Origin of the sequence: Bacillus cereus group sp. MYBK139-1, assembly GCF_051916915.1 — a bacterium.
Classification (GTDB): domain Bacteria; phylum Bacillota; class Bacilli; order Bacillales; family Bacillaceae_G; genus Bacillus_A; species Bacillus_A pacificus.
This window is the reverse complement of the sequence record NZ_JBQAHO010000001.1, coordinates 1-57,671: the sequence shown is the minus strand read 5'-3', so window position 1 is coordinate 57,671 and position 57,671 is coordinate 1. Positions and strand designations below refer to the sequence as shown.

Genomic DNA, 57,671 nt, shown 5'->3' with positions numbered 1-57,671 from the left:
TAGTAATTGACCGATATTTATTAGTAAAGTGTCCAGCATGTTTTTCTCCTCCTTATTTCATCATTGGAATGTTAACGCCTTTTTCTTTCGCAGTTTCCACAGCTAAGTCATACCCTGCATCCACGTGACGAACAACACCCATACCAGGGTCAGAAGTTAATACGCGCTCAATACGTTTTGCTGCTGCTTCTGTTCCATCTGCAACGATAACCATTCCAGCGTGAAGTGAATAACCCATACCAACGCCGCCACCGTGGTGAACAGATACCCAGCTTGCACCGTTTACACTGTTAATTAATGCATTCAAAATTGGCCAGTCAGCTACTGCATCACTACCATCTTTCATCGCTTCTGTTTCACGGTTTGGAGATGCTACTGAGCCGCAATCTAAATGGTCACGACCGATAACGATTGGTGCTGATAATTCACCATTTGCAACCATTTCATTAATGATGCGACCAAATTTCGCGCGCTCACCGTAACCAAGCCAACAAATACGTGACGGAAGACCTTGGAACTCAACTTGCTGACGAGCCATACGGATCCAGTTACATAAATGCTCATTATCAGCAAACTCACGTAAAATTACTTCGTCTGTTTTATAAATATCTTCTGGGTCACCAGAAAGTGCTACCCAGCGGAATGGTCCTTTTCCTTCGCAGAATAATGGACGGATAAATGCTGGAACGAATCCTGGGAAATCGAATGCATTTTTCAAACCTTCATCAAAAGCAACTTGGCGAATGTTATTTCCGTAATCAAATGTAATTGCGCCTTTTGCTTGCATAGCAAGCATGGCTTCTACATGTTTTGTCATGCTTTCTTTTGATAATTGTACGTAGCGCTCCGAATCTTCTTCACGAAGTTTTGCTGCTGCTTCTAACGTGTAACCTACTGGAATATAACCGTTTAATGGATCATGAGCAGATGTTTGATCTGTAACTAAATCTGGCGTAATATTACGCTTCACTAGCTCTGGTAAAATCTCTGCCGCATTTCCTAATAAACCAATTGAAATCGGTTCTTTCTTCTCTTTATACTCGTTCGCAACCGTTAATGCTTCTTCTAATGATTCTGTATACATATCACAGTATCTCTTTTCAATACGACGATCGATACTGCGCTTATCAACATCAATAGCGATAACAACACCGCCATTCATCGTTACAGCAAGAGGTTGTGCACCGCCCATACCACCTAAACCAGCAGTAAGTGTTAATGTACCTTTTAATGAACCACCGAAATGTTGACGTGCGGCTTCACCAAACGTTTCATATGTTCCTTGTAAAATACCTTGTGTTCCAATGTAAATCCAGCTACCTGCTGTCATTTGTCCATACATCATAAGACCTTTTTTCTCTAGTTCACGGAAGTGATCCCAGTTCGCCCACTTCGGTACTAAGTTTGAGTTCGCTAAAAGAACGCGAGGTGCATCTTCATGTGATTTAAAGATTGCAACTGGTTTTCCTGATTGAACAAGTAATGTTTCATCGCTTTCTAACGTTTTTAATGAATCTACAATTGCATTGTAGCTTTCCCAGTTACGAGCTGCACGGCCGATTCCACCATATACAACTAATTCTTCTGGCTTTTCAGCAACTTCCGGATCTAAATTGTTCATTAACATACGAAGTGCAGCTTCTTGCACCCACCCTTTCGTTTGTAACTCCGTACCTCTTGGCGCGCGAATTGTTTGTTTAACTTTTTCCATTTCAATCTCTCCCTTTTCTCATTTTATAGTGCTGCGTTTACATCTAATCTTTCTTTAATCGAATAATTCGTTTTTAACCAATGCGCAATATTTTCAATATCCGTTGAGAATATACGGTCATTTGTAATAGAAGGCACTTGCTGACGACCTTGATGATAGAAACTTTTCGTCACTGTACTCATGTTTTCAATACCGCGATATTCTGCAGCTTGCATCGCACAAATCATCTCAATTGAAAGAACACGTCTTACGTTTTGAATAATTTGATGTGCATGGCGTGAAGCGATTGTTCCCATACTTACGTGATCTTCTTGGTTAGCTGATGACGGGATTGAATCAACACTCGCCGGATGTGCTAACGTTTTATTTTCAGAAACTAGTGACGCTGCAGCATATTGCATAATCATTGCACCAGACTGAAGTCCTGGTTCTGGACTTAAAAATGGTGGTAAATCGTTTAATTGCGGATTCACTAAACGCTCAATACGACGCTCTGAAATATTTGCAAGTTCTGCCATTCCTACTTTTAAGAAGTCCATCGCAAATGCAATTGGTTGACCGTGGAAATTACCACCTGAAATTACTTTTTCCCCACCATCAAAGATTAGCGGATTATCCGTTGCTGCATTCATTTCAATTTCTAATTTTTCTTTCACATAATTTAAAACTTGCCAAGAAGCACCGTGTACTTGCGGAATACAGCGAAGTGAATATGCATCCTGCACACGTAGTTCTCCTTGTTTTGTTGTTAATTTACTATCATGAAGGATGTCACGAATTCTGCTCGCTACTTCCACTTGCTCTTTATAACCACGTGCTTTATGAACATTTTCATCAAATGCATCAATAATGCCTTGTAAACCTTCAATTGTCATAGATGCAATTAATTCAGCTTGATAAGCCGTTGCTTCTGCTTCTATATAAGAAAGAACTCCTTGCGCTGTCATCGCCTGCGTACCATTAATTAACGCTAGACCTTCTTTCGCTTCAAGTTCAATTGGCTCAAGACCTTCTTCTGTAAGAGCGACCATTGCATGAACGCGTTTTCCTTTATAGAACACTTCACCTTCGCCTAATAATACGAGCGCAAGATGAGATAAAGGTGCTAAATCGCCACTCGCACCAAGTGATCCTTGTTGCGGAACAACTGGGTGAATTTTACGATTTACAAACTCAAGAAGCATATTTACAACGAGCGGTCTAACACCAGATACTCCTTTAAGCATCGTGTTTGCTCGTAAAATTAACATACCGCGTGATACTTCTTCAGGGAATGGCTCGCCTATCCCACATGCATGTGACTGAATTAAATTATGTTGAAGTGCCTTTACATCATCTTTTTGAATTAGCACATCACTAAACTTTCCAAATCCAGTTGTAATACCGTAAACGACTTTTCCGTCCTCTACAATTTTCTCAACTACTTCGCGGCACTCCGCCACCTTTTGCATACTAGTTGGACAAGCTGTTACACCTTCTCCTTCAAGTAACAACCTCTTCATTTCTTCAATTGTCAATGTGTGTCCTGTTAACGTAATCATTGTTTTTCCTCCTTAAAAAGGCAAAAGGGGACCTTATCTTTTTAAGACAGACTTCTGTCCTAAAAAAGTAAGGCCCCCTTCTAACTAATAGACTATGGGCAAATCATATGTGATTAATTCCTAAGCCAATCGCCTCATGCTCAGATCCTTTTACAGGTGCACCAATCGTTCCATATAATGCAACAGCAACCCATTCGCCCTCTTTTTTTCCGTCGTATGGTGTACCGCGCACAATCGCAAAGCGAAGTCCTACTGTACGAAGAACGTCTGCTAACTGAATTTGACCTCTCGTCACTCCGTACAAAGCTTCCATAATTGCGTGATAAAGTGCATGTGTTTCTCTGTAAACGTCTGTTTCAATAACTTGGTTGCTCTTAGCCGCTGTTTCCATTGCTGCGACAACCTTTTGCGAATTCATCGAACCCACTTTCCCCGTACAATACTTCCAACCTTTTGGGATAGATAATACAGGGCTTTCATTCTCATCCGCAAGTGCCAACAGCATGGCCATACGACCAATTCGATGTGTTCCTTGAAGAAGCATGTGACTCTCTCATTTCTTTTAATTATTTGAATATTTCTTAATTTAAGAATATATGAAAACGGTTAAATCGTCAATAGTTTAAACTCACATTCAAACAATTTTTTCATCCCCTCCATTTGTGTACACAAATGATTTACACAAATTTTTCAGGCGTGTTATAGTCTCACTAACCGATACAAAGGGGAGAGATTTCAGTGACAAAGCGAAAAGATATTCATTTTCGAATTGAAGAAAAATTACTTGAAAGGTTTGAAGCTGCACTCCATTACGAAGGCTTAAAGAAAACCGACGTATTAACGCACGCAATTCAGCAATTTTGCACGAAGGTGGAATGTGAAAAAATGAATGATGTAAAACGCCAATACAACGTAAGCAACCATTTACAAACTCGTATCGATACGCATAAACATTATGAAGAAAAACATGTGAATTTAGATAAAGTCGTCATGGATCATTTACAACTTCAAGGAGACGAGAAAATATTAGAGGTTGGATGCGCTAACGGAAAATTTCTTTCCTTTTTGCAAGCGAATGGCCATAAAGGTCAATTAACAGGTTTTGATCAATCAGAAGCCATGCTCTCTGAAGCCACTAAAACGAATACTTTAATTGAATGGAGACTAGGTGACGCTGAAAAACTTCCTTTTGAAGCCAATTGCTACGACTGGATCGTCGCAAGACATATGTTATATCACATGAAAGATGTTGAAAAAACCATCCAAGGGTTCCATAAAGTAATACGTCCTGGCGGCTCACTTTTAGCTACAACAAATTCTGACGTTACATTACCTCGTATAGTTGAAATGTGTAACCGCATGTTAGACGCATTTGATTTACCGAAAACAACATCTTCAGTCACGCCATTTTGTTTGGAAAATGGTAAAGAGATATTACAGTCTGTTTTCCCAACTGTTGAAGAAGCAGTTATTCATAATGCTCTCGTTTTTCATCATGCTACTCCAATTGTAAACTATATTTCTAGCATGTTTCCGTCGCTAAATATACCTGATAATACACTTCTTCATGAGGAAATGAAGGAATGGCTAAAAGAAGAAGTAAAAAATGAACTATCTCTTCACAACGGTATATGGCGCGATGCAAAAACGTTAGCCATTTATCGATGTCAAAAAGAAAAAAGCTAGCATTCGCTAGCTTTTACATATTTTTAAGTAAAAGCTCCTCCATCATCACATTCCCCTTACCGCTGTAAAAATTTATATTATGTTCGTTTGTTACCCCAAAATAAGAGGCAATCGCTATTCCAAATAGCACAAATGCATGCCCCTGTGCTGTAATAATATTTGAATGTTGCACAACTTCTTTATACACAAAATTTTCTACTGGAAAACAATCTAATTTTCTATAATCCATAGTTACTGTATACGAGTTTTCTTTGAATAAGCCTGCTTTTGCTAGCACATACGGTCCAGCACAAATAGCAGCTACTAATTTTTCTTGTTCGTGAAATTGACGGATGACTGCAAAGAGTCCTGCCGCACCCTTCATATGTATCGCATCTCCGCCTGGAATAATAATTCCCTCATATTCTTCTACACGCACTTCTCTTAATTCTATATGTGGTTGCACTTGCAAACCCGTTTCACTTATAATCAATTCTTTTGTTAAACCTGCTGTAATGATTTCATATTTGTTTTTCAGCAATGCCGTTGCTACTGTTATTTCAAACTCTGCAAATGTTGGGTATACAAATAAAAGTATTTTTTTCATAGCCCTCTCTCCTTTAACCATTCCATAAAATATACCTCTAATTTTTCTGCTGTTAATCTATTCGTGTCCACATTAGTTACAGGAAATTGTTTATACCAGTCTTTTTCAGTTTCTACTAATTTAAATTGCTCCTCAAATGTACTTCGCTTTCTTGTTCTATCGTTATTTTTTCTATCATATACATTCTTTTTCGTCACATCTAAATAAAAAATATCATCCGAACGACATTCTCTTAATTTATATAATTCATCTTTCAATTCAGTTTCTATATCCCATTCTTTCCCTATAATCATTGGATAAAAAAGTGTATAAAATTCAATATCTTCAGGTCCACGATCAAAAATAACGACTGAACCCTTCGCATTTTGAAACTCCTTTATTTTAGCTTCTATAAACATTTTTTGATTTACTATAAACCCTTCTTTTGAATTCATATCCAAATTTAATTGTTTTCGCTTTTCTACAATTGGATAAGGATTTTCATATATAACTGAAAGCCCATATCGTTCTAATCTTTTAGCCAATGTTGTTTTTCCACTTGCCATCGGTCCTTGGAGTGAAATTACATATGCCATCCCTCTCATTCCCTTGCACTTTAGTACATTTATAATATACAGAATTTTTAAAACCATCAACAAAATATATATCATCTTGTTTCTTATTCTTATGTAACTTATAATAAAAAATAGAGATTATAACGGACGCATAAATAATGTAAGCTTGGAAATCCAAGCTTACATTATTTTTTGCTTTCCCTTTTCTAATAAAAAGAGTATACTAGTTTAGAACGTATGTTCTTAATGATTACATACAGTAAGGAGATAAGACAATGGTATACGATACAAAAGCAATTTCTTGGAATGAGTCTTTAAAACAACTTCAACGCCGCTATACAAACAAACAAGTTGACCGAAAAGAATTTGAGGATATTGAACTGATGGAATTCTTCCGCGATAACGACTACATTTCTTTACCTACACATATAAGCGGCCTATCAACAGCACGTTTTACTTCTTACTCTATTTTCACAACTGAAGATAAAGATCGTAAAGTTGGCACATTAATCATTGAATATGTAGAAGATGATAATAATAATTTATGTGTGGAACAACTATACTTTGTTTAAATGATAACGCTTGGTCAAAATGACCAAGCGTTCTTGCTTTCTATGAATCTCACTGTTTATAATATGAATAATAGAAAACCGCAATCATTAAGGGGGGATATATTTGCTCGAAGGATGGTTCAGTTGGTTTATTGTGCTATGGACTGTTATTTTATTAGGGCTTATGTCTATCGGTGGATATTTTATGTTCAGAAAATTCCTGAAACGATTACCAAAAGAAGATGGTATGTCCATTTTAGATTGGGAAGAGCACTATATTAATAAAACTAGACATTTGTGGGATGACGAACAAAAACAATTGTTAGAAGAGCTCGTAAGTCCTGTTCCCGAACTATTTCGCGATGTTGCTAAATCAAAAATTGCTGGCAAAATCGGAGAACTTGCATTACAAGAAAAAGCCTCTCAAATTACACAAGATTTAATTATTAAAGGATATATTATCGCTACACCAAAACGCGACCATAAATTTTTAGTGAAAAAACTACAAGAAAAAGAGATTAATTATTCTAACTATCAATCATTACTAACAAAATACCTCTCATAAAAAAGATTGCTAACTTATAGCAATCTTTTTTAACTTACAGTTACTGATTTTACCGCTGTTAATCTAGCTTCTGCTAAGTCTATTTGTAATCCAACCGCACTTGTATAAATCGTATCGCCTGTGCCTGTAATGTTTATTTGCGTAGATGTCGTATTCGGTGCAATAGAACCTGTTGCATTTACATTTGTAATATCAAATTCAGCTCTTGCATTTGCATTTGTAGTTGTTCCTGAAAAATTCCGATCCGCAAAACTACCAATTGTATTTAAATTTCCGTTAATATCATTCACTTGCCCTCTAAAAAAATTCCCTGATGGATTATTCGGTCCCGTTAATGTCACAGAATTCAACTGAAAATTATCACCCGTAAAGTTCGGATCACCATTTACTGCCATTACAAAGGCTCGCGCTGTCACTGTTCCTGTGGCTGGCGTAAAAAATCCTGAAATGGTTTGTGGTGTACCTGATAATAAAAAACCCGGAAATAAGCTTACATTTCTCATTGGATAGGAGGAATCACGATAAACTACAATTAAAGACCATCCAGCACCATAACCAACTGGCTGACGCGTAGGTAATCTCGTTACACTATATCTTCCTGCCGCTCGATTCGGTAAACCTTGTAGTAAAGACGTGACGTCTGCTGCTCGGTTATAAACATTTGCTATAAAAGGGAGATTTGTCCCTTCTGATGACCATGCTGAATTAATTGTCACTTGTGTACTCGTTCCATCAGGCGTAACTAAATTTGGAGGATTCGCATCAACAACAGCGGTTGTAACAGCCGTATCCAATCCACCTGACCAAACAAGTAACGCAAAATCTACAACCGCCGTAGCTGGAACGATAGTAGTCGATGGATTTAATTCAGCCCATGAGCCATCTAATGTCCAATCATTTGTTGTACCTCCAAATGTATTCGGATCTGTCGATGAAGGAACTCCTCCAAAAGTAGAATCTGTATTTAATGTTATAAGTGCATTGTAAGCAAAGTTTGTATTTGCAGTACCGCGCATTCCCATCGTATTACCCGTATGCATCATAAATAAGTTATCATTTTTACCGTAAGCTTGAACGAAAGCCAAAAGAATTCCTCCCTATTAATTTACGAGAATTTTTCTATCAATTTAACTTACAGTTACTGATTTTGTAGCAGTTAGACGTGCCTCTCCTAAATCTATTTGCAAACCTACAGCACCAGCATAAAGATAGTCAAATGTATTTGGGATATTCACTGTCGTAGAAGTTGATCCAGCTGTTAACACCCCATTTGCAGGTACATTTGTCACATCAAATTCTGTACGCCGATTAGTCGCAGAAGTACCAATGGGCATATTTCTATCCCCAAAACTTCCGACTGTATTTAAATTCCCCAAATAATTATTTACTTGTGAAGCAAAAAAGTTGTTTATTAAATTATTAGGTCCTGAAAGTCCCGTACCATTTAAGTTAAATCTATCACCTGTCGCATCTGTATCACCATTTATCGCCATTGTAAATACACGAGCATTAACTGGTGCTACAGCAGGAGTGATAAAATTTGAAATCGTCGCCGTCTCACCCAATGTAGAAATGAGTAACCCAGTATATAAACTAACATTCCTAACAGGATATGAATTATCACGATACACAACAACTAGTGCCCACCCTACTCCCGTTCCTTGCAAAGGTGGATTTGCCGTTGGAACACGTTCTACAAAATAATCACCTACAGCACGATTAGGAAGTCCTTGAAGAATACTCGTCACATTAGCTACACGTTTATAAATCGTACCTTGAAATGTCCCACTCGACCTTGTTTCTCCCCACGCAGGCGTACTTGTAATAGTGTGAGTCACATCATCCGGAGTTCTGAATGTTGGAGTATTCGCATTTACTACCGCTTCTGTAACAGTACCTCCCAATGTTCCTTGCCAAACTAACATCGCAAAATCTACAGTTGCTGTTGCTGGTACGTCTGTTAGTGAAGGATTTAACCTTGCCCAGGAACCATTTAATGTCCAATCATTCGTCGTTCCTGCAAAGGTATTCGCATCTGTGGAAGACGGCACCCCAGCAAAACTCAAATTTGTATTTGTGGAAATTAATGCGTTATATTGATATGCAGTAGCTGTCGTAATACCGCGCATCCCTAACGTATTTCCTGTATGCACCATAAATAGCGAATCTGTTTTTGTATATGTTTGTACAAAGGCCAACAGCCTCACTTCCTTTCTATTAAAAGTAATATTTTCTCGCTATTTCATTTAATGCGAGCAAAACGAAAAAGTTCCATTTATATACGTACGAGCTAATTTAGGCAAAAAAAAAGCCTTTGCCTATTCCTATTCATTTATATTTGAATAGGATGCAATGACGAGCTCATTTTTCATATTTTTTTACAAATAGAACCAGCTTTCAATTTTAAATGGATGCTATTTGTAAATGCCTAACTATTGATCGGATTTAAATTCATCTAGAAAGGACGAATCTAATGGCAATAGCAACAATAGGAAGTCGTTTAACCTATACAATCGTTGTCCAAAATACCGGAACACTACCTGCCCAAAACGTTACATTTACAGACCCTATACCTGCTGGCACCACTTTCGTTCCAAACAGTGTAACTGTTAATGGTACTCCAACAGCCGGCAATCCTTCAACTGGAATTCCTATTAATAATATTCCTGCTGGTGGCTCTGTTACAATTACTTTTCAAGTAGATGTAACAAGTATTCCTACCCCACCTGTCGCCAGTAACGTAGCATCATTTGGTTACGAATTTCAACCTGCACCTAACGCACCCACTATCACACGTACAACAACAAGCAATATAGTTAATACAGATATTTTCACAGCTAATGTCGCATTAACAAAAGCAGTAGATAAAACAATTGCTACTATCGGTGATACGATTACGTATACAATTACGGCCACAAATCAAGCCCCATTAGCTGCTAATAGTGTTATCATTACAGACACGCCTCCTGCCGGCACATCGTTCGTACCGGGTAGCGTTACAGTTAATGGTACTTCTACTACAGATAATCCTGCTACTGGAATAAATGTAGGAACGATTGCTGCAAACGGGAATGCTACAATTACGTTTCAAGTTCAAGTTAATACTCTCCCTACACCAAACCCTATTCCAAATAGTGCAACTTCAAGCTTTCAATATAATCCACCAAACCAACCACCAATTAACAGAAACTCTACAAGTAATATAGTTGAAACACAAATTAATGCTACTATCATTAATCCAACTAAAAGTGCAAACCAACAAATTGTGAATATTGGTGACATCATTACGTATACGATTACTGTTCCAAATAACGGTAATATTTCAGCAACAAATGCTTCCATCACCGACCCTATCCCTACTGGCACTACTTTTATTCCAAACAGTGTTACAGTTAATGGAACGGCACAATCTGGCGTAACTCCAAAAAATATTCCGCTAGGTACAATTCCTGCTGGTCAAACTACAACTGTCACATTTCAAGTCCAAGTCACTTCCCTTCCAGCTAACGGAACGATTACTAACGAAGCAAATGTAACATTTACGTCGCAACCGAATCCGGCTGAACCCCCAACAACCACTACGATAACAGCACCTCCAACAACTACTTCTGTACGAACTGCAATTGTAAATCCAACAAAAACTGCTAGTCCACAAATTGCTGATATCGGTGATATTATTACGTATACGATTACTGTTCCAAATACAGGAAACATCGCCGCAACGAACGTTATTGTAACTGATCCAATTCCAAGTAGCACTACATTTATTCCGAATAGCGTCACAATTAACGGTACTTCACAACCTGGCGTAACCCCTTCTGGTGGTATACAAATTGGAACAATCGCAGCTGGTAATACTGTCACTATCACTTTCCAAGTTCAAGTTACCTCTCTCCCAGAGAATGGCCTAATCCAAAATATCGGAACCACAACATTTACGTATCAACCGGATCCAACAAAACCAGCTATTACAACAACAAACCCTACACCACCTACTACTACTCCTGTTAACACCGCTATTACAAACCCTGTTAAAACGGCGGATAAAACTACTGTTGATATTGGTGATGTTATTACGTATACGATTACTTTCACTAATGATGGTACGATCCCTGCTACAAATGTAGTTTTTACTGATACCATTCCTACCGGTACAACATTCATTCCGAATAGCGTAGTCTTAAATAATGTACCGGTTCCAAATTCAAATCCCGCACTAGGAATCCCGGTTGGAACAATTAATCCCGGTGAAACCAAAACACTATCTTTCCAAGTTCTTGTTACACAAATTCCAGCTGGCGGTTTTATTACAAACGAAGCTTCAACGACATATACGTACCAGCCAGATCCAACAAGACCGCCGGTTACCACAACCGAACCGACAGCACCTACTACAGTCTCTGTTAATACCGCTACAGTTAACCCTACAAAATCTGCTAATCGTACTTTCGTTGATATTGGTGATGTTATTACGTATACAATTAGTTTACAAAATAACGGCACTGTTCCCTCAACAAATATTGTACTAACAGATCCAATTCCAAACGGTACAACATTTATTCCAAATAGCGTTACGATTGATGGTGTCTCACAACCTAACAGTAATCCTGAAAACGGTATATCAATCGGTACTTTAAATCCAAATCAAGCAAAAACAATTACATTCCAAGTTCAAGTTACAAGTGTCCCACCAAATGGAATTATAGAAAACCAAGGCAGTGTATCATTTAATTATATTGTTAATCCAAATGAGCCTCCTGTTACAACAACTACCCCAACTCCTAAAACAGAAACTCAAGTTGGGACCGTTATTACAGCGCCTACAAAATCTGCCGACAAACAAGTTGCTGATTTAGGGGATACGATTACCTACACAGTCACATTTACAAATAACGGGACCGTTCCGGCTACAAATGTAGTCGTTACAGACCCTACACCTAACGGGACTATTTTCGTTCCAAATAGTGTTACAATCGATGGCATTACAACGCCAGGAGCAGCCCCATCACTTGGCATACCACTTGGTACCATTTCTGTCGGAGAAACGAAAACAATCACGTATCAAGTTGTCGTTACAAACTTACCACCTGATGGAATAATTAGAAACCAAGCATCCTTCACTTACCAATATCAACCGAACCCAAGTGAGCCTCCTGTTACAACAACTACTACCACTCCAAGTGTAAACATTCCAATTAATAATCCTAATCCAACGACTACAAAATCTGCTGATCGACAAGTTGCTGATTTAGGGGATACGATTACTTTTACTGTAACATTCCAAAATAGAGGGACCGTCCCCGCTACAAATGTTATTATAAAAGATGCACTTCCATCTGGTGTTTCTTTCGTTCCAGGTAGCGTTGTCGTAAATGGCACATCACAAATTGGAGAAAACCCTGAAATTGGTATACCCGTCGGCACTGTAAATCCTGGTCAAAGTATTACAGTTACGTTCCAAGGTGTAGTAAATAGTATCCCGCCCGGAGGAGTTATTAGAAATCAAGCAAATATTACATTCACATACGAGCCAAATCCAAATGAACCTCCCGTTACGACAACTATTACAACTCCTGAAACAGAAACAGCAGTTAATACCGCTACACTAAATCCACAAAAAACAGCAGATCGCTCCTTCGTTTCATTAAATGATGTCATTACCTATACTCTCTCATTTCAAAACACCGGTACTGTTCCTGCTACGAATATAACAGTAATAGATTCTATCCCTGCCGGTACTGTATTTATTCCAGATAGTGTTACGATTAATGGCATTCCTCAAGCAGGAACAAATCCATCATCAGGAATTTCACTTGGAACTTTAGCGCCATCCGAACGCGCAACGATTACTTTCCAAGTACGAGTAATAAACATCCCTGCTAGCGGCGAAATCCGAAATCAAGGTAGTGCAACATTTAATTATCAACCGGATCCAAATTTACCTCCAGTCACAAAAACAGAAACAACTCCTGAAACAACGACTCCTATCCAAACTGTAGTCATAAGTCCAACAAAAACGGCAAACCTTACGTTTGCAGAAATTGGCGATATTGTAACTTATACTGTCATATTTACAAACCAAGGAACTATACCTGCTACTGGTGTAACCATTACAGATTCTTTGCCACCGGGTACAACTTTTATTACGAATAGTGTTACTGTAAACAATGTCGCTCAACCCGGCGTAAGTCCAGTCACTGGAATTCCTGTTGGAACAGTTAATCCCGGCGAGACAGTTACTGTTACATTTCAGATTCAAATAAACGCTATTCCTCCTAATGGAAAAATAGAAAATACAGCAAGTGTTACCTACACTTCTCAGCCTAATCCAAGCGAACCTCCTATTACAACAACAGAAACGACTCCTACCGTAACTTTACCTGTTCGTACCGCTAACCCGAACCCGCAAAAAACAGTGGATCGTGAGTTTGCAAGCATTGGTGATACGCTCACTTATACAATCACCCTTCAAAATACTGGTAATATACCTGCAACTGGTGTCATTATTACAGATTCTGTCCCTACTGGAACTACATTTATCCTTGGTAGCGTTACGATTAATGGCATTCCACAACCTAATTTGACCCCTGAAACAGGAATCCCAGTTGGCACATTAACCCCTAGACAAATAGTGACTGTTACTTTAGAAGTACAAATAACAGCTTTACCACCAAATGGCATTATCTCAAATGAAGCAAATGTCACTTACACATCTCAACCAGATCCGACACTCCCACCTATTACAACAACCACACCGACTCCAATCGCAGAAACAATTGTACAAAATGCAGAATTAGAGTCAACAAAAACAGTAGATTTGCCAATCGCTAACATTGGCGATGCACTCACTTATACAATCACCCTTGAAAACACTGGAAATATTCCTATGACAAATGTATCTGTCATTGATCAACCACCAGTAGGCACACAATTTATTGTAGATTCTGTTACAGTAAATGGCCTTTCACAACCAGGTGTTGATCCAAGCATTGGGATACTCATTGGTACAATACAACCAAATCAAATAATAACCATTACGTTCCAAGTAACGATTACGAATATACCCCCTAACGGAGTTGTTACAAATGTTGGTTCAATCAACTTTACCTCTCAGCCTAATCCAAATGAACCTCCTATTACAGAAACAGAAGAAACACCACCAGTTAATACTGAAATCATTAACACCATTATTAATCCAGCAAAAGCAGCTGATCGTAACAATGTTGATATAGGTGATATTATTACGTACACTGTTACATTCCAAAACTTACAAACAGTACAACTGACAGACATCGTTTTTACAGACCCAATCCCAACAGGGGCTACTTTCATTCCAAATAGCGTTACAATTAACGGCACTCCAACTAGTAATGTAGATCCAGCTCTTGGCATACCTCTTGGCACATTAAACCCTAGTGAATCGATCATTGTAACTTTCCAAGTTCGTGTTGTTTCAATACCCCCAAACGGAATTCTTATAAATGAAGCTACTATCACCTACACATTCCAACCTAATCCTGGAGAACCCCCAGTAACAGTAACTACACCGACTCCACCTACTACTACAAATGTCAATACCGCAACAACGAACCCTACAAAATCCGCTGATAAAGTATTTGCTTTATTAGGTGACACAATCACCTATACAATCTCCTTACAAAATACAGGAACTGTCCCTGCAACAAATGTACTTGTAACCGATCCTATTCCAGCTGGTACTACTTTCATTCCGAATAGCGTTACGATAAACGGCATTCCACAACCAGATATCGTTCCTAGTTCCGGAATTCTTATCGGTACATTAGAACCTAACACTTCAGCCGTCGTAACTTTCCAAGTTCAAGTAACTTCGATACCACCGACAGGTTTTATTGAAAATGAAGGGATCGTTTCATTCCAATATCAGCCAGACCCTACTAGACCGCCTGTATCTGTTACTACACCTACACCTACTACAAAGACGCAAGTAAGTGAAGTTACTATTAATCCTAACAAACAAGCTAACCCTCAAGTTATTAATCTCGGTGATACTGTCACATATACAATTACGTTCCAAAATGTCGGGAATATTAATGCGACAGATGTTATTATTACAGACCCTACTCCATCTGGTACTACTTTCATTCCGAACAGCGTTACGATTAATGGCGTCACGCAACCTGGAACAAATCCAAATAATGGTGTAAACGTTGGGACTGTAACTCCAGGACAAATTGTTACATTAACTTATCAAGTTACTGTAACTGAACTCCCACCAGACGGTATTATTAAAAACACTGCAACTGTCACTTACACATTCCAGCCAAACCCTAGCGAACCCCCTATTACTATTACAGATCCTACTCCAACTGTTGAAGTAGCCGTTATTACACCTACACCTAACCCAAATAAACTAGCAGACAAACAAATTGTAGATATAAATGAAATCATAACGTATACTGTAACCTTCCAAAATCGCGGATCAGTCCCTGCAACTTCCGTTATCATTACTGATCCGTTAGCAAATGGGTTAACGTTTCTTCCAGGTACTGTTGTAATAAATGGCATTCCAGATCTTGGAGCAAATCCTGTTGTAGGTATACCTGTTGGAACAGTCAATCCAAACGATACAATTACTGTTCAATTCCAAGCAAGAGTCACAAGTGTACCACCTGGTGGTATTATTCGAAATCAAGCAACTGTTACTTTCACATATGAACCAGGTCCTGGTGAACCTCCTATTACAATTACAGACCCTACTCCAATTAACACAACGAATGTAAATACAGCTATATTAAATCCGAAAAAAACAGCCACGCCGGAAACAGTTACTTTAGGTGATATCATTACGTATACGATTTCTCTCCAAAATACAGGTACCATTCCTGCTAATCATATACTTGTAACTGATACAATTCCTATCGGTACTTCGTTCATCCAAAATAGTGTAACAATTAACAACGTGCCGCAACCAACTGCAAATCCATCAGCAGGCATCCCAATTTCAACACTTGCTCCTTCTGAATCCGCAACGATTTCTTTCCGTGTCCTAGTTACTTCAATTCCACCAAGCGGAGAAATTCAAAACCAAGGTAACGTTTCCTTCCAGTACCAACCCGATCCTACTAAACCACCTGTATCCGTTACTACGCCTACACCTACTACAATTACTCCTGTAAACGTTGGGACTATTAATCCGATAAAAACCGCTGATAAATCCATCGTTTCAGTAGGTGATACGATTACATTTACTATCACATTCCAAAATGAAGGTACGATTCCTGTCACTGACATTTCTGTTACAGACTCACTTCCTGTCGGCACATCATTCGTTCCAAATAGTGTCACAATTAATAACATTCCCGTTCCAAACGCAAATCCATCCACAGGCATTCCAGTCGGAACTCTTAATCCAACAGAATCCGTAACTATTTCATTCCAAGTACAGGTTATTACACTTCCAGCTAATAGAATGATTACAAATATCGCATCCATTACGTATACTTCTCAACCCGACCCGACTAGACCACCTATCACAACAACGACTACAACACCACCAATTACGATAGAAGTAAACCCTAATGAGCCAAACACATTTACTAAGACCGCAAATGTAAATAGCGCCCATCTCGGTGATTTCATCACATATACACTTACCTTTACTAACAATGGCACCATCCCAGTAAATAACGTACTCATTACCGACCCACTTCCTCCTGAAGTTACTTTCTATCTAAATTCAGTAACAGTAAATGGAGTAGCACGTCCCGGAACTAACCCGACTATCGGTATTCTTATCAATACTGTTAATCCAAGTGAATCCGTTGTTGTTCGTTTTATCGTTCAAGTAACAGCAGAGCCACGAAATGGTCTCATTCGAAATACCGCCCGCATTCGCTATACACTCAGACCAGATCCTACTAAACCACCGATTTCCGTTGATGAAACTTCAGAGCCAAACATTATTCCGTTTATCGGTCCGTTCGTCTCGCCAAATTTAAATTGTTTCTTTAATGGGGAACGTTTTATCCGGCGCGGTTGGAATAGAAGATGTTAGCAATATAAAATAAAAAGACAGCGCCTTTGACGCTGTCTTTTTATTTTATACATATACAGTTTTTAAGTTAATTTCATATCTTTTTCATTATAAAACCCATCTTCTTTTTCCATTTCCTTCTGTAATTTCGTAAAGGAACGGTACATCGCAATTCTCCATGACACAATCATCGCAAATGCCAGTAAGAAGAACATACCACTAAGTTGTCCTAAATCAAGAGATTGGCTTAAGTATGTTTTAAATACAATCCGCACGACAAGTAATCCAATTAATATAAAAACAAATGCTTTGGAACGCTTCAAATAAATCTCTTGTCCTCTAATTTCAAATTTAGATGTTTTAATAAGAAAAATAGAGAAAAACAAACCGACGCCAATTGCTTCTAACATTTCTGCTGGAGTTAATCGAAATTCAGGAAAAACATACATCAACGCTCCCGTACTCATAAAAAATGGTGGAAGTATAATTTTTTTCAATGTTGCAGGTTTCTTAGCTGCTTTTAAACGAATAAACATCGCACCAACAGCCATACAAACAGCAACGATACTGGATAAAACAACTATGTTCATATTTTCTCATCCTTTTTTGTGGCTATATGCAAAATATACTTTCATTATATGCTTTTCCGTTAGTATTTCCAACATTTTCACAGAATAATACTAAAAACCCGTAAAACCACCAAATAAACTTGAGAAATATACGATAATTTTTGTCATCCAGTTAAAGTATAAGAAGATACCCATGATAATCATAATGTATCCCCCGATTTTCATGAACTTCATACTGTTTCTTTTAATCCAAGACATTTTCGTAATAAAGAATGATAGTACGAAGAACGGGATAGCAAATCCAAGTATGTATGCGATCATATAAATCATTGCTGATTCTGGATTTGTTGCCGCTAATCCAATAACCGATACTAAAATAGGTCCTGTACAAGGTGTCCATCCTGCCGCAAATGCCAATCCAATTAGAACAGATCCAAAATAACCACTCGGACGATTTTTAAACGTGAATTTACGATCTTGCATTAAAAACTTCGGCTTAAATACACCGACAATAATTAAACCGAATACGATGATAAATATACCACCTAACTGTCTAATTAAATCTTTATAATTTGTAAAGATACCTCCAATAAAGCTTGTACCAAATCCAATTGCAATAAATATAATTGAAAATCCAAGTAAGAAAAACGCTGTATGTATCATACTTCTTTTCCGAAGCATTGCATTTTCTTCTTTCAACTCAGAAACCGACATACCTGTTATGTACGATAAAAATGCCGGATAAAGCGGTAAGCAACATGGGGAAATAAATGATAAAAACCCAGCACCAAACGCTAAAAAAATACTAATATCTTGCATTATTCCACTCCTCTCCTTACATATTGTAGCAAAAACATATAAAAATACTATGAACAATTCGTGAAATCACTTTTCCAACGTGATAATAAGAAAAACTACCCTTTCACACTTTTTCTAAAAAACGTTTTCATTTCCTTCTATTTATATAGAAAAATCTCAATTACACTACAAAACCTCTCTAATGTTATTAACATAACAAAGGTAATATAGTTTCTCAAATGATTAGCATGTTATTCGTATGTTTATATACATATTGATTAAAAAATATTTTTTTCAAATGCTGTCTTTATACAATACAAACTTGATTTTACAATACTTCTATTATTACTAATTTCAAGATTATGCATAAATATCATACTTTTATTATTATTCTATAAAATGTCACACTTTTCTTTTATTTGACCCTCCATTTTTAATTTTGTATACTTCCCTCTAGTTATATATGTCCGTTACGGAACAATTTCATATAGATGGGAGGAATATTTCATGCTTCGTTATTCTCTTTTAGTTTTATTAGGAGCGTGTAGTTATGGGATTTTAGCTATTTTCGTTAAACTTGCATATGCAGAAGGATTTTCACTTGGAGAGGTAATTGGCAGCCAATATTTGTTCGGTTGGATTATTTTGCTTGCTATTACACTTCTATTTTCTAGACATCGTGTTCCATTAAAACAAGCTTTAATTTTATTCGTTGCAGGTACATCTGCAAGTTTCACTGGAATTTTTTATTATGCTTCATTAAAAACTGTACCAGCATCTATCGCCATTATACTTTTATTCCAATTCGTTTGGGTCGGAATTATTATTGAAGCAGTCGCAACAAAAACTTTTCCTTCAAGAGAAAAAGTTATTTCTGTTATCCTCTTACTTGCAGGTACATTTTTATCAAGTGGTTTACTAGAAAAATCAGCAGGTGATTTCGATACGACTGGAATTATATTAGGCCTATTATCTGCTGTTACATTTGCAACATACATTTTCGTGAGCGGAAAAGTTGCTGTTGAAGTACCTTCATTACCACGCGGTGTTCTTTTAATGGCTGGTGCTTTAACTTTAGTAATGATCGTATTCCCTCCAACATTTATTTTTAACGGTGCCATTTCTGAAGGACTTTGGAAATACGGTTTAGGTTTAGGAACATTCAGTATCGTCATTCCTTCTATCGCCTTTACAATTGGTATTCCAAAGATTGGTTCTGGCTTAGCGACTATTCTTGGCGCTGCGGAACTACCAGTTACAACAATTATGTCTGTATTCGTTTTAAAAGAAGCTGTACTATCTTCACAATGGTTCGGTGTATCACTTATTTTAATCGGCATTGCAATCCCGCAAATTGCCTATGCAATGCGTGGACGTTATCGTAAACATCATACACATAAAAAAGTTGCTGCATAAAGTGAAGACTTATACAAGATAAACGAGAGAGGATTTTCATTTGAGAATCCTCTCTTTTATTATTGTATACTTATAGTAAATACTTTATTTAAGAAAGAGGGCATTATAAGTGGCATCAAATCTAGAACAGTTAACTGATCAACTTATTTCTATTCGTAGAAATTTACATGAGAATCCAGAATTATCCTACGAAGAATTCGAAACGACGAAAGCTATAAAGAATTGGTTAGAAGAAAAAAACATTACAATTATCAATTCTAGTTTAGAAACGGGCGTTATTGCTGAAATTTCGGGGAATAGTAACGGACCGCTTATAGCAATCCGTGCTGATATTGATGCCCTTCCTATTCAGGAAGAAACAAATTTATCCTACGCTTCAAAAATCCATGGAAAAATGCACGCTTGTGGGCATGATTTTCATACAGCTGCTATTATAGGTGCCGCTTATTTATTAAAAGAAAGAGAACCTTCCCTAAATGGAACTGTTCGCTTTATATTCCAGCCGGCTGAAGAGAGTAGTAATGGCGCTTGCAAAGTTATTGAAGCTGGGCATTTACATGGCGTACAAGCTATTTTCGGTATGCATAACAAACCCGATTTACCAGTAGGTACAATCGGTATTAAAGATGGTCCACTTATGGCCGGAGTTGATCGATTTGAAATTGAAATTCACGGAGTTGGTACACATGCAGCTGTACCAGATGCTGGGGTCGATCCAATTGTCGCATCCTCTCAAATTGTGATGGCACTACAAACTATTGTAAGCCGAAATATAAGTTCATCTCATAATGCAGTTGTTAGCGTCACAAACATCCATTCAGGAAATACGTGGAACGTTATTCCTGAAAAAGCAATATTAGAAGGTACTGTTCGTACTTTCCAAGCTGAAACACGCGAAAAAATTCCAGCCTTAATGGAACGTATCATTAAGGGCGTTTCTGATGCACTAGGTGTAAAAACAGAATTCCATTTTCATTCAGGTCCTCCTGCCGTTCATAATGATGAAATTGTTACTCATTTATGTACACAAACTGCACAGGAAATGTCACTAGACGTGATTACCCCTACTCCTTCCATGGCTGGCGAAGATTTCTCTTTTTATCAACAACACATACCAGGATCATTCGTTTTTATGGGAACGAGTGGTACACATGAATGGCATCATCCAAGCTTTACAGTAGATGAGCGAGCGTTACCTATAAGTGCAGAATACTTCGCTTTATTAGCTGAAAAAGCACTTAAACACTTTTCCTAAAAAAAGGAGCCGTTAAGAAATGCTTAACGGCTCCTTTTTTAAGTTAAATCACGTTTTAAAAATACTGTATAGGAAATGATTAAAAATACAAATAAATACAGTAATAACATACATGATGCAAACGGGAACGTTACTCCATCAATAAAACTTCCATTCTTTGAAATACTGTATAAATCTGTGTTTGCTGGCAATAAATATTTCGCCCAATCATATCTAGTTGCTGCTAGTAATGCAATATTCCCTGATAAAGCAAGAAACAGTGAAATACCAATCGCACCTCCACTAGATCTTGTTAGCACAGAAATCATAAATGCAAACGCTGCATACACAATCGTTGGCAACCACGATAAAATATAATACTTACTAGCCTCTACAAAAATATTTTGTTTTATAATATTTCCATCTTGGAAAATAAATTCGCTCCATGCAGGCTGCTGGAATTTATAAATAACAAGCCCACATAAAATGGAAAAAATCATATTAAATATAAACAATAACGCTGCAAATATGACAATTGCTAAAAACTTAGCTGTCAAAATTTTAAAGCGACTCGCTGGTCGTATTGTTAAAAATTTATATGTTCCCCAGCTATATTCATTCGCAAAAATTGTACTTGCATACACGAGGATAAACGGAAGTAATATTGGAAATACGATAAAGCCTGTATCTCTCATGAAAGAAAGTGGAGAACTACTTGCCGGTGCTGTATCCCTATCTAAATGCTTCATCTTAAGTTGATATTCCTTTACAAGCTCATCCCCAGATCGTTCCGCTAAAATTGCTTCTTTTTCCATACCTAGCTTTTTCTCAATTTCTACAGTTCGTTCTGTATAATCAGCTTTCCATCCTTTTGTTTCCGGCTCCAAATACTTTACAGTAACCCATCCTAATCCGATTATTAATACTGCAATAACTGCAAATGGAATAATCGTTCGCTTTCGCTTAAATATTTTATACAATTCGTTATACACTAAATTAAACAATATCTTTTCCCCCTGTTAATTCTAAAAATTGCTCTTCTAACGTTTTTCTTTCTTCATATACACGATACACTTGAATGTTTTTCTCAAGCAATGTACGAATAACATTTGGGATTTCTTCATCTTTTACATGAATAAGTAAATCATTACCTTTTATTAAAACATCTTGGTCTAACATTTCTGCCGCTTTATTCGCATCATCTACGCGTATACGGATTGTCTCCATCTCTTCACTTTGATTATGCTGAATATTTTGCGTCGCGACATATTCTCCGTGCTGAATAATGATAACTCTATCACACATTAATTCAACTTCTGAAAGTAAGTGACTAGATACAAGAACAGCTTTTCCTTGTTCATGTGCAATTTTCTTTATGTACATTCTCATTTCATGTATTCCACTAGGATCTAATCCATTCGTTGGTTCGTCTAATATTAATACATCCGGATCATGAATAAGCGCTTGAGCAATTCCTAAACGTTGTCTCATGCCGAGTGAATATGCTTTTACTTTGCGGTCAATTACTTGTCCCATTCCTAACAATTTCACTACTTCATCGATACGTTCTTCTGTCACGTTCCCATTCATGCGTCCGAAATATGTTAAATTTTCATAGCCACTCAAGAAAGGATAAAATTCCGGTGCCTCAATTACTGCTCCAATTTTCGAAGCAGTACTTTCAAATTGTTGTTTTACAGATTGACCATCAATCCAAACTTCGCCCTCTGTCATACGAATCATGCCGACCATCATTCTCATTAAAGTCGTTTTTCCAGCGCCATTTGGTCCGAGCAAACCAACTACTTCACCCTTTTTAACTTCAAAACTAATATTTTCTACAAGTGTCTTTGAACCGATTCGCTTCGTTAACCGCTCGACCTTTACAATTGATTGTTCATTTGTCATTCTATACAACCTTTCCTTCCCATTCTTTGTCAGGTCTTTACACTGTAACATGATTATTTTTCTGTGTAAAATGAACACTCCCTCACTTAGCAAAGCTTGAAGTGGGGGTTTCTAACGTTTCGACCTAACGGACGATTAACGTCAGGGAAGTTAACACATTAGCGAGCTGTTTCACGCTTAACCCCTCTATCCCATTTGTCCATGCATTTGGGATTACTTTTCGTAAAATATTTCTTTCGATTCACCTCACCACCTTCACTTACGTTTAGAGGTGGGAGTCCTCTCGAAAGGCATGATAGAAAAAGGCATGATTCCTCATGCCTTTTCCTTGAAATGAAACGAATTTTTATCTTGTAAACTTTGAACAAATCGAAAACATTGCACCATCGATAATAGAAGGATAACGATCATAATTATACTAACGACTACGATTGCATATATTGTAATCGGTGCACTATTTATCCCTTGTATTCCTGCTATTCTTATAAAGATAATCGTAAATAATTTTAAAAATAACATCCCATTAACTAATCCAAAAACAAACGCTGCTCCATAAATAAATAATTGCTCCTGACATAATAAACATAGTACATCATTTCTCTTCATATTCTCTGCTACATGAGATTTCATTTCTTCTTTCCTCACTTGCAGAAGAGAAAATGTAATTTTATATGTAGTAAAAATACATATAAAAATAAGTAAAATAAACAGCGTGTAAAAACATATTTGAAATAAAAGTATAGTCCCTAACTCCCCAATAGCTCCTTTATTACACTGGAGCGATACCATAAAAAACAAAATCATAGTACTTATAGCAACCCACATGAATTGCTTCATCCTTTTGGCAGCAAATGTTCTTATATTTTTTCTCGCTAACCGACATAAAGACATAAAATTCTTCCCCTACCTTATTACATACGCATTCTATACTACTAGTGTATAAAAATATGACATTTTAAACATCGCACTACAATCGGAATTTCCTCTAAGTCTTTAGTCCTAGAAAACAAAAATGAACATGTTTATATCTTTAGTATAGAACTAAAAAAAGAACACTAAAGCGGAAAGGCAATAGTATTGCCTTTCCGCTTTAGTGTTTAATGAGGTGTACTTTTTAATAACTTAATTAATCTCATCCTCAACTTCTATTCTTTTCTTCTCTCTTGCAATTTTTAAAAACTCTAGTAGCTCTGGATTGCTATTCATTTTTTTGTAAGCTACTGACATTTCTGCAACAAAATTAGAATCATATAGCTCTTTATATACAACTTCTGTTTTATATAATTTATTTGCCGATACGGGTATGACTGTAATTCCAATCCCCGCTGCTACAAGTCCCATAACTGTTTGATATTCCGTCGCTTCTTGTACGATACGCGGACTAAACCCGACGTCGCGGCAAAGTGATAAAATTGTATCGTATAACGCTGGCCATACTGGTCTCGTAATAAATACAAACGGTTCATCCCGTAAATCTTCTATATGTATTTCATCTTTCTCTGCAAGTGGATGAGCCTTCGGTAAACATAAAGTACAAGATAGTTTTTGTATTGGCTCTAACTCTAATAATTGTGTTGGGATTGGTGGACGTAAAAATCCAATATCAATACGATTATCATGAAGCGCATGGACTTGATCTGGAGTAGATAATTCATGTAATGCAACAGACACCCTCGGAAATTTCTTTCTATACTCCCTTACGATAGATGGTAAAATATCATATATCGCCGCACCTACAAAACCAATTGAAAGTGAGCCCACTTCTCCCCTTTGGGCACTTTGTGCAATTTCTACCGCTTTTTCAATTTGTTCGAACGCTTTTTTTACTTCTTTCAAAAACATTTCTCCAGCTTCTGTTAATTCAACCTTTCTCTTCGTTCTTGAAAATAACATAACTCCCATTTCTTTTTCTAATTGCTGAATTTGTTGACTAAGCGGTGGTTGTGTCATTTGTAAACGAGCAGCCGCCCGTCCAAAGTGTAACTCCTCTGCCACTACAACAAAATATTGCAAATGCCGTAATTCCATTTTGGACACCCTTTTCCATTTCAATTAATACGTCTAATATATTAATAACATATAATTTATATATTAGACAAATTTTTTGAATGAACGTATAGTAGAAATTGTTAATTCTTTTTTACAATTTTTATGTAAAAAAAGAAAGAGGTGGTTACTGTATGAAATGGTGGAAATTAAGCGGACAAATTTTACTATTATTTTGTTTCGCTTGGACAGGTGAATGGATTGCAAAACAGGCACACCTCCCAGTTCCAGGAAGTATTATCGGTATTTTTTTATTGTTAATTTCATTAAAATTTAACCTAGTGAAAAAAGAGTGGATACAGGACGGTGCAGACTTTTTATTAAAAGAACTTATTTTATTTTTCATTCCTTCTGCAGTCGCTGTCATACGCTACAAAGATACACTATCACAATATGGAATCGATCTCATCTTAATTATTATGATTAGTACACTTTGTGTCACTCTCGTTACAGGACTCTTAACAGAATTGCTACTAAAGCGGAAAGGATCCGTGCAATGATCGGTTTTCTTTGTTTACTATTAACACTATTCACATATTGGATATCGAAGAAAATGTATCAACGCTGGAATTGGAGCTTACTTTCTCCTCTTCTCGTCTGTCCTATTATTTTAATCGCTTTATTACTCGGACTAGACACATCTTATGAAACGTATGAAACTGGAGGCCAATGGTTAACAGAATTATTAAAACCTGCAACAGTTGCTTTTGCATGGCCAATCTATAAATACTTTGATTTACTCAAGAAACATGGAATGGCTATTTTACTTAATGTCATTGTCGGTTCGTTTCTATCAGTTATCACTTCAGCACTACTAGCAAATTATTTTCAAATTGATTCATCGTTAGAACATAGTTTAGCACCTCATATTGTAACGACGCCAATTGCAATGGCCATTTCAGAAATGATTGGTGGTATGTCACAATTAACAGCAGTATTTGTTGTTTTAACTGCGTTAACAGGAGCATTGCTCGGACCTTCTCTCATTCGTATATGCCGTATTAAAACAGCAATTGCAAAAGGTATTATGTTAGGAACAAGCGCAAATGGAACCGGCACATCAAAAGCATTCGAAATCGGTCCTGTAGAGGGAACGATCGCAAGTTTATCTATGCTTTTAACTGCAGGAGCTAGTTTAGTTATCGTTCCGCTTTTCTTATCGTGGATACATTGAAAAAGCAAGTGTTTACACACTCGCTTTTTTATTTATGTATTTGTTTAAAATCTCATAATCCTCCGGGAAAGATAGCGTTAATTCCTTCATTTCATCTATCCCCTTCCAAGCAATTTCATGTATTAACTCATCAGGATCTTGGATTTTCATACTACCGCCTATTCTTTTTACGACATAATAATGAACGTATACAGGAACCCCATATGTAATCGCTTCTTTTTCGTATATTTTACTTACAACTTCCACATTGTAGCCTGTTTCTTCCCAAACCTCTCGGATACAACATTCCTCTAATGTTTCTCCTTTTTCAAGTCCTCCACTTGGGACGGACCACCTTTTTTCTTCATCCTTTTGTCCTTGTAATACCATTAAAACTTCATTTCTTTCATTTACACATACTGCTGCACAGCCTATCCATCTTTCCATATACATTCCTCCCCTACTACTATTCGGTTCTTTTTTCCTTTTCTCCTTGAAAAAAGAGGGAAAAAGGAAAACGATGACGAAAATTTACATCAACTTCATAGGCAATTCCTTCTTAGAAATTAAAAACGGAAGGATGAAAGCATGATTTCTAAATATGTTGTGGAATGTGTCTTTTGCGAAGAAAATCGAAAACCTCGCCAGGCTATCGTCACAGTTCCAGCTACTACTCAGCTACTAGCTATTGAAAAAGTGCGTGCAGAATGTAAACGTCGTTTCGGAAAAGCTTTATTATTACAAACTGAAATTAAAGAAGAAATAGTTTTTGAACAAAAAGAAAGCTGACCATAAATTGGTCAGCTTTCTTATCCGATCATATTTTCACATGAAGATTAGGGGCATCCTCTTTAAGGATCGGGATTTTCCCATTATGTACGTTCCATAATGGTCATCGAACAATATATTTCTATACAATTAAATATTGAATAGAATAGGGCAAAACTTGTTCGCATTTTTAGAAAAGGGATAGGGATATAATTCAAGTAGTACTTCGAATACTCGAACTTTACACTCATTATATTAAAGCAAATCCTTTTATATGGGAAATATGAATTACTTACATAATTCATTCGTAAAACATATTAGTTTGCTATATTATTTTTATTCCATGAATAACATACATCCAGCTAGAACTGGTGTCATAATCATTGAAAACTTCAAAAGCATACTTGGTGCATAATTTGTAAACTTTGCCCCAATATACGCTCCTAACATCGTCCCAATTAATACTTGCAATAATAATATATGATCTAGGTAGCCTTCTGAACTATATCCTAGCCCACCTCCAATCGCAATTGGCAATATAACCAGCATTGTTGTTCCTACAGATTGCTGGATCGTTAATCCTAATAGAACCATTAATCCAAGTTGAATAAATGGTGCAGAACCAATCCCGAATGAACCAGCCATCATTCCAGTGACTAATCCAAGACATATACATTTCATTATGTTCTCTTTCGAAAAATCTTTAATCTCTGCTAAAAGTAACTCTTCCCTATTTTGAAACTTAATTAATTTAATAAACATAAAAATTGCAGATAAAAATAACATCCCAGCTGTAAACCAATGAAGAAGATGTCCTGGTATAAGTGAACCAATTTTTGAACCGCTATAAGAACCAAGCGCTCCACATCCCCCAACAATCCCGCCTATAGTAAGTACTACATTTCCTTCACGATAATGACTTATAACCCCAGATAATGTCGTAAATGCCATAGCAGTTAAAGACGTTGCAAGTGCAACGTGAATAGGAATATGGAATACTAAAGTGAGTATCGCGATAATAAACCCGGCTCCCCCAGCTCCAACAAACCCTAATAAAATTCCCATTACTAACATCGTTATAATAATTGCCACATACTCTCCCTCCAGTAAGGCAATTATCCACCATATTCTTTCTTCTACACAAATAAAAAGCATCCATCTAGGATACTTTTTATTTCAATACTATGTACTTAATCTTGATTAATCAAAATAACCGCGGGGCCAGCGACTACTACTCCAGCTACTTCGATTTTTTCAAATTCCTTTACTGTAATAGATATAACGCCTTCTCTTTCCATCAATTCTTTACTCAGGACATCAGTCGGTATAGCTTTCACCGTCTTACCTCCTTTTCATTTATACAATATGCCAAAAACAACTTAACGCATCTATATATATGCATCACCTCCGCTTTCATTCCTTATTCCCTTCAAAACCCTTATCTCCCTTCCGTAACGTATTGAAAAATAAAAAAGCACTCGCAATCGCGAATGCTTTTTTATTATTTACTTTCTATTACTTTTAACATTCTATTAATAAATGCTGCCGATTCTCCACGCGTTGCAGAACCTTTCGGCATAAATTCATTATTTTCATTTCCTTTTACAATACCTAATCCATAAACACGTTGTACAGCTTGTTTATCATATGCTAAATCTTGATCTGAGAATGGTAACGAGACTAAGTTACCTTTAATTTTTTTATATTGTAGTGCACGGTCAATCATAATAACAGCTTCATCTCGTTTAATCGTATCGTTTGGAGCAAATATACCATTTCCTCTACCACTTATTATCCCAGCACTTGCTGCACGATTAATACCATCTATTAGCGATGGATGTGCTGTATTTAAGTCATTAAAATTCGATGATCCTTCAGGTAGCTGCAATGATCTTGATATTAAATTTGCAAATTCACCACGTGTCACAAGGCGCTCTGGCCAATAAGAACCTTTTCCATCTCCAACCATAATACCGCGCTTATCTAATTCACGAATGTCTGCTTCATACCAACCACCCGTTATATCATCTTTATGGTTCGCATCATAATAAACTTTTGTTCCTTGTAAGAATGGTTCCCAACCATTGTTTTTAATCATAATGGCTGGACAATTTTTACCGCTCCAAAATTGATGCTTCTTCACATTTTCTAAAGGGATATTTAATTCCCCCATTAAATAAGCTGCTAGTTTACGAGCATTTTCAACAGCTTTATTATAATCACCATCTTCGTTTACAGCAATTTCAATCGCAATTGATTCTCGATTCCCAGTTCCTTCTGCTCCATCTCCTGCATGCCAAGCATTTTCGTTTAATGGCAGGTGTTGATAAATCTCTTTATCGTCTACTGTAAAGTGCCAAGAGGCTGAACGATCTTCCGTTCCCGTTGCTTGGTTATATAAATATATCGCATGGTTTCTAGCATTTGCCCCAACACTATAATTATCGGTCTCATGAATCGTAATATACTTCGGGTTCATCGCATAACCTGGACGAATATTTTCATTTCCTTTTGGTACAATCATTTCTTTTAAAGGTACACCATAAATATCCGTTGTTTTCTCTTCTATTGGCGCTGCATACATAGCTGCTGCACGTTTTGTACGTATTGGTGCTGCATCTTGTAAAAGTGAAGCTTTTGTTCCTTCAAATTTTGCTGAAGGTGAATGAATCCATTTTATCTCATTATTTATTTTTACTTGGAACCATTCTCCCGCCTGTCCAATTGCTTGAATAGTTTGCGGCTCCAGTACATTTTCTTCTTTGTATGAAGTAAATGGTTCAGAGTAAGTAGAGCTTTCTTCATTAATAACTAACTTTTCACTTAATAACGGGTGAATTTCTTTAACCTCTACATTTCCATCACTATTTTGTATCCATCCCGTTCCCGATGAAGTTTGAACATAGTAAGCGTTTCCTTTTCTCTTCTCAGCTTTTACGACTTGATTCGAAATACGAATCCCTGTCTCTTTTTGAAAATTACTAGAATCGTATAAAGGTACTTCTTTCACTATATGTACAAGAAACTCACCTTGCACTTCACTTTTTACTCCTTTATCTTCCCCTCGACCATCTTCATCTTTCATATGGTTTTCAATACTTTTTAAAGCTTGTTCATCAGATGAAACTGTAACAGTTTTTCCAAGCTCATTAGCATAGGAATAATTTGGAATCGTTACCATACTAAATACAATTGATGCAGCTAAAACATTATAAAATCCTTTTTTCATCATAAATACTTAACACGCATATCATTAAATTCGTGTTAAAATTCCCCTCCTCAACCAAAATATAGATTATCTACTAAACTATTAAGCAACATAACCATTTACAATATAACAGACTCCTTTCAATTCGTATAGATAGGAATGACTACTATTTGCCTACATTTACTATATTGGAATATAAAAAGAAGCTATAATATATAGCTTCTCTCTACGTTTCTTCAATCGTTATGCACCTTATATTCCACAACTTTACCATCTCTATCAAATTGTAAAACAAGATGTTCACTATCTATGGGAATAAAGCCACGTTCAGTTCCAAGATAGTACGAAGTGATAACCCCGTTTTCTCCATTTCTCGTTTCAGTAGGCGTTCCTAATAATTGTGTAATTTCTTCATTTGATTTTCCTGTTAATTTATATTTTTGCAATAGATCATCTACCATATGTACCCGTTTATCTTCAGCATGTAACCACCGATCTTGGTTAAACTTGGAAGTGTACGTATTCATACTTAATTGTGCCGTACATACTACTAATGGAATAAGTGCTACTATTAACACTCCCGACATTTGCTTCTTTTCTTCATTACGATTTTTAGCAACATATAAGATCGACTTTTGAATCATAACTAATAAAACAAATGGCATGACTATTATAAAAATGCTCGTTACACTTAATGACGTATGAGCCATACCAATAATAAACATAAAAGCAAGATACATGAGTATATACAAACAAATATAAACATACAAAATACCCCTTAATATAGCACTCAGAAAGCCCACCTCTTTTTAATTCATTATATAATTCATTCGATTAATGGTTTCTCGAAGTTTTTCTAACTCTTGACCTGTATATATTACTTTCCCCGTTAAGAATTCATTTCTGAAGAACGATACAATTTGCTCTCTATCTTTTAATCTCGGCGTTTTTTCTTTAGAAAGATCTAGCACTTCTTTCCCATTCTCATTATAAAAATATACAATCGGTTTTATGTTTTCCTTTACAATATCAACTTGCATTTCTTTCAAACAATTGTATAGAATATGAGATAGTTTCTTCGCTCTATATACTGGGTTCCCTTCATTTTTCACTTGTATCGTTAATGAATCTTCACCTGTAATATATTCAAACGTCTCTTCTTTCTCTATCTCTTGTTGATACTTGCCAATTTCATCCATCATAAATGAATATGTACTAGCATTTTCTTTCGTTAAGCCATGAATTAATTTCCCTGTCCATTCTTTCGTCTCAAGTACATACATACCCGTTTTACTTAAAACAAGATGATGAATTCGAAAATCATTTCCACCTTGTTGATTTTTAATAAAAACATTCGGCATAATATGAAATTCATGATCTTGTATTATGCCTTGCTCTACGAAACCACGCTTCATATATTGTAATGTTTCGTGTGTACTCATTTCAGCTCCATTTTTCGTATACTCTCGCAAATCTGCAATTAACTTTTGAAACATATGTATTTCATTACTATGTTTTTCTTGCATTTCACTGCGTTCTTTACTATGTTGCACAGCTAATTGATTTTTCATCATACGCATATTTTCAAGTTCTCTAGCTGCACTTATTTGTAAATCATTGTATTTTTTCTGTTCCATATTTTTTAATGTATTTTGCTGCTCTTTATGTTCTGTAACCGCAGCTGCAATTTCATTTTCGTACGTTTCAATTGCTTGTTTCTTTTCAAATTCTACTTGCTGACTCTCTGATTCTAGCTGTTTATTTTTATAAAACAGCACAAATGCTACAGCTAATAATATTAAAATCGCACCTATTAGCACATAATTCATATTTTTACTCCTTTATTTCATTTTCGATTATTTTTTATAAATATATCTATTATAGTATACTATGGTTTCGATATAGACTTTGTAAAAGTTGTATATTTTTAATAAAAGGTACCTCTGAAGAGATACCTTTTATTTCCACTCTATTGTACACCATACTGAATATAACTTGAATCGTAGTATATCCATTGATTTGTCCCTAAGCAAAGCCATCCATCTTGCTTACTCCATACTCGATACGATTCACCATGATATAACTGTCTTATAACATTTCCATTTAATGATGGAGCATCACGTAGATTTACATTATCACCAGTAATAGTCGCCACATAATGTTTATACTGAATATAACTCGAATCATTATATACCCACTGATTTGTCCCTAAACAAAGCCAACCACCCTGTTCTCCCCAAACTTCATATGCTTCGCCACGATTCAATTGGCGAATTACACTAGACTGTAAAGATGGTCCACTTCTCAAATTCACATTATCTCCATTAATTATGGCAACTCCGTACACTGGAGTTGCACTATTAAGCGGGGAAACATTACCTCCACCACTTGCTCCATTCCCTTGTAAAGCTTCTAATGAAACTGCAGCTGATACATCACAATTTCCTACGCCTGAAATTTGTCCAGAATCTGTGTATTGCCATGCTGTCCACTCTGTCCATCCACCAGCATCAGCAGGCGGTGTACTCGAGTATCTAGCAATCCAAAGCGGAATATCACTTAATCCGCTAATTCCGAACTCATTAATATACCAAACTCCTGTATATAACATTACATCTTTTCCAGTAGCCTGTTTCACATAATTTATGAAGCTTCTTGCCCAATTCGATATAGCGTTACCAGTTAAATTACTGTTGCTCAGATCTGTTGGTGATTCTAAATCCAGAACTGGCATTAAGTCTGTGTGGTTACTTTGTAATATACTCACAAAATATTTCGCCTCTGAAATTGCATCATTTTGTTCTGGGCGTGCAAAATGGTATGCACCAATTAATACATTCGCATTTCGTGCTGCTTGTACATTCTTAGTAAAAGTAGGATCAATGTAATTTACACCTTCTGTCGCTTTTGCATACGCCGCTGAAATACCGGATCCCTTCACTGCATTCCAATCAATATTCCCTTCCCAATGGGACACATCAATAAACGTAATATTTGAACTAGATCTATCTTGCATATAAAAGCTCCTATCAATTTTTTCATTTCGTATACATACAATATGTACAACTTTATTAAAGGGTGACGACGTTTATACTATAGACATAAAGAGCAAACATATTTTATAAACAAAGTAAAAAAGCCTTGTAATTACAAGGCCTTTTGTAAACTTCCTTTATTTTGTAGTAAATACATATTATAATACAACCCTTGTTCACTCAGTAATTCTTGATGTGTCCCTCTTTCTACTATCTCTCCATCATGCATAACAAAAATTTGATCTGCATCTTGTATGGTAGATAATCTGTGTGCAATTGCTATCGTCGTCCGTCCTTTTCGCATTTGCTGTAACGCTGTTTGGATTGCATCTTCAGTTTCTGTATCAATATTTGCTGTTGCTTCATCCAATACTAACACTTTCGGATTCGTTGCTATCGTTCTAGCAAAAGCAATTAATTGTCGTTGACCACTAGAAAATGCAGCTCCTCTTTCTACTACTTCCGTTTCATACTGCTCTGGTAACTTTTCAATAAACGTATTCGCTTGCACAAATTGTGCTGCTTCTTTTACTTCTTCATCCGTAATTTCTTCATTATACATGCGAATATTTTGTTTTACATTTCCCGCAAATAAAAATGCATCTTGCAATACAAGTCCTATTTTCTTTCTAATTTCTTGTTCTTCAAATTTATCTAACTCTACACCATCTATTACAATATTTCCGGACTTAATATTATAGAATCTCAGTAATAAATTCATAATGGTACTCTTTCCGCTACCAGTGTGCCCAACGAAAGCAACCGTTTGCCCTTGTTTCACGTGAAAAGATACATTTTTTAAAACATTACGTTTTCCATCATACGAAAAAGTAACATTTTTAAATTCAATATCTCCATTAATAACTTGAGGATTTCCATCCCCTTTTTGAACTGGCGCTAAATCTTTCTCATCCATTAAATGAAATACACGTGATGATGAAACCAGTGCCTGTTGGAAAAATGATAATTTCATCATCATCTCATTTACAGGCTGGAAGAAACGATGTATATAGTTAACAAACGCATATAAAACGCCTACTTCAACAGGACTCTTCAAAGCATCAATTCCAAATAAACCAATTACTAACGCAATAGCTACAATATGAACTAAATCCGTTGCTGGACGTAAAAGCAATGCATCTAACTTTAATGTACGTCGCCCTGCACTATAATGTTTATTATTCACTTCTTCAAACTCTTTTCTCATGCGCTTTTCTTGTCTGAACACTTGAACAATATTCATCCCTTGAATGGACTCGTTTAACTTTGCATTTAACACACTTAATTGATTACGGACTTCTAAATAAAAAGCTGCACTTTTCCGGCGGTATAGCACCATAATCGCAAACATAATCGGAATTAATACGAGAGAAAATAGCGCTAATTTTACATTTAATAAAAACATCGCTACTAAAATCCCTACTAAAAATACGATATTTTTAACAAATGTTGATAATACACTGACATAAAAATCTTTAATTGCTTCTGTATCATTCGTTATGCGCGATACGAGCGTACCAATCGGCGTACGATCAAAGAAACTTAATGACAACTTTTGAACATGCTCATATACTTCAACACGCATATCTTGAACAATTTTAAAAGCGATATTTTGAAAATATAACAAGTCTAAATAAGTAAATAATACTTTTAATAAGTGAGCAACAATATACAATACAAATAGAGTAACAAGTGCTGATTGATCAAAGTTACGTGGTACTAAGTGTTCATCAAGAAATTGTTTAATTAAAAACGGACCCATCATTTCTGTTATAGTTGCACCAACTAGAAATAAAAATGCTAATGCTAATAGTCCTTTATATGGCTTCATATAAGACAATAATCTTCTTAAATCGCTCTGTTTTTTCGCAGCCATCATACGCCTCCTTTCTCGACTAATGCTTCTAACTGCTGGCTCTCATACATTTCTTTATACCAACCATGTTCCTTCATTAGTTGTTCATGTGTACCTCGTTGCACAATTCTGCCCTCATCCACAACAAGAATGAGATTGGCATGCTGAATTGCACTTAAACGATGGGCAGTAATAATTGTCGTTTTCCCTGCTCTTTCCCTCTTTAAAGCATTTAAAATTGTTTCTTCTGTTTTTGCATCTACTGCTGATAAACAATCATCCAAAATTAAAATTTCAGCATTTGTTAATAAAGCACGAGCAATAGAGATTCGCTGCTTTTGACCACCAGATAATGAAACGCCTCTTTCTCCTACTACTGTTTCATATCCTTCTGAAAATTGGAGGATGTCATTATGAATACAAGCAATCTCTGCAGCTTGGGTAATTTCATTATACGTAGCATCCGCCTTTCCAAAGGCAATATTCTCACCAATACTTGCTGAAAACAAAAAATGATCTTGCGGCACGTATGAAATGGCAGAACGGACACCATGAAGTGTTATATCTCGAATATCTCGCTCCCCAATTTTTATTTCACCATTAAAGTGATCATACTCACGGATTAAACATTTTAATAAAGTCGTTTTCCCTGCGCCTGTACGTCCTACAACTCCTAGCGTTTCGCCCTTCTTCAAATCAAAGTGAATATCGTTTAAATGTAACAATTCATTTTTCTTATACGAAAATGAATCAACGGCAAACGAAACATTACCGCTCGCTATTGTATGTACAGCATTTTCGCTATTTACTACATCTGATTTTTGTGAAAGAATTTTTTCTACACGGTCATATGAAGCACGCCCACGCTCCATAATATTGAATAACCATCCAAACGCTAACATTGGCCAAACGAGGGTACCTAAATATGTCGTAAATGTAACGAGATCACCTACTGTTAATTCACCTCTTACAACTAATACCGATCCGTAACATACTGCAATTAAAAAAGAAAAACCTACGATAAGAGCGATTGTTGGATCAAATAACGAATCAATACGTGCAACTAACATATTTTTATGTACGACATCTTCTGATTTTTTTCGGAACGCTTGTAAATCTTCTTTTTCTTGTCCAAGCGATCGAATTACCTTCATTCCACTCATACTCTCTTGCACTTTATCATTGATTTCCGAAAACGATTGCTGTGCTTTATGAAACCTTTTATGTAATAAAGTGCCGTAATAATTTGTCGATATTGCTACAATCGGCATTGGAATTAAGCTTAACAATGTTAACTTCCAACTAATTGTAAAACCCATCGCTACGAGTACACATCCCCCAACAGCCAATGAATCAACAAGTGTTAAAACACCCGCCCCAGCCGTTTGCTGAATTGCTTGAATATCATTGGTCGCGTGCGCCATTAAATCACCTGTTCGATTTGACTGATAGAAAGATGGACTCATCTTTGTAAAATGTTCATACAAATTTTTCCGTAATTGGCGAGCTAACTTTAATGAAGACCCAAAAATCATAATACGCCACACGTAACGTAATATGTACATCGTAATACCTACGAGTACTAAGAGTACAACCCATTTTAGTAACTTATCAGTCGTTAATGTTCCATCGTTAATTTCATCTACAACAATCCCAATCACTTTTGGTGCTACAAGTTCTAAAAGTGCAACGCCAAATAATAAAATAATTCCGGTTATGTACGCTCGTTTTTCTTGTTTAAAAAACCACGCTAAACTCATAAACACTTTCATATTTTTCCCCCTCCCTTAAAATGAGCGATGTTTTCAGTTTACCAAAAATACAGAATTTTTAAAAGTTTTAAACTCTGTCTATATCAAAAAGAAAAGACACTCTTAGCGAGTGTCTTTTAGCGCTTATTTCATTTGTTGCTTGTTCATCGCGCTCATCATTTGATTGATTTTCTTTTGGGAAGGTTTTTGTCCCATTTGCATCATCATCATTTTTAACATTTGTTCGTTAATTGGTGGATTTTTTTGTAAGTAATTCATCATGTATTTGCGGGCAATGAAAAATCCTAACGCCACGCCTGCTACTAGTGCTACTACGCCCACTAGAATACCTAACCAAATTGGCATATATTTTCCTCCTTCATGTTGTCTACCTTACAGTGTACTAAAACCTTTTCAATAAGACAAGATACAATTCGACATTTTTTACACATATGTTCGTACTTGTTTTAGAGGATTCAGCCATCCGTACTTTGTATTTTCATAATCCATAGCTAAAAATGTTAATTCACACTTCCGAAGCACCTCAAAGAAAGTCGTTTCCATAGAAACATTTCCAGAGGTATTCATGCGAATATAGTGTGGTTTCACCATTATTTCGCCATATTCTGCCCCTGTATAAAGTGTATGTGTATGATGTGTTCGATCATATTTACCAAGAACGCGCAAAGCTTGTTCTAATTTATGATGAATTTTCATTACTTGTAATGGCATCGTTATATACATCATTTGTTTATATAGCACTTTTTTCTCCGAAAGGGACCCAGATTCTGAAAATCGAGCAAATAAATCAAAAAACAAATATTCACGACCAAAGTAAGCTTTCGCAATATCCTCTTGAATTAAATACAATTCATACGTTTTCATCTTTCGCCTCCCAATCTGGACAACCTTTTCTCTTCATTATATAGAAGAAATTTTGCAATGATTGTCTGACTGCGGAGAGAGAAAAAACTTTTTCTGTCGAAAAAACTCATTTACATAGAAAAACCTCTCCATGCCGGAGAGATTTTTCTAAAATCATTAAAGCATTTCTTTTACTTTACGAACAACGTTCTCTACAGTAAATCCATACTCTTCCATAATCTTCTCACCAGGAGCAGAAGCACCGAATGTATCGATCCCTAACACATCTCCTTCAAGACCTACGTAACGGTGCCATCCGAATGTAGCACCCATTTCGATTGCGAAACGTTTTGTTACTGCTTTTGGTAATACAGATTCTTTGTACTCAGCAGTTTGAGCTTCAAAGCGATCCATAGATGGCATGCTGACAACAGATGCGTCAACACCGTCTACTGCTAATGCTTTTTGAGCCTCAACAGCTAGACTTACTTCTGATCCAGTTGCAAGTAAGATTACATCAGCTGTTTCTTTCTTGCTTGCAGAAACTACATATGCACCTTTTGCTACTTTTTCATACGTATCGTCTTTTGCACCTTCTAATGTTGGAAGATCTTGACGAGTTAATACTAAAGCAGTTGGTTTGTTTGTAGATTCTAGAGCTAATCTCCAAGCCGCAACAGACTCGTTACCGTCAGCTGGACGAATAACAGATACATTTGGCATTGCACGTAGCGCCGCTAATTGCTCGATTGGTTCATGTGTTGGACCATCTTCACCAACAGCGATACTGTCGTGTGTGAATACATACGTTACAGGCAATTGCATTAATGCTGCAAGACGAATTGCTGGACGTAAGTAGTCAGAGAATACGAAGAACGTACCACCGTAAGTTTTTAAACCACCATGTAGTGCAATACCGTTCATTGCTGCACCCATTGCGAACTCACGTACACCGTACCAAATGTTCTTACCGCTGTAATCATCTCTTGTAAAGTCTTTTTCGTTATTCATGTATGTTTTGTTAGAACCAGCAAGGTCAGCTGATCCACCGAAGAATGATGGTACAGATTCTGCAATTGCATTAATTACAGCACCAGAAGAATTACGAGTTGCTGCTTTTGATCCTAATTCATAAGTTGGTAAGTTTTGCTCCCAACCTTCTGGAAGTTGACCGTTCATTGCTGCTTGGAATTCGTTTGCTAATTCTGGGTATGCTTGTGCATATTCACCTAGCATAGTGTTCCACTCTGCTTGCGCAGTTTCACCAACATCTTGTACTGTTTTACGGAAGTTGTCGTATACTTCTTCTGCTACGTGGAAGTCTTGCTCAGCAGTCCAAGCATATGCTTCTTTCGTTAATTTTGTTTCTTCTACACCTAGTGGAGAACCATGTGAAGCTGATTTTCCTGATTTGTTTGGAGAACCGAAACCAATTGTCGTTCTTACTTCAATTAGCGTTGGGCGTTTTTCGTCAGCTTTCGCTTCTTCGATTGCTTTTGCGATAGCTTCAATATCGTTTCCATCCTCAACACGGATTACTTGCCATCCGTATGCTTTGTAACGATCTTCTACACTTTCAGAGAATGAACGATTTAAATCGCCATCTAATGAAATATCGTTTGAATCGTAAAGCACAACAAGGCGACCTAATTGTAAATGAGCAGCTAATGAAGATGCTTCAGCAGAAACGCCTTCCATTAAATCTCCATCACCACAAATAGCGTATGTATAATGATCTACTACATTATACGCATCACGGTTATATTTAGCAGCTAAATGTCTTTCAGCCATTGCCATACCTACAGCAGTTGAAATACCTTGTCCAAGTGGACCAGTAGTTGCATCTACACCAGGTGTATGACCGTACTCAGGATGTCCTGGAGTTTTGCTTCCCCATTGACGGAAGTTCTTTAAGTCATCCATTGTTACATCATAACCAGATAGGTGAAGTAGGCTGTATAATAACATTGAACCATGACCTGCAGATAATACGAAACGATCACGGTTAAACCACGTTGGGTTATTTGGATTGTGTTTCATAAATTGAGTCCATAATGTATAAGCCATTGGTGCTGCACCCATTGGCATTCCTGGGTGACCAGAGTTTGCTTTTTCAATCGCATCGATGGATAATGTGCGAATCGTGTTGATAGAAAGTTGTTCGATTGAATGTGACATGCTATTCTTCCCTTCGCTTATATTAGTAAACGTTTTATACATTTATATGATAGCTTCCCACGCAAGATTATACAACATGTATCGACAAATATGTTGATGTTTTTTTGATTTTTTATAAAAAAATCAATGTTTCCGGGAATGTATGGGTATTCAATATGACATACTTTTTCATTATTTTTATTTTAAAAAGAAAGGGAATTATCTGTATATTTATACAGATATAAAAAATCCTTCTATACTAACTTTTTTAGCCCACCTTTAAAAATACAAAAAAGCATCTAAATTCGATGCTTTTCAAATCAGTTAAACAATCCGTTTCCGAATCGAACTTGAAATAAAATCAATGATAATAACCATTAAAATGATGCCTAATAAAATAATTCCTACACGAGACCAATTGCGTGAACTCAGTGCAAAAATTAGAGGTGTGCCAATTCCCCCTGCTCCAATAACACCTAAAATGGCAGCGGATCGTACATTAATTTCGAACCTGTATAACGTATACGATAGAAAATCTGGTAATACTTGTGGCAATACTGCATACCAAAGTATTTGAAAACGATTCGCACCTGTTGCTATTAACGCTTCCGTCGGTCCTTTATCTATATTTTCAATTCCTTCTGAATATAATTTCCCTAACATTCCAATAGAGTGTAACCCTAAAGCTAGAACGCCGGCAAAAGAACCTGGTCCAACAGCTTTTATAAACAAAAGAGCCATAACTAATTCAGGAAATGTACGGACAAAACTAAGTACAAACTTCCCAGTTCCCGAAGTTAATTTTCCACTACTCATATTCGTCGCCGCCCAAAAAGCGCATGGAACAGATAAAAAGGCAGAAATAAATGTACCTAATATCGCAATTGCCAACGTATCAATTAAACCATGTAATAAATCTTCACCATCTGGCAAAGATACATACGACCAATCTGGATTCAATACACCTGTCATAATTGCTTTTGTAATTTCTCCCGCCGTATCTTTGATTCCCTCTAGCGGTACTCCTGAAAAAGCCCATACATAAACAAATGTAAGTGCTATGAAAATAATCCAGCGATACATACTCGGTTTCTTTGGTTTTGGTACGATTAACGTCGTTTTACTCATTATAATTTCTCCCGCAACAATGTACTTACATAATCAATTAACAATACAACAACAAGAGTATAGATAATAATAGATGCAGTTTGTTCATATTGTAAAAATCCAAGTGTACGATCATAATATAATCCGATACCGCCAGCTCCTACTAAACCTAAAACAGCTGCTGCACGTACGTTTACCTCAAATGTATAAAGAACATAGGAGACAAAATGCGCTTTCACTTGCGGAATTACCCCATAAACAATCCATTGCACCTTATTTGCTCCTACTGCTGTCATCGCTTCTAATGGACCTGGATCAATCGATTCAATTGACTCATACAACAATTTCGCCACGAGCCCAATTGAGAAAAACGTCAGAGCTAAAATGCCTGGAAGTGGTCCTATTCCAAAAATAGCTACGAAAATTGCCGCTAATAATAGATCTGGTATCGTTCGGATAAAATTTAAAATCAATCGAGCTGGACTGTACAAAAATGCACTAGTAAACACATTGCTTGCCGCAAACAGTGCCAGTGGAATAGCTAAAATTGCTCCTAAAGTCGTCCCGATAATCGCCATACGTATTGTATCTAACATTGCTGTTGTAATAACTTGAAAATAACTCCAATCTGGCGGCACCATCTCTTTTAACAAATCCACCATATTAGGAAAACCAACTACTAGTTTTGAAAATGATGCGTCGACCTGTATACTACTTCCCCACAACAGTAAAATGACTAGGATTAACGTTAACATATGTTTTAACTTACTCGGCGGCTTCGGTATCGATTTCGAATAAATCGTCACGTCATTCATTTAACTGCCACCTCTAACAATTCACTTTTCTGCGCTACATCACCATAAATTTCAGCAAATTTTTCATCCGTTGCCTCTTCTACTAGGCCATCAAAAACAATTTCGCCTGCATGTAATCCAATAATGCGTGTCGCATATTGCCTAGCTAAATCGATAGAATGTAAGTTTACAATTGTTGTAATTCCAAAATCTTCATTAATTTTTTTCAAATCATCTAATACTTGCTTTGTTGTTAGCGGATCTAACGATGCAACAGGTTCATCTGCTAATATGATTTTTGCTTCTTGCGCCAACGCTCTAGCAATTGATACACGTTGTTGTTGTCCTCCTGATAATTCATCAGCCCGCGCATATGCTTTTTCTAAAATATTTACCCTTTTTAACGATTGAAAGGCAAGCTCCAAATCTTCTTTCGGAAATAGGCCTAACGTTGTACGTAATGTCGAATGATACCCGACACGGCCAGCTAATACGTTCTTTAATACCGTTGATCGCTTTACAAGATTAAAACTTTGAAAAATCATACCAATATCCCGGCGCATGCGGCGTAATCCTTTTCCTTTTGCAGCAGTAATTGACTCACCTTCAATCATGATTTCGCCTTCTGTAATCTCATGAAGACGATTTACCGATCTTAAAAGTGTAGACTTTCCAGCTCCGGACAGCCCTACCATTACAACAAACTCACCTTTTTGAATTTTCAAGTTTATATGATTCAATCCTTTTGTACCATTTGGATACACTTTGGAAACATTTCGAAACTCTATCACACATCTTACCTACCTTCTATGAATTCAAAACGGCAAACTAACTGCAAACATACCTTTCCAGCTAGCTGCCATTTCCATATGTATTATTGCGTTTTTACTTTCTTCCCATAGTCACGAACGATATCAAATTTACTATCATCAGATTTAACATATCCTTCATGTGAATATACTTCTTTAATGATTTTGTGACCTTCCTCATTCTTTCCAATTTCAATGAAAGCATCCTGTAATTTTTTGCTCCACTCTTCATCTAAATCAGAACGTACCGAAATCGTATCGTTTGGAATTTTCTCCGTAAATTTCACTATTTTCGTTTGATCGAATATATTCGGATAATCTTTTTTTACAATATTACGAGCATCTTGGAATACAACAGCTGCGTCTACATCACCATTTAAAAGAGCAATAAGCGACTGATCGTGACCTTTTAATGTAACAGGTTTCACATCTTTTAACGGATCAACGCCCTCTTTTAATAGTACAGCCGCAGGCCACACATACCCCGCTGATGACGTTACATCTTGATAACCAATTTTTTTACCTTTTAAATCTTTTACACTATTAATATTTGAATCTTTCTTAACAACAAATTCAGACTTATAAAAGTCTACTAAATCCTTTGTAGGAGCTCCAGTTTCATCATCTACTCCAAAACGTTGTGCTTGTAAAATTACGTTTGCAGCCTTTTTCTCATGTGCTAGCACATACGCTGTTGGAGGTAAAAAACCTACATCTACTTGCTTAGATGCCATCGCTTCTACAATTGTATTGTAATTCGTCGAAATACTAACTTTTACTGGAATATTCAACTTATCACTTAATAGCTTCTCAAGTGGTTTTGCCTTCGCCTCTAACGTATCTGCATTTTGAGAAGGAACAAATTGAACATTTAAAGTCTTTGGTACATACCCTTTTTTCGTATCTTCATTTTTACTTGCGCTTGATTCCTTTGTTCCACAGCCACTTAATAAACCCGCTGCTAGTACAACTGTTGTACTCATTGTAAAAACTTTTTTCAACATATTAATGCCTCCATTTTTGTTGTTATAAAATAACCTTCCGTAAACATGAAGAAATATATCACACAATTTCACGAATAATTGTTTATTTACAGAATCTTTACACATTCTATACACTCACATTAAAATTCTCTTCCTATATTTGATATGCTTAATTGGTAGATAACAATAGAAAAGGTGAATGATATTGAATCAAAATCAAATTGTAACTTTAAACATCTTATTAACAAGTGATATACATGGTACTGTTTATCCAATTCACTATCAAGATAACTCCAAAGCTGAAATTGGTTTAGCTAAAATTTCTACCCTTATAAAAAAAGAACGTTCCGAAAATAGAAACGTCCTATTAATTGATAATGGTGACTTCATACAAGGAACACCCTTTACTTATCATTACGCTACATATGAAAAAGATAAGAAAAACCCAATGTCATTAATAGCAAACTATTTACGTTATGACGCTGCAGTGATTGGGAATCATGAATTTAATTATGGACTGGACGTATTAAATCATGCTATTTCTACTGCCAACTTCCCGTATTTATCAGCAAATATTTTAGATAAAAACAGCAAAGAATCTTATTTCGGAAAACCATATATAATAAAACAGATTGAATCAAATATAAAAATTGCTATTTTAGGGATGACAACGCATTACATTCCAAATTGGGAACAACCCCATCACATTAAAGACTTACAATTTGAAGATGCGTTAGAAACAACAAAAAATTGGGTTTCTTACATTCGCGAACACGAGAAACCAGATTTACTAGTCGTAGCGTATCATGGGGGATTTGAACGCGATTTACAAACTGGAGAACCGACTGAAGTTTTAACAGGTGAAAACCAAGGGTATGCAATGTGTCATGAAATTGAGGGCATAGATATTTTATTAACAGGCCATCAGCACCGAAAAATTGCTCAAACAGTGGGTAATGATGTAACAATTTTACAGACTGGATGTAATGGACATTCAGTTGGAAAAATAACTATAACATTTGAAAAAATGAAACAAGAGTGGGTAAAAAAAGAGAGTTATTCAGAACTATTGGCTGTGCAAGAAATCGAGGCAGATCCAGATGTTCTTTACTTGGTAGCCGATTATGAAGAGAAAACACAAAAATGGCTTGATCAACCTATTGGAACCATCCACGGTGACATGCAAATTTCAGATGCTATGCAAACTCGTTTGAAAGACCATCCTTTTATTGAATTCATAAATAAAATACAGATGGATATTGCTAATGTTTCCATTTCTTGTACAAGCCTATTCCATAATACATCTCCAGGTTTCCCGGAACATGTAACAATGCGTGACATCGTTTCTAATTATATTTATCCAAATACATTAAAAGTAATTAGAATAACTGGCTCAGATATAAAAGATGCTCTCGAACTCTCTGCTTCTTATTTCACATTAAAAGAAGATAGATCTATCATCGTAAACCCTACCTTTATAGAACCAAAGTCGCAACACTATAATTACGATATGTGGGAAGGAATTTCGTACGTATTAAACATTTCAAAACCAATTGGCGAAAGAGTAGAATCTTTACAACATAAAGGCATTCCTCTTAATATGAACGAAGAATATGACGTCGTGATGAATAATTATCGCGCAAGCGGCGGAGGGAACTTCTTTATGTTTCAAAATAAGCCCGTAATAAAAGACATACCAACAGATATGTCTGAACTTATCGCTAACTATATATTAAAACATAAACAGATAGAAGCAACAGTTAATAACAACTGGAAAGTTATTACTAACGATTATAATAAATAAAAAAGATGGGCTTCGCCCATCTTTTAGTTTAATTTTGCATTATCTTGCTTTTTTAAAGCTTTTAATTTCGCCGGTGTAACATCAGTACCTTGTTCGTTAACGACTTTAATTCCTTTTAGTTCGTTTAACATATTTTGACGAAATCCTTTTAAATATTGTTCACGTAGCGATTGACGCTCACGTTGTTCTTCTTCAGTTAAACCTTCAGCTTTTGCTTTTTTCGCTAAGAAGTTAATGCGTTCAACGAGTTCGTGACTAAGCATCTCGAATCCCCCTTCTAATCAAAACTGATTATTATCATACAATAGTTACTCTTCTTTATCAAGCAATTGCTTTGTATACTCTACATATCTACGATGTACCGTCGCTTTTGAAACATTATGACCAAAGCCACGTAGTGTTGCTGCAATTTCTTCAAAAGTAAGTTCACTTTTACGCAAACGTACAATTTCCTCAATTGGCACTTCTTTCTTCTCTCGTCCTACACTTAAATGACGATTCTTTAAATTATTTTCTGGACGATAGCCTTTTTCTACTGCTCGTTGCATACCACGTTTAATTTTTAAATTATGAATCTTTCTTTGATACTCTTCAACAATACCAATAATATCTAATACCATTGAATCAGAATCCGACAATTGCAATTCACCATTATGTGTATGCGTATATACTTTTATTCCTTCTTTATGTAAACAGTGCATTAACGCAATCTTTGCATTTCCCCTACCAAGACGCGTTTCATCTTGTATAAGTAGCACATCAATTTGTTCGTCTCGAATTGTATCTAGCACTTCTAATATGCCGTCACGTTCAATTGTATAGCCACTAGCCTGTTCCTCAATTACTTTAGTAACATTCATTTGATAGCGCTCCGCTAAATGCAATAATTCATCTTTTTGACGTAATAATGATGTTTCTTGTGCTTCTTTTGTTGTACTCACACGCGCATAAATAATTGCATTCATTATGAACACCTCTTTCTCACTATAATTTCCCTTTAGTGTAACATAAATTCGCCTTTTGTTCGAACTTATGTTTGTAGAATGTTTTTTCACATGTTATACTTATTAATAAGAAAAATGAAAGAAAACGAGGTGTTAGAAAACATGGAAAAGTTAACGAAACGCCAGCAAGACATTCTCGACTTTATTAAGCTAAAAGTACAAGAAAAAGGATATCCACCTTCCGTACGTGAAATTGGTCAAGCAGTCGGCCTCGCTTCTAGTTCTACAGTGCACGGACATTTATCAAGATTAGAAGAAAAAGGGTACATTCGACGCGATCCAACAAAACCACGTGCAATTGAAATTTTAGGTGAAGACCGAATGGATACAGAAACACAATCTGTTATTCAAGTTCCAATTGTCGGGAAAGTTACTGCTGGATTACCAATTACAGCAGTCGAAAGCGTTGAGGAACACTTCCCTCTTCCAGCTAGCATTGTCGCAGGAGCAGATCAAGTGTTTATGTTACGTATTTCTGGAGATAGTATGATTGAAGCTGGTATTTTCGATGGAGATTTAGTTGTTGTTCGCCAACAACAGTCTGCATATAATGGTGAAATTGTAGTCGCTTTAACAGAAGATAATGAAGCAACTGTTAAACGTTTCTATAAAGAAAAAGACCATTTCCGTCTACAACCGGAAAACTCTTCATTAGAACCTATTATTTTAAAGCAAGTGTCAGTTATCGGTAAAGTAATTGGCGTATATCGTGATTTACATTAAGAATATAAAAGAAGATAATTACCTTATTTATATACGGTAATTATCTTCTTTTTTGTATTTTGATAGATTTTCATACATTCTATTTCTTATGAACGCGTTTCAATCGTCACATCGCCCGCAGCTGTTTTACCGCTAATCTTTTTACTCCCATTACCAATCGTTACGTCTTTATTTTCTTCATTAAAAATTGTTACATCCCCGGCAGCACTTTCCCCAGTAATTACCGCATCTTTTGGTTTTTCCGATAAAGTAATATTTATATCTCCCGCAGTTGAACTTGCTTCTAGATTATACATAGAATCATGATCTAGAATATTTATTTCCCCACTGGTCGTTTTTGCAGTCACTTTCCCTATTACTTTTTTAAAGTTTACTTCACCAGCTTTTGTAGATCCCTCCACATTCTTAGCCGTTACATGTTTCAAATCCACTTCTCCAGTAAGTGTTCTAGCACTTACACGGTCACTTTTCACATCACTTATTTCAATTTGTCCAGCAGATGAATTTACTTTTACATCTTGGTAAGAGCGTTCAGGCACAAGGAGAGTCAATGTAGACGTTTGAAACCTAAAATCGTAAAAAGAAAAATCAAATGAAGCATCTTTTTCTCTTTCACCAATGATTTTTAATGTGTCACCATCTTCAGTAATACGAATCTCTTGCTTACGCGCATCTCCTGATTGCTTTACATAAAAAGAAGCGTCAGGAGATTTTTGGACAACAATATCCCCGACATCTAACTTAACTTCTATATTTTTTAGCGTTTCATTTTTAATTTTATCTTCTTTGTTTCCTTCTTCTGCAGCTTGCACTGCTTTTTCATATGTTTGTGAAATCCCAATTACTCCAATAATGATACAAGCGATTGCTGCTAACAATATTTTTTTCATCATCTACTCCCCTTTTATCATTTTGAAGTTCCATATTACATAACGTACACAAAGCCTTTTAAACCACTTCGTACTATAATAAGCGATTATACATAACAACAAACCTACTCCAACAAAAGTTATACTAACGAATAAATCTAACCATATAAAAGTGCCCATAAATACTTTTCCAATTACGAAAAATGGTGTCACTACACTAGCAATCCCACCGACCCAAAAAGAAAATATAAAAGCAATAATTGCAAATAACGGGCCTAACACAATAATGAAATTAAACAAACTAAGTCCAATCGCCGCCATGACAGCTCTTGTCACATTTGAAGTTGATGGATCTTTTTTCATTTCATCGAAACGATACATCGCAAGCAATTCTTTTGCAATTACTTTCGGAGAACCAAGACCCTTTATTATTTCCGATTCAGTTTTCCCCTCTTCTATCCCAATCTGAAAATGCTCTTCATAATCAAATAAAATATCTTTTCTCTCTTCGTCCGGTAACTTTCTAAGGTGACTTGATAATTCCTTAAGAAACTGTTCTTTACTCATCCCATTCCACCCCTTCAATAATTTCTTGTACACCTTTCGCAAAATCACGCCACTCTGTTACTAACAAATTCAGTTGCGTTTCCCCTTGCTCAGTTATTTGATAATATTTGCGAGGTGGTCCTTCCGTAGATTCTTTTAAATACGTTTGAAAATATCCTTCCTTCGTTAAACGGCGTAATAAAGGATATACTGACCCTTCCGATATTAAAAATTTATTTGAGATTTGCTGAACAAGTTCATAACCGTAACAATCCTTACGTTTCACAAGTGCCAGTACACACAGTTCTAACACACCTTTTTTAAACTGAACGTTCAAGTGCAATCCCCCTTTCTCATTTCAGTACTGTTCAATACACGGTACCTTTCTTATCCATAATATACCACTTAGTATTGTTTATTGCAAGGTACTGTATTTTTAAACACTCGAACTTCAGTGTTAAACATATCCAATACCGAACACAACATATCATACAATTTTTTATACCCATAGATATTACGCATGTTACTTTTACTTATCCACCCTTTTGGAACACAAAGCAATTCGAATTTCACCACGTTACATTAAAGATATGGAATAGAAATTCAAATACCGTCATATTTTTTTCAGGCATCTATTCAATTCATTTCAACTAACACCTATATTGCCGACAAATAAAAAAGCCCTGATACCGTAGTATCAGGGCTTCCTCACCTCTTAGTATAGAGACATATATTGATCGCGTTCCCATTGGTGAACTTGTGTACGGAAAATATCCCACTCAATTTCCTTCGCTTCGATGAAGTGCTCAAGTAAGTGATCTCCTAATGCGTTACTAATTACTTCATTAGATTGTAATGTAACTAAAGCTTGCGCTAATGTTGCCGGTAAATCAACGATACCTGCTTCTTCGCGCTCTTCTTTTGTCATTACGTAGATATTACGATCTACTGCAGCTGGTGGAGTTAATTTGTTTTTAATTCCATCAAGACCTGCTGCTAATAATGTTGCCATTACTAAATATGGGTTTGCAGCTGGGTCAACACTACGTACTTCTACGCGTGTGCTAATACCACGAGATGCAGGGATACGTACTAATGGACTACGGTTTTGTGCAGACCACGCTACGTAACAAGGAGCTTCGTATCCAGGTACTAAGCGCTTGTAAGAGTTTACAGTTGGGTTTGCTACCGCTGTAAATGCTGGTGCGTGTTTTAAAATACCTGCGATGAAGTGACGAGCGTCATCACTTAATTGTAAGTCACCGTTTTGATCATAGAATACGTTCTCACCATTTTTGAATAGTGATAAGTTACAGTGCATACCTGAACCGTTCACACCGTATAATGGTTTTGGCATAAATGTTGCGTGTAAACCGTGTTTACGAGCAATTGTTTTTACAACAAGTTTAAATGTTTGAATGTCATCACATGAACGAATTGCATTTGCATATTTGAAGTCAATTTCGTGCTGCCCTGGAGCAACTTCATGGTGAGACGCTTCAATTTCAAAGCCCATTTCTTCAAGTTCAAGAACGATATCACGACGACAGTTTTCCCCTAGATCCATCGGCGCAAGGTCGAAGTATCCACCGTTATCGTTTAATTCTAATGTTGGATTTCCTTTTTCATCTACTTTGAACAGGAAGAATTCTGGCTCTGGTCCAAGATTGAAATCTGAGAATCCTAAAGCTTCCATTTCTTTTAATACACGTTTTAAATTGTTACGTGGATCCCCTTCAAATGGAGTGCCATCTGCATTGTAAATATCACAGATTAATCGAGCTACTTTACCTTTTTCAGCTGTCCAAGGGAAAATCACCCAAGTATCTAAGTCTGGATATAAGTACATATCAGATTCTTCAATACGTACGAAACCTTCAATAGAAGATCCATCAAACATCATTTTGTTATCAAGAGCTTTTGTTAATTGGCTCACTGGAATTTCTACGTTTTTAATTACCCCTAAAAGGTCCGTAAATTGTAAACGGATATACTTTACATTCTCTTCTTTCGCCAAACGGAAAATATCTTCTTTTGTGTACCTAGCCATTATAAATTCCTCCTTAGTCCCTCTAAACACCTTCAGAATCAGTTCTCTTTAGTGAAAAAATCTTGAAATATCACCTTGTCGCAATGAAGTTCGATTAAATCTACCTGTATGTTGTAGTTCATCTCGAAGTATTTTGCGAAGCTCAGTTTTTGAAATTTCTTTCGTTTCTTCTTTTACTTTCACTGCTTCTGTTTGATTTTCTTTCATTAGTAACACTTGTTTAATACCAGCCATATTCAAGCCTTGATCTAATAAATCTTTAATCTCTAACAACTTATCTACATCGTTAAATGAGAATAATCTACGATTCCCCTTTGTACGGGTTGGAGAAACAAGATTATGCTCTTCATAGTAGCGAATTTGACGTGCAGACAATTGTGTTAAATCCATAACAATACCAATAGGAAACAGCGGGGCAGAACGTCTATCTTCTTTCATTGCTTCAGTTCCTCCTTCGCCTTAACTGCTTCTCATTTTATACTATGTTATGTTTGATGTCAATAGATGTTAGCTTTTCTTACATGATTTTTTATAAATTTTTTCATTCTTTTTTCTAATGAAATAAATCATTACTTTCACACGAAAAAAAGCTGTCAAAATTGACAGCTTCCCTTTAAGAAATTGTTAATAATTCTTTTTCAATTAATGCATCAATTGCAGAACAAATCGCAATCTTCACATGCGAATAAGTTAGCCCACCTTGTACGTAAGCAACATAAGGCGGACGAATTGGACCATCAGCCGACAATTCAATACTTGCACCTTGAATAAACGTTCCCGCAGCCATAATTACATCATCTTCATACCCCGGCATATAGTTGGCATATGGAGTGAAATGAGAGTTAATCGGAGATGCATATTGAATTGCTTGGCAGAATGCAATCATGCGATCTTTGTCATCAAATTGAACAGATTGAATTAAATCCGTTCTTGGTGCATTCCACGCTGGTGATGTATTCATTCCTAACTTTTCTAAAAATGCAGCTGTAAAAATCGCACCTTTTAGCGCTTGTCCTGCTACATGCGGCGCTAAGAAGAAACCTTGATACATTTCTTGCAGACTGTATAAAGATGCCCCTGCTTCCGCACCGATTCCTGGAGATGTTAAACGATATGCACACGCTTCAACATACTGTTCTTTACCGACAATGTAACCACCAGTTTTAACAATTCCCCCACCCGGGTTTTTAATAAGCGAACCTGCCATTAAATCTGCACCAACATGACATGGCTCTTGCTCTTCAATAAACTCGCCATAACAGTTATCTACAAACACGACAACATCCGATTTAATTTCCTTCACAAACGCTATCATCTCTTTAATTTGAGAAATAGTAAACGACGGACGAGTAGCATAACCTTTTGAACGCTGAATTCCAATCATCTTCGTATTACTATGAATGGCAGCTGCAACAGCTCTAAAATCAACTAGCCCCTCTTCAGTAAGCGGAACTGCATTATAACCAATATTATATTCTTTGAATGATCCTACACCTTTTCCACGTACACCAACAATTTCTTCTAATGTATCATACGGCTTACCCGTGATGTACAACAACTCATCTCCTGGACGTAAAATACCGAATAGCGCTGTTGAAATTGCGTGAGTACCTGAAATGATTTGCGGACGAACAAGACCAGCTTCCGCTCCAAATACATCGGCATACACTTTTTCTAACGTATCACGACCAATATCATCATAACCGTAACCTGTCGTCGGAATAAAATGTGAATCACTAATTTTATGTTTACGGAAACTTTCTAACACACGAAACTGATTACTTTCAATTACTTCATCCGCACGTTTATGTACTTCTGTAATTTGACTCTCTACTTCTTTTACGATTGGAGCAATTTTTTCTCCATTTTTCAAACGATCAAACATTTTTATTTTCTCCTTCTTCCACTAAAAATCTCTTTAATTGTACATTAAGCGATGAATGAGCAAAAATATACCCCGCGCAATCATATACAAATTTATCTTCCAAAAACTCCATTTTTGTTAATAGCGTCTCTGTCTTTAATAGAGTTAATAACTTACCTTCACTCGGAGGAATTTCCACTTGATAACGATTCATTTCTTTCTTCATTTTCGTTTCTATCGCTTCTTTTATATGTAATAGATCATTTTCTTCAAAAGCACTAGTCATTAAGAAGTCACTTTTCGGAAACGGAATAAAGTTTTGATGTAATTCATCTTTTTTATTATATAACGTAATAATAGGAATATGATTGATTTCGAGTTCTGACAATAATTGTTTTACTGTTTTCTCATGCCCTACATAATTCGGATCTGCAGAATCCACAACATGTAAAATAACATCCGCTTCACCAGCTTCTTCTAATGTCGAGCGGAATGCAGCAATTAATGATGTAGGTAAATCTTGTATAAAACCAACCGTATCAGTTAGTAATACTGTATAACCAGAAGGTAACGGCATCTTCCTTGTTGTCGGGTCTAGCGTTGCAAACAACAAGTTCTCTTCAAATGTATCGGCTTCCGTTAATCTATTAAACAACGTAGATTTCCCTGCATTTGTATATCCTATTAACGAAACTTGAAATACTTTATTATCTTTTCTTCTCTCACGATATCTTTTCCGATGTTCTACAACAACTGCAAGTTGTTTCTTTATTTCATCAATCCGTGATCGGATATGACGACGATCCGTCTCAAGTTTTGTTTCACCCGGCCCTCTCGTTCCAATACCACCACCAAGACGTGATAAAGACAATCCTTGCCCCATAAGACGTGGCATTGTATATTGCAACTGAGCTAATTCAACTTGAAGCTTCCCTTCTCTCGACTTCGCACGTTGCGCAAAAATATCTAATATGAGTTGCGTTCGATCAATTACCCTCGCATCTAATACTGAGGATAAATTCCGAATTTGACTCGGTGTTAATTCGTTATTAAATACGATAACATCCGGTTCTAATTCTTCAGTTAACATTGTAAGCTCTTCTAATTTACCTTTACCTATATAAGTCGCCGGATGAAACTTCGGTCGTTTTTGCGTTGTAGACACTAACGATTCTGCTCGTGCAGTTTTCGCTAATGATGCAAGTTCTTTCATGGAATGCATAAATTTTTCATCATCATCTTGCGGCAATTGACAGCCCACTAATATGACTTTCTCTTTTTCTTCCATCAAATATGTTCACTCATCCTTTTCGAAATTTAAACCTTCTAATATAATAGCAGAGGAAGCACATTTCATCTAGTTAGCGGGGGAGAAAATTCATGGCATGGGAGATTTTTAGCATCATAGGCACAATTGCTTTCGCATTAAGCGGGGCTATTGTTGCAATGGAAGAGGATTATGATATTTTCGGGGTGTATATTTTAGGAATGGCAACCGCATTTGGGGGAGGTGCCCTTCGTAATTTATTAATCGGTTATCCGATTGTCGCGTTTTGGCAACAAGACATGTTATTCCAAATCGCACTTTTATCAATGACGATTATTTTTCTTTTTCCAAATAAATTAATTAGACACTGGAAAAAGTGGGAAAACATCACTGATGCTATCGGCTTATCAGCATTTGCCGTACAAGGGGCATTATACGCTCAAAAATTAAATTTACCAATTAGTGCTACAATCGTAGCAGCCGTTTTAACTGGCATTGGAGGCGGTATTATCCGCGATCTTTTAGCCCGTAGAAAACCTCTCGTTCTTCGAGCTGATGTATATGCTTTTTGGACGATTCTGGCAGGTTTCTTAATTGGCGCTCAAATTATTGTTAGCGATTGGGCTCTATACACCTTATTCATTTTAATTGTTTGCTTCCGCATGGTTTCTATTCATTACAAATGGCATTTACCGCATAGACGGATCGACACAAACGAACGTTCAATGCATAAATAGCAATCCAACCTCTTTACAAATCGTAAAGGGGTTTTTCTTTTCTAATGAGTTTTTCTTTACAGAATGTTTATACTAATCCTCAAAGCGAGGTGAATACAAATGACAAACCATGTGAATAAAGGGGCTCAAAAAAGCTCAGTAGGTCAAATTGGACACGACCCTAATTCCGCACACGAAAAAAGTGCTAAAATGGAACGATTCCATAAATCTTATCAAGAAAAAGCAAAAAAGTAATAGAAGCACTTATACAGAAAAACAGACGCACAGTTTACGTACTGTGCGTCTCCTCTTCAAGCATCAAATCACTGCTTGATATTCCAATCAAATCATATTTATCATATGCATCCTCTTGTAACAACCGCATAGCTTGTGTACGAATCGATTTTTCAACAATATTCCGGACATATCGTCCATTACTAAAGGATGTAATTTGCGATGAGTACTTTACAGCATGTAAATGATCTCTAAATTTCCATTCAGCCTCTTTCGATAACTGATATTCACGTTCTTCATACATCCTCTTCCCTATTTCTAACAACTGATTTACTGAGTAGTCCGCAAACTCAATTATAAATGGAAAACGAGATTGCAGTCCTGGATTCAATGAAAGAAAGTGATTCATCTCTCTTGAATATCCAGCTAAAATCAATACAAAACCGTGTTGTTTATCTTCCATATGTTTTACGAGCGTATCAATTGCTTCTTTTCCAAAATCTTTTTCTCCCCCTCGGGCTAATGAATACGCCTCATCAATAAACAAAATTCCTCCCATTGCTTTTTTTATTAAATCTCTTGTTTTTTGAGCTGTATGACCGATGTACTCTCCTACAAGATCCGCACGTTCAGCTTCAACTAAGTGCCCTTTTGATAGAATATTCATCTCAAATAATAATTTCCCTATCATTCTAGCAACAGTTGTCTTCCCTGTACCTGGATTCCCTTTAAATAACATATGAAGTACTTGTTTCTCAGACTTCAATCCTATTTCTTGTCTTTTTTTATTCACATAAATCCAAGCATATATTTCTTTTATTATCTTTTTTATATCATCCATCCCAACGAGTTTTCCCATCTCTTCTTCAATTCTTTGCAGCATCTCATGTTTCGTAGTAGTTTCACTTGAAATTACTGTTTTATTTTCTGCAGCCGGTAAAGAAATTTTCTTTCGATGATTTAACACAATGTTAATTTGATTATTATTTTTCTTTCGCATCGATTGTTCCATACAATCACCTCATTTTATCCACTCACCAAATATTATTATTCTTGTCTCCTTTGCAAATGACTATTTTCAGAAAAGTTTGCTATAATAAAAGAAATAATGAAGGTGGTGGGACTATGGAGACAACGGAATTCCATGATACAATACAAGCCTTTTCTATTTTTTTATTGAATAAAGGCCGAAAACCTTCAACCATTAAACGTTATGTTTATGACATTGAAGATTTCGGACATTGGTTAGAAAAAAACAAAAAGCTCCCTTCCAGTAATATATGGGCTACACTTTGTACAAAAGACTACGAAGATTACTTTTCCGACTTAAAAAAGAATCGACATTACTCAGAGAAAACGATGCACCGTGTATTCATTGTATTAAATAGAATGCATCACTTTCTAAATATTCCTAACCCATTAAAGAACATGGAAATGTCTATTCAACCAGACCGCACACTCCGCAATGAAGATTTCATTTCATCTGATGAAGAAAAAAGATTAAAACATATAGTCACTTCATTAGAAGGACTTTCAGAAAAACAACGTCCTGTACGCCCTTTATTGATGGATCGTAATATCGCTATTTTAAATTTATTAATTGACTATGGATTATCCTTACAGGAACTTACAGCATTAACTATGCATCAAGTCCACTTTGAAACTAACACGTTATCTATACCTGCAACCGCAGGAGTAGAAAGAACAATTACATTAACTAGCGAAGACAAAAAACAACTATATACTTATTACAAAAGTATCCCTGAACCCGTTCGTCCAAAATATCATAGTAATGATCCATTATTTGTCGCATTCGATTTTAATCGCGGAACATACAGATGGGTATACGAAAATGATGCACCAAAGGGATTAACAGAAATCGCTATCCAAAAAATGATTCGCCTTGAAGTGTCTAGAGCTAATTTACGCAAAGGTATCTCCGGGCAACACTTTCGTAATACCTATATTTTAAACTTAATAAAAAAAGAAACTCCGGAATCGGAAATCATAAAGCTAGCTGGCTTCAAATCAAAGATTTCACTAAAACGATATTATCAATACGCAGAAAATAGAAAAAACGCCTTATCATAAGGCGTTTTTTCTATTTTTTCTTCAAACAAACGATTTTACTATGACCATTTAACTAATTTTTGCATCTACTATGATGAGTTTCGTTCATATCCTCATGAGAAAGGAGAGATTTAATGTCTCATTATAACGACAGTCAGAACAAATTCTCCAAACCATGCTTTCCAAGTAGCGCTGGACGAATTCCAAATACTCCATCAATCCCAGTTACTAAGGCACAACTTAGAACATTCCGCGCAATCATTATCGATTTAACAAAAATAATCCCAAAACTTTTCGCAAATCCATCTCCCCAAAATATTGAAGATCTAATTGATACATTGAACCTACTAAGTAAATTTATTTGTTCACTAGATGCTACTTCCTCCCTGAAAGCACAAGGGTTAGCTATTATTAAAAACTTAATAACTATATTAAAAAACCCAACTTTCGTAGCAAGCGCTGTATTTATCGAGCTTCAAAATCTAATTAATTATTTACTATCCATTACAAAACTATTCCGAATTGACCCTTGCACACTTCAAGAGCTTATTAAATTAATCGCAGCATTACAAACCGCTCTAGTTAATTCTGCTTCATTCATTCAAGGACCTACTGGACCTACTGGGCCAGCAGGGGCTACGGGCGCTACCGGACCTCGGGGTAACACAGGCGCTACTGGCGCTACCGGATCTCAAGGACCGGCGGGGGCTACCGGCGCTACTGGACCTCAGGGGCCTCAAGGTAACACGGGCGCTACTGGCGCTACCGGATCTCAAGGACCGGCGGGGGCTACCGGCGCTACTGGACCTCAGGGGCCTCAAGGTAACACGGGCGCTACTGGCGCTACCGGATCTCAAGGA

At 36.4% G+C, this 57,671-nt stretch carries 55 protein-coding genes and 1 pseudogene (1 of these 56 running past the window's edge); 15 read left to right on the top strand and 41 right to left on the bottom strand.

What is annotated here, in order from left to right:
* The 4 genes from hutI to hutP form a co-directional block, all read right to left on the bottom strand.
* Positions 1-39 carry the 5' end (the start) of an imidazolonepropionase gene (gene hutI, locus ACTFRS_RS00280; RefSeq protein WP_139866350.1) on the bottom strand. Its footprint begins 1,233 nt before the window's first position, so 39 of the gene's 1,272 nt are visible here — the first part of the coding sequence; the start codon lies at positions 37-39; its stop codon lies off the left edge, out of view.
* Between the two features lie 13 nt (positions 40-52).
* Positions 53-1,711: a urocanate hydratase gene (gene hutU, locus ACTFRS_RS00275; protein ID WP_139866351.1), complete on the bottom strand. Its 1,659-nt coding sequence runs from the start codon at positions 1,709-1,711 to the stop codon at positions 53-55.
* 23 nt (positions 1,712-1,734) lie between these two features.
* Entirely contained in the window at positions 1,735-3,252 is a 1,518-nt protein-coding gene (hutH, locus tag ACTFRS_RS00270) for a histidine ammonia-lyase (protein ID WP_000631849.1), read from the bottom strand.
* A 103-nt stretch (positions 3,253-3,355) separates the two neighbouring features.
* A complete protein-coding gene (gene hutP / locus ACTFRS_RS00265) occupies positions 3,356-3,796 on the bottom strand; it encodes a hut operon transcriptional regulator HutP (RefSeq protein ID WP_000926516.1) in 441 nt (146 codons plus the stop codon).
* A 194-nt stretch (positions 3,797-3,990) separates the two neighbouring features.
* Between hutP and ACTFRS_RS00260 the strand changes: the two genes are divergently transcribed.
* Positions 3,991-4,938, top strand: coding sequence for a class I SAM-dependent methyltransferase (locus ACTFRS_RS00260; RefSeq protein WP_139866353.1), 948 nt, complete (start codon positions 3,991-3,993; stop codon positions 4,936-4,938).
* Between the two features lie 13 nt (positions 4,939-4,951).
* Here the strand turns inward: ACTFRS_RS00260 and ACTFRS_RS00255 are convergent, their stop codons facing one another.
* Both ACTFRS_RS00255 and ACTFRS_RS00250 read right to left on the bottom strand, forming a co-directional pair.
* Complete coding sequence (locus ACTFRS_RS00255) at positions 4,952-5,524, bottom strand: DJ-1/PfpI family protein (protein ID WP_440024553.1); 573 nt, start codon at positions 5,522-5,524, stop codon at positions 4,952-4,954.
* Positions 5,521-6,108 (bottom strand): AAA family ATPase, encoded by a 588-nt coding sequence (locus ACTFRS_RS00250; protein ID WP_205689049.1) that lies wholly within the window; start codon positions 6,106-6,108, stop codon positions 5,521-5,523. The genes ACTFRS_RS00255 and ACTFRS_RS00250 overlap by 4 nt, the downstream gene beginning before the upstream one ends.
* Positions 6,109-6,353: 245 nt before the next feature.
* Here ACTFRS_RS00250 and ACTFRS_RS00245 point away from each other — a divergent pair, with 245 nt between their 5' ends.
* On the top strand, positions 6,354-6,650 hold the full coding sequence (locus ACTFRS_RS00245) for a hypothetical protein (RefSeq protein WP_000262403.1): 297 nt from the start codon (positions 6,354-6,356) through the stop codon (positions 6,648-6,650).
* A 103-nt stretch (positions 6,651-6,753) separates the two neighbouring features.
* Entirely contained in the window at positions 6,754-7,194 is a 441-nt protein-coding gene (locus ACTFRS_RS00240; RefSeq protein ID WP_440024555.1) for a DUF2621 domain-containing protein, read from the top strand.
* Between the two features lie 29 nt (positions 7,195-7,223).
* Here ACTFRS_RS00240 and ACTFRS_RS00235 read toward each other — a convergent pair whose 3' ends face one another.
* On the bottom strand, positions 7,224-8,279 hold the full coding sequence (locus ACTFRS_RS00235) for a hypothetical protein (protein ID WP_431084784.1): 1,056 nt from the start codon (positions 8,277-8,279) through the stop codon (positions 7,224-7,226).
* Positions 8,280-8,321: 42 nt separating this feature from the next.
* Positions 8,322-9,392, bottom strand: coding sequence for a hypothetical protein (locus ACTFRS_RS00230; protein WP_440024557.1), 1,071 nt, complete (start codon positions 9,390-9,392; stop codon positions 8,322-8,324).
* A gap of 275 nt (positions 9,393-9,667) precedes the next feature.
* Here ACTFRS_RS00230 and ACTFRS_RS00225 point away from each other — a divergent pair, with 275 nt between their 5' ends.
* Positions 9,668-17,230 carry a DUF7507 domain-containing protein gene (locus tag ACTFRS_RS00225; RefSeq protein WP_440024559.1) on the top strand — a complete coding sequence of 2,521 codons (7,563 nt, stop codon included), beginning with the start codon at positions 9,668-9,670 and terminating at the stop codon, positions 17,228-17,230.
* Positions 17,231-17,292: 62 nt separating this feature from the next.
* Here the strand turns inward: ACTFRS_RS00225 and ACTFRS_RS00220 are convergent, their stop codons facing one another.
* The 3 genes and pseudogenes from ACTFRS_RS00220 to ACTFRS_RS00210 form a co-directional block, all read right to left on the bottom strand.
* Positions 17,293-17,799 carry a CcdC family protein gene (locus ACTFRS_RS00220; RefSeq protein ID WP_001028639.1) on the bottom strand — a complete coding sequence of 169 codons (507 nt, stop codon included), beginning with the start codon at positions 17,797-17,799 and terminating at the stop codon, positions 17,293-17,295.
* A 90-nt stretch (positions 17,800-17,889) separates the two neighbouring features.
* Positions 17,890-18,597 (bottom strand): cytochrome c-type biogenesis protein CcdA, encoded by a 708-nt coding sequence (ccdA, locus tag ACTFRS_RS00215; RefSeq protein ID WP_001152681.1) that lies wholly within the window; start codon positions 18,595-18,597, stop codon positions 17,890-17,892.
* Between the two features lie 16 nt (positions 18,598-18,613).
* Positions 18,614-18,757 (bottom strand): annotated as a pseudogene (locus tag ACTFRS_RS00210) (peptidase T).
* Between the two features lie 326 nt (positions 18,758-19,083).
* On the opposite strand from ACTFRS_RS00210, the gene ACTFRS_RS00205 reads away from it, so the two are divergent.
* On the top strand, positions 19,084-19,992 hold the full coding sequence (locus tag ACTFRS_RS00205) for an EamA family transporter (RefSeq protein ID WP_139866360.1): 909 nt from the start codon (positions 19,084-19,086) through the stop codon (positions 19,990-19,992).
* Between the two features lie 109 nt (positions 19,993-20,101).
* A complete protein-coding gene (locus tag ACTFRS_RS00200; RefSeq protein ID WP_431084785.1) occupies positions 20,102-21,247 on the top strand; it encodes a M20 peptidase aminoacylase family protein in 1,146 nt (381 codons plus the stop codon).
* A gap of 38 nt (positions 21,248-21,285) precedes the next feature.
* Here ACTFRS_RS00200 and ACTFRS_RS00195 read toward each other — a convergent pair whose 3' ends face one another.
* From ACTFRS_RS00195 to alsR, 4 genes are all read right to left on the bottom strand, one after another.
* Positions 21,286-22,230, bottom strand: coding sequence for an ABC transporter permease (locus ACTFRS_RS00195; protein ID WP_139866362.1), 945 nt, complete (start codon positions 22,228-22,230; stop codon positions 21,286-21,288).
* Positions 22,223-23,134, bottom strand: coding sequence for an ABC transporter ATP-binding protein (locus tag ACTFRS_RS00190; protein WP_113710956.1), 912 nt, complete (start codon positions 23,132-23,134; stop codon positions 22,223-22,225). Before ACTFRS_RS00190 ends, ACTFRS_RS00195 begins: the two co-directional genes overlap by 8 nt.
* A gap of 315 nt (positions 23,135-23,449) precedes the next feature.
* On the bottom strand, positions 23,450-24,025 hold the full coding sequence (locus tag ACTFRS_RS00185; RefSeq protein ID WP_139866363.1) for an FtsX-like permease family protein: 576 nt from the start codon (positions 24,023-24,025) through the stop codon (positions 23,450-23,452).
* Positions 24,026-24,256: 231 nt separating this feature from the next.
* Positions 24,257-25,162, bottom strand: a complete 906-nt coding sequence (alsR, locus tag ACTFRS_RS00180) for an acetoin biosynthesis transcriptional regulator AlsR (protein ID WP_000423223.1) — start codon at positions 25,160-25,162, stop codon at positions 24,257-24,259.
* Between the two features lie 152 nt (positions 25,163-25,314).
* On the opposite strand from alsR, the gene ACTFRS_RS00175 reads away from it, so the two are divergent.
* Positions 25,315-25,680 (top strand): CidA/LrgA family holin-like protein, encoded by a 366-nt coding sequence (locus tag ACTFRS_RS00175; protein ID WP_000872364.1) that lies wholly within the window; start codon positions 25,315-25,317, stop codon positions 25,678-25,680.
* Complete coding sequence (locus ACTFRS_RS00170) at positions 25,677-26,354, top strand: LrgB family protein (RefSeq protein WP_000578959.1); 678 nt, start codon at positions 25,677-25,679, stop codon at positions 26,352-26,354. Before ACTFRS_RS00175 ends, ACTFRS_RS00170 begins: the two co-directional genes overlap by 4 nt.
* Positions 26,355-26,366: 12 nt before the next feature.
* Here ACTFRS_RS00170 and ACTFRS_RS00165 read toward each other — a convergent pair whose 3' ends face one another.
* Positions 26,367-26,780 (bottom strand): NUDIX hydrolase, encoded by a 414-nt coding sequence (locus tag ACTFRS_RS00165; RefSeq protein ID WP_139866364.1) that lies wholly within the window; start codon positions 26,778-26,780, stop codon positions 26,367-26,369.
* Between the two features lie 141 nt (positions 26,781-26,921).
* Between ACTFRS_RS00165 and ACTFRS_RS00160 the strand changes: the two genes are divergently transcribed.
* On the top strand, positions 26,922-27,122 hold the full coding sequence (locus ACTFRS_RS00160) for a DUF3903 domain-containing protein (RefSeq protein WP_000624205.1): 201 nt from the start codon (positions 26,922-26,924) through the stop codon (positions 27,120-27,122).
* A gap of 315 nt (positions 27,123-27,437) precedes the next feature.
* On the opposite strand, the gene ACTFRS_RS00155 is transcribed toward ACTFRS_RS00160, so the two are convergent.
* From ACTFRS_RS00155 to ACTFRS_RS00085, 15 genes are all read right to left on the bottom strand, one after another.
* Positions 27,438-28,193, bottom strand: coding sequence for a sulfite exporter TauE/SafE family protein (locus ACTFRS_RS00155; RefSeq protein ID WP_440024564.1), 756 nt, complete (start codon positions 28,191-28,193; stop codon positions 27,438-27,440).
* Positions 28,194-28,291: 98 nt separating this feature from the next.
* Positions 28,292-28,438, bottom strand: coding sequence for a BC1881 family protein (locus tag ACTFRS_RS00150; protein ID WP_000644411.1), 147 nt, complete (start codon positions 28,436-28,438; stop codon positions 28,292-28,294).
* Positions 28,439-28,602: 164 nt separating this feature from the next.
* Positions 28,603-30,330, bottom strand: coding sequence for an S-layer homology domain-containing protein (locus ACTFRS_RS00145; protein WP_139866392.1), 1,728 nt, complete (start codon positions 30,328-30,330; stop codon positions 28,603-28,605).
* A 215-nt stretch (positions 30,331-30,545) separates the two neighbouring features.
* The gene (locus tag ACTFRS_RS00140) at positions 30,546-31,112 is read right to left on the bottom strand and encodes a hypothetical protein (RefSeq protein WP_242293760.1); all 567 of its coding nucleotides are present in this window, start codon (positions 31,110-31,112) and stop codon (positions 30,546-30,548) included.
* Between the two features lie 6 nt (positions 31,113-31,118).
* Entirely contained in the window at positions 31,119-32,138 is a 1,020-nt protein-coding gene (locus tag ACTFRS_RS00135) for a nuclease-related domain-containing protein (protein ID WP_440024566.1), read from the bottom strand.
* Between the two features lie 140 nt (positions 32,139-32,278).
* Positions 32,279-33,325 (bottom strand): GH25 family lysozyme, encoded by a 1,047-nt coding sequence (locus ACTFRS_RS00130; RefSeq protein ID WP_440024568.1) that lies wholly within the window; start codon positions 33,323-33,325, stop codon positions 32,279-32,281.
* Positions 33,326-33,456: 131 nt separating this feature from the next.
* Positions 33,457-35,220, bottom strand: a complete 1,764-nt coding sequence (locus tag ACTFRS_RS00125) for an ABC transporter ATP-binding protein (RefSeq protein WP_440024570.1) — start codon at positions 35,218-35,220, stop codon at positions 33,457-33,459.
* Positions 35,220-36,971 (bottom strand): ABC transporter transmembrane domain-containing protein, encoded by a 1,752-nt coding sequence (locus ACTFRS_RS00120; RefSeq protein WP_440024572.1) that lies wholly within the window; start codon positions 36,969-36,971, stop codon positions 35,220-35,222. The genes ACTFRS_RS00125 and ACTFRS_RS00120 overlap by 1 nt, the downstream gene beginning before the upstream one ends.
* 123 nt (positions 36,972-37,094) lie before the next feature.
* Positions 37,095-37,316 (bottom strand): YneF family protein, encoded by a 222-nt coding sequence (locus tag ACTFRS_RS00115; protein WP_001123317.1) that lies wholly within the window; start codon positions 37,314-37,316, stop codon positions 37,095-37,097.
* A 78-nt stretch (positions 37,317-37,394) separates the two neighbouring features.
* Positions 37,395-37,835: a sporulation inhibitor of replication protein SirA gene (gene sirA, locus ACTFRS_RS00110; protein ID WP_000860645.1), complete on the bottom strand. Its 441-nt coding sequence runs from the start codon at positions 37,833-37,835 to the stop codon at positions 37,395-37,397.
* Positions 37,836-37,991: 156 nt separating this feature from the next.
* A complete protein-coding gene (gene tkt / locus ACTFRS_RS00105) occupies positions 37,992-39,992 on the bottom strand; it encodes a transketolase (RefSeq protein ID WP_000019785.1) in 2,001 nt (666 codons plus the stop codon).
* Positions 39,993-40,295: 303 nt separating this feature from the next.
* Positions 40,296-41,099, bottom strand: coding sequence for a phosphonate ABC transporter, permease protein PhnE (phnE, locus tag ACTFRS_RS00100; protein ID WP_139866369.1), 804 nt, complete (start codon positions 41,097-41,099; stop codon positions 40,296-40,298).
* Complete coding sequence (phnE, locus tag ACTFRS_RS00095; RefSeq protein ID WP_139866370.1) at positions 41,099-41,893, bottom strand: phosphonate ABC transporter, permease protein PhnE; 795 nt, start codon at positions 41,891-41,893, stop codon at positions 41,099-41,101. The genes phnE (ACTFRS_RS00100) and phnE (ACTFRS_RS00095) overlap by 1 nt, the downstream gene beginning before the upstream one ends.
* Positions 41,890-42,663: a phosphonate ABC transporter ATP-binding protein gene (gene phnC, locus ACTFRS_RS00090; protein ID WP_139866371.1), complete on the bottom strand. Its 774-nt coding sequence runs from the start codon at positions 42,661-42,663 to the stop codon at positions 41,890-41,892. Before phnC ends, phnE (ACTFRS_RS00095) begins: the two co-directional genes overlap by 4 nt.
* 83 nt (positions 42,664-42,746) lie before the next feature.
* On the bottom strand, positions 42,747-43,685 hold the full coding sequence (locus tag ACTFRS_RS00085) for a phosphate/phosphite/phosphonate ABC transporter substrate-binding protein (RefSeq protein ID WP_139866372.1): 939 nt from the start codon (positions 43,683-43,685) through the stop codon (positions 42,747-42,749).
* A 184-nt stretch (positions 43,686-43,869) separates the two neighbouring features.
* On the opposite strand from ACTFRS_RS00085, the gene ACTFRS_RS00080 reads away from it, so the two are divergent.
* A complete protein-coding gene (locus ACTFRS_RS00080; protein ID WP_139866373.1) occupies positions 43,870-45,468 on the top strand; it encodes a bifunctional metallophosphatase/5'-nucleotidase in 1,599 nt (532 codons plus the stop codon).
* A 23-nt stretch (positions 45,469-45,491) separates the two neighbouring features.
* On the opposite strand, the gene ACTFRS_RS00075 is transcribed toward ACTFRS_RS00080, so the two are convergent.
* The gene (locus ACTFRS_RS00075; protein WP_000948565.1) at positions 45,492-45,731 is read right to left on the bottom strand and encodes a DUF896 domain-containing protein; all 240 of its coding nucleotides are present in this window, start codon (positions 45,729-45,731) and stop codon (positions 45,492-45,494) included.
* A gap of 45 nt (positions 45,732-45,776) precedes the next feature.
* Entirely contained in the window at positions 45,777-46,433 is a 657-nt protein-coding gene (locus ACTFRS_RS00070) for a YneB family resolvase-like protein (protein ID WP_000991471.1), read from the bottom strand.
* 141 nt (positions 46,434-46,574) lie between these two features.
* Between ACTFRS_RS00070 and lexA the strand changes: the two genes are divergently transcribed.
* Positions 46,575-47,195 carry a transcriptional repressor LexA gene (gene lexA / locus ACTFRS_RS00065; protein WP_000413738.1) on the top strand — a complete coding sequence of 207 codons (621 nt, stop codon included), beginning with the start codon at positions 46,575-46,577 and terminating at the stop codon, positions 47,193-47,195.
* A gap of 86 nt (positions 47,196-47,281) precedes the next feature.
* On the opposite strand, the gene ACTFRS_RS00060 is transcribed toward lexA, so the two are convergent.
* From ACTFRS_RS00060 to hflX, 7 genes are all read right to left on the bottom strand, one after another.
* The gene (locus ACTFRS_RS00060) at positions 47,282-48,088 is read right to left on the bottom strand and encodes a DUF4097 family beta strand repeat-containing protein (RefSeq protein ID WP_139866374.1); all 807 of its coding nucleotides are present in this window, start codon (positions 48,086-48,088) and stop codon (positions 47,282-47,284) included.
* Positions 48,089-48,631, bottom strand: a complete 543-nt coding sequence (locus tag ACTFRS_RS00055; RefSeq protein WP_139866375.1) for a DUF1700 domain-containing protein — start codon at positions 48,629-48,631, stop codon at positions 48,089-48,091.
* Positions 48,624-48,947, bottom strand: a complete 324-nt coding sequence (locus tag ACTFRS_RS00050) for a PadR family transcriptional regulator (protein WP_139866376.1) — start codon at positions 48,945-48,947, stop codon at positions 48,624-48,626. The genes ACTFRS_RS00055 and ACTFRS_RS00050 overlap by 8 nt, the downstream gene beginning before the upstream one ends.
* A 378-nt stretch (positions 48,948-49,325) precedes the next feature.
* Positions 49,326-50,660, bottom strand: coding sequence for a type I glutamate--ammonia ligase (gene glnA / locus ACTFRS_RS00045; protein WP_000135330.1), 1,335 nt, complete (start codon positions 50,658-50,660; stop codon positions 49,326-49,328).
* 48 nt (positions 50,661-50,708) lie between these two features.
* Positions 50,709-51,098 carry a transcriptional repressor GlnR gene (gene glnR, locus ACTFRS_RS00040; RefSeq protein WP_000656783.1) on the bottom strand — a complete coding sequence of 130 codons (390 nt, stop codon included), beginning with the start codon at positions 51,096-51,098 and terminating at the stop codon, positions 50,709-50,711.
* Positions 51,099-51,273: 175 nt separating this feature from the next.
* Entirely contained in the window at positions 51,274-52,545 is a 1,272-nt protein-coding gene (locus tag ACTFRS_RS00035; RefSeq protein WP_000460299.1) for a methionine gamma-lyase family protein, read from the bottom strand.
* Complete coding sequence (gene hflX, locus ACTFRS_RS00030; protein WP_139866394.1) at positions 52,538-53,812, bottom strand: GTPase HflX; 1,275 nt, start codon at positions 53,810-53,812, stop codon at positions 52,538-52,540. The genes ACTFRS_RS00035 and hflX overlap by 8 nt, the downstream gene beginning before the upstream one ends.
* A gap of 92 nt (positions 53,813-53,904) precedes the next feature.
* Here hflX and ACTFRS_RS00025 point away from each other — a divergent pair, with 92 nt between their 5' ends.
* On the top strand, positions 53,905-54,528 hold the full coding sequence (locus ACTFRS_RS00025) for a trimeric intracellular cation channel family protein (protein WP_000312265.1): 624 nt from the start codon (positions 53,905-53,907) through the stop codon (positions 54,526-54,528).
* Positions 54,529-54,627: 99 nt separating this feature from the next.
* On the top strand, positions 54,628-54,762 hold the full coding sequence (locus tag ACTFRS_RS00020; protein ID WP_000181496.1) for a hypothetical protein: 135 nt from the start codon (positions 54,628-54,630) through the stop codon (positions 54,760-54,762).
* Between the two features lie 34 nt (positions 54,763-54,796).
* Here ACTFRS_RS00020 and spoVK read toward each other — a convergent pair whose 3' ends face one another.
* A complete protein-coding gene (gene spoVK / locus ACTFRS_RS00015) occupies positions 54,797-55,753 on the bottom strand; it encodes a stage V sporulation protein K (RefSeq protein ID WP_000438184.1) in 957 nt (318 codons plus the stop codon).
* 113 nt (positions 55,754-55,866) lie between these two features.
* Between spoVK and ACTFRS_RS00010 the strand changes: the two genes are divergently transcribed.
* Both ACTFRS_RS00010 and ACTFRS_RS00005 read left to right on the top strand, forming a co-directional pair.
* The gene (locus ACTFRS_RS00010) at positions 55,867-56,832 is read left to right on the top strand and encodes a tyrosine-type recombinase/integrase (RefSeq protein ID WP_139866377.1); all 966 of its coding nucleotides are present in this window, start codon (positions 55,867-55,869) and stop codon (positions 56,830-56,832) included.
* Positions 56,833-56,945: 113 nt separating this feature from the next.
* A partial coding sequence (locus ACTFRS_RS00005; RefSeq protein ID WP_440024577.1) for a collagen-like repeat preface domain-containing protein occupies positions 56,946-57,671 on the top strand: 726 nt, incomplete at its 3' end.

What these genes read in the sequence shown, in the direction of transcription:
- hutU (WP_139866351.1), bottom strand. Translation starts at nt 1,711, where the DNA reads ATGGAAAAAGTTAAACAAACAATTCGCGCGCCAAGAGGTACGGAGTTA.
- hutH (WP_000631849.1), bottom strand. Translation starts at nt 3,252, where the DNA reads ATGATTACGTTAACAGGACACACATTGACAATTGAAGAAATGAAGAGG.
- hutP (WP_000926516.1), bottom strand. Translation starts at nt 3,796, where the DNA reads ATGCTTCTTCAAGGAACACATCGAATTGGTCGTATGGCCATGCTGTTG.
- ACTFRS_RS00255 (WP_440024553.1), bottom strand. Translation starts at nt 5,524, where the DNA reads ATGAAAAAAATACTTTTATTTGTATACCCAACATTTGCAGAGTTTGAA.
- ACTFRS_RS00250 (WP_205689049.1), bottom strand. Translation starts at nt 6,108, where the DNA reads ATGAGAGGGATGGCATATGTAATTTCACTCCAAGGACCGATGGCAAGT.
- ACTFRS_RS00245 (WP_000262403.1), top strand. Translation starts at nt 6,354, where the DNA reads ATGGTATACGATACAAAAGCAATTTCTTGGAATGAGTCTTTAAAACAA.
- ACTFRS_RS00225 (WP_440024559.1), top strand. Translation starts at nt 9,668, where the DNA reads ATGGCAATAGCAACAATAGGAAGTCGTTTAACCTATACAATCGTTGTC.
- ACTFRS_RS00220 (WP_001028639.1), bottom strand. Translation starts at nt 17,799, where the DNA reads ATGAACATAGTTGTTTTATCCAGTATCGTTGCTGTTTGTATGGCTGTT.
- ccdA (WP_001152681.1), bottom strand. Translation starts at nt 18,597, where the DNA reads ATGCAAGATATTAGTATTTTTTTAGCGTTTGGTGCTGGGTTTTTATCA.
- ACTFRS_RS00205 (WP_139866360.1), top strand. Translation starts at nt 19,084, where the DNA reads ATGCTTCGTTATTCTCTTTTAGTTTTATTAGGAGCGTGTAGTTATGGG.
- ACTFRS_RS00190 (WP_113710956.1), bottom strand. Translation starts at nt 23,134, where the DNA reads ATGACAAATGAACAATCAATTGTAAAGGTCGAGCGGTTAACGAAGCGA.
- ACTFRS_RS00185 (WP_139866363.1), bottom strand. Translation starts at nt 24,025, where the DNA reads ATGTCTTTATGTCGGTTAGCGAGAAAAAATATAAGAACATTTGCTGCC.
- alsR (WP_000423223.1), bottom strand. Translation starts at nt 25,162, where the DNA reads ATGGAATTACGGCATTTGCAATATTTTGTTGTAGTGGCAGAGGAGTTA.
- ACTFRS_RS00175 (WP_000872364.1), top strand. Translation starts at nt 25,315, where the DNA reads ATGAAATGGTGGAAATTAAGCGGACAAATTTTACTATTATTTTGTTTC.
- ACTFRS_RS00170 (WP_000578959.1), top strand. Translation starts at nt 25,677, where the DNA reads ATGATCGGTTTTCTTTGTTTACTATTAACACTATTCACATATTGGATA.
- ACTFRS_RS00165 (WP_139866364.1), bottom strand. Translation starts at nt 26,780, where the DNA reads ATGGAAAGATGGATAGGCTGTGCAGCAGTATGTGTAAATGAAAGAAAT.
- ACTFRS_RS00160 (WP_000624205.1), top strand. Translation starts at nt 26,922, where the DNA reads ATGATTTCTAAATATGTTGTGGAATGTGTCTTTTGCGAAGAAAATCGA.
- ACTFRS_RS00145 (WP_139866392.1), bottom strand. Translation starts at nt 30,330, where the DNA reads ATGAAAAAAGGATTTTATAATGTTTTAGCTGCATCAATTGTATTTAGT.
- ACTFRS_RS00135 (WP_440024566.1), bottom strand. Translation starts at nt 32,138, where the DNA reads ATGAATTATGTGCTAATAGGTGCGATTTTAATATTATTAGCTGTAGCA.
- ACTFRS_RS00130 (WP_440024568.1), bottom strand. Translation starts at nt 33,325, where the DNA reads ATGCAAGATAGATCTAGTTCAAATATTACGTTTATTGATGTGTCCCAT.
- ACTFRS_RS00125 (WP_440024570.1), bottom strand. Translation starts at nt 35,220, where the DNA reads ATGGCTGCGAAAAAACAGAGCGATTTAAGAAGATTATTGTCTTATATG.
- ACTFRS_RS00120 (WP_440024572.1), bottom strand. Translation starts at nt 36,971, where the DNA reads ATGAAAGTGTTTATGAGTTTAGCGTGGTTTTTTAAACAAGAAAAACGA.
- ACTFRS_RS00115 (WP_001123317.1), bottom strand. Translation starts at nt 37,316, where the DNA reads ATGCCAATTTGGTTAGGTATTCTAGTGGGCGTAGTAGCACTAGTAGCA.
- sirA (WP_000860645.1), bottom strand. Translation starts at nt 37,835, where the DNA reads ATGAAAACGTATGAATTGTATTTAATTCAAGAGGATATTGCGAAAGCT.
- tkt (WP_000019785.1), bottom strand. Translation starts at nt 39,992, where the DNA reads ATGTCACATTCAATCGAACAACTTTCTATCAACACGATTCGCACATTA.
- phnE (WP_139866369.1), bottom strand. Translation starts at nt 41,099, where the DNA reads ATGAGTAAAACGACGTTAATCGTACCAAAACCAAAGAAACCGAGTATG.
- phnE (WP_139866370.1), bottom strand. Translation starts at nt 41,893, where the DNA reads ATGAATGACGTGACGATTTATTCGAAATCGATACCGAAGCCGCCGAGT.
- ACTFRS_RS00085 (WP_139866372.1), bottom strand. Translation starts at nt 43,685, where the DNA reads ATGTTGAAAAAAGTTTTTACAATGAGTACAACAGTTGTACTAGCAGCG.
- ACTFRS_RS00075 (WP_000948565.1), bottom strand. Translation starts at nt 45,731, where the DNA reads ATGCTTAGTCACGAACTCGTTGAACGCATTAACTTCTTAGCGAAAAAA.
- ACTFRS_RS00070 (WP_000991471.1), bottom strand. Translation starts at nt 46,433, where the DNA reads ATGAATGCAATTATTTATGCGCGTGTGAGTACAACAAAAGAAGCACAA.
- lexA (WP_000413738.1), top strand. Translation starts at nt 46,575, where the DNA reads ATGGAAAAGTTAACGAAACGCCAGCAAGACATTCTCGACTTTATTAAG.
- ACTFRS_RS00060 (WP_139866374.1), bottom strand. Translation starts at nt 48,088, where the DNA reads ATGATGAAAAAAATATTGTTAGCAGCAATCGCTTGTATCATTATTGGA.
- ACTFRS_RS00055 (WP_139866375.1), bottom strand. Translation starts at nt 48,631, where the DNA reads ATGAGTAAAGAACAGTTTCTTAAGGAATTATCAAGTCACCTTAGAAAG.
- glnA (WP_000135330.1), bottom strand. Translation starts at nt 50,660, where the DNA reads ATGGCTAGGTACACAAAAGAAGATATTTTCCGTTTGGCGAAAGAAGAG.
- glnR (WP_000656783.1), bottom strand. Translation starts at nt 51,098, where the DNA reads ATGAAAGAAGATAGACGTTCTGCCCCGCTGTTTCCTATTGGTATTGTT.
- ACTFRS_RS00035 (WP_000460299.1), bottom strand. Translation starts at nt 52,545, where the DNA reads ATGTTTGATCGTTTGAAAAATGGAGAAAAAATTGCTCCAATCGTAAAA.
- hflX (WP_139866394.1), bottom strand. Translation starts at nt 53,812, where the DNA reads ATGGAAGAAAAAGAGAAAGTCATATTAGTGGGCTGTCAATTGCCGCAA.
- ACTFRS_RS00025 (WP_000312265.1), top strand. Translation starts at nt 53,905, where the DNA reads ATGGCATGGGAGATTTTTAGCATCATAGGCACAATTGCTTTCGCATTA.
- ACTFRS_RS00020 (WP_000181496.1), top strand. Translation starts at nt 54,628, where the DNA reads ATGACAAACCATGTGAATAAAGGGGCTCAAAAAAGCTCAGTAGGTCAA.
- spoVK (WP_000438184.1), bottom strand. Translation starts at nt 55,753, where the DNA reads ATGGAACAATCGATGCGAAAGAAAAATAATAATCAAATTAACATTGTG.
- ACTFRS_RS00010 (WP_139866377.1), top strand. Translation starts at nt 55,867, where the DNA reads ATGGAGACAACGGAATTCCATGATACAATACAAGCCTTTTCTATTTTT.